We start from the raw sequence: 57671 nt of genomic DNA on the forward strand, positions 1-57671 counted from the left end.
TCGCAGCCGCAGTCTCGGCCGTTTCTACGAGCTCGGGCCGGTCGACGTTGCGCTGCGGTGAGGGGTGCTCGGTCGAGCGTGGCTCAGCGTCGATGAGCGTCTGCACTTTCGCGATGAACTCGGCTGAACCGAGGTAGATCTGGCCTTTGAGATGACTCCAGATCGACTCTTCGGACCCGACCTTGCGGTGCACGAACTCTCGATACGCATTCCTGGCCTCGGGGAGATCTCGATGGAAGTGGCGAATGATCGAGTCGGATAGCCACCACGGCGCCCGCTCGAGCCCCGCGCTCGCGCGATAGCTCGACCAGCGGTAGTCCTCGGGGCTTTCGACCATCCCCGCCCGGACGGGATTGAGGACGACATAGCGCGCCGCCTCGAGCATCCAGGTTTGCTCGTCGACCAGATGCGCCTTGAACCGTCCCTGGAAGAGATGCCCGCATCGATCGTACTTCCGGTTCGAGTCCTGCGCGTAGCGCTGGTTGAGCCGCTGCATCCCGCGCGAGAGTGTCGGTTCGGGAGTCGAGAGAAGGATGTGGTAGTGGTTGCCCATCAGGACCCAGGCGTGGATGCGCCAGTTGAAGAGCGCGACGACTCCGGCGAGGATGCCGAGGAACGATTCGCGATCGTCATCGTCGTGGAAGATCATCTCGCGGTTGTTGCCGCGGGAGGTCACGTGCCAGAGAGCACCGCGATGTTCGAGTCTGAGCGGTCGAGCCATGGAGGAACCATCCCTCGGTGAAGCCGAAAAGTCCAACCGTTACCCGAAGTGATTGCTTTTCTCCCTCGGAATGGAAACTTTCGTGACATCTCTCCACGAGGAGTAGAATGCGTTTTGAGCCCGAAAATGTGCGATGAATCGAAAGACGAAGGTGTGACCCTCATTACCCTCATTACCCGAAAATGTGCGATGAATCGAAAGACGAAGGTGTGACCCTCATTACCCGTTTGAGCCCGAAAATGTGCGATGAATCGAAAGACGAAGGTGTGACCCTCATTACCTTACGAAGGTGTGACCCTCATTACCTTACGCTCATTACCCGAAAATGTGCGATGAATCGAAAGACGAAGGTGTGACCCTCATTACTCGAAGGTGTGACCCTCATTACTGAGCGCGGTCAGCGCACGGTGCGGCGGACGGGATCGGACCATCCGCCGCAGAGTTTGGGATCAGAGGGTGAGCGAGAGTCGTACGTAACCGATGCGACCCGGAAGATCGTGGACGACCGGGCTCATCCCGATGACGCCACACGAGTCGCAGGTCGCCGGATCCTCGTCGAGCACGTTGTTCACGCCGACCGTCAGATGCAGATCGTTTCCGTCCACCGGCATCGAGTACCGGAGCCGGATGTCGGTGAAGAGGGTCGAGCTCAGCTCATTGCCCGAGGCCTGGATCATCGAGTCGACCCAGCGGAACGTGAGGCCGGCATTCCACGGATCGAGGGTCCACTCGACCGCAGAAGTCATTCGGAGATCGGGCCACGCACGCTGGAAGGTCTCATCCGTGATCGTGCCTGCACGTTCGTTGCGCGCGAACGTGCCGTCGGGCCGGGCAGTGAACTCAACGTAGTCGGCGAGGTAGGTCGCCATCAGCATTGCATTGAATACGCCGAAGCTAGTTCGCTGGCTGCTGTAATTGAGACCCAGATCGACCCCTGACGCTTCGATCGCGCCGATGTTCTGGAGCTGGTTGTCGACCAGATTGATCACACCGGAGCTGGTGCGCTCGACCGCGTTGCAGAAGAACGGATCGAGCGTGTTCACGCAGGCGATGATCACGTCGCCAGGATCCCGGCCCTGAACGGCATCATCGATGGTCAGATCGTAATAATCCAACGACGCCGTCAGCGCGCCCCGGCGCTGCCAGGTCGGACTGTAGACGAGCCCGAATGAATAGTTGTCGGAGGTCTCGGCGATCAGGTTCTCGTTTCCGGCCGAGATTGCCGAGAGCTGCGGATTGCGCTGAACGAGGTCCGGTGGCAGACCGAGCGCCGCGCAGTTGTCGATGATCTGCTGGGGTTGCGCCTCGTCGCGACCCCCGTTCGCTGCGCCGATGGCTCCGAAGACGTCCACGCATGGGTCGAGGAACGTGAAGTCCTCACGAGCGGCGCCTCCGAAGAGCTCGCCGATGCCGGGGGCTCGGATTCCGGTGGACACCGAGCCGCGGAAGGATAGCTCGCGCACCGGTCGCCAGAGACCGCTGACCTTATAGGTGCTTTCTCCGCCGAAGGTGCTGTAGTCCGAGTAGCGAGCCGCGAGATTGAACTCGAGATGATCGACCGCCGCTGCCTCGGTCTCGATCGGCACACTGATTTCGCCGTAGAACTCCGCCACGTCGAAGCCGCCTGCAGTGGGAGCGGACGGAATGCCTGCGGTCTCGCCACGGGCCGCGATCGGATCGGGCTGGAAGGAGCCCTCGTGATCGCGGTACTCCACACCAGCCGCGAACCCAACCATACCGGTTGGGAGCGTGACCAGCTCGCCTGCGAGATTTGCCGTGACGTCGAACAGGGTCTGCTCGCTGAAGTCGCGTTGGGTGTAACCGACGAAGTCGAGCATCTCCTGAGTGATCGAGCCTCGGCCGTCAGGGCCCTGGCCACCGAAAAGATTGAACGGGACGCAGTTCGGAGTCGCCGCACACACGGCTGGGTCACCGAGAGCCACCGCGAGCTTCGCCGCATTGTGCGAATTGAACTTCTGCTGGAATCCACGATTGTCGCCGTAGGACGCGGTCACGTCCCAGAGGAAATCGCGAGCGGCGGCGGAAAAGATCCCGTCGAACGTGAGGCTGCTGAACCAGGTGTTGACGTCCTGCTCGAAGATACGAGGTCCAGACTCCAGTGGCCGTCGGCCAAAGAACTCGAGCGTTCCATCCGCGACGGAGAGGTCCACACCGAACGGGTTGTAGATCTGGTCCGCGTCGATGACGATGTTCTCGAGAATGCGATTACCGCAGCCATTGCCGAAGCAGAGCGGCTCCGGTGCCGCCTTCGTGCGCGACTTGCGGTTGGTGTAAGTCGTCTTCATCATTGCGCGCACGGTGTCGCTGATCTCGTGGCGAGCGCTTGCGTAGATGTTGAAGCGTTCGTTGGGGGTCTGGAGGAAGTTGAATCCAGGGCCGTTGAAATTGAACCGATCTGCAGTCGAGAACTGGTGAAAGTCGCCTCCGTTGGGATCATTCGGATCGAATACAGGCACGCTCGTGCTTCCATCGTTCAGGACGCCGGTGTTGAGAGTCATATCCAGGAATCCAAAGGCTGGACCGAGGATGAAACGACCTTGCGGCGTGAACGACGAACAGCCGCCGGCGAGACAACTGGTCGCGAAGGGGGTTGGGAAGGCCGACTGTGCGCGATCCCACGTCTCGACGCCGAGCTCCTGGACATAGCTCCCGCTGACGAGGAAACGGGTTCGGTCGGCTCCACCGCCCCAAAGCAGGGAGACCTCGGAGGCCTCGCCATCGCCTTCAGAGATGAACCCGCCGGTCTGCAGGTCGACACGGAATCCGTCGAAACTCTCGGCGGTGATGATGTTGACGACGCCGCCGATGGCGTCCGAACCATAGATGGCGGAAGCGCCATCCTGGAGGATCTCGATCTTCTGAATGACGTTAGCGGGAATCGTGTTGAGATCGACCGCATTCGGAACACCGGAAGCAGATGCGCCCGCGATCCAGCGCTTACCGTCGACCAGAACGAGCGTTCGTTTCGCTCCGACGTTTCTCAGCGACAGCTCGATGGCACCCGCACCGATTCCGGTCCCGTCCTGAGGGAACCCGGAGTTGCCGGGAACGTTGAAACGCGTGTTGATCGCCGAGCCGGTTACCGGGAGCTGCTGAAGCGTTGCTCCCAGGTTCGTCAGACCGGATCGCTGGATGTCATCGACGGAAATTTCCGTGATCGGCGCCGGCTCATCGAGCGGATCGCGCGCAATTCTCGATCCGGTGACGACGATGACTTCCGTGACAATCTGGTCGTCTTCCTCAGGCGGTTCCTCCTCGTTTCGTTCCTCTTCCTGCTCTTGCGGTTGCGCGGCGCTGGTTTGCTGAGCCTCGAGCCCCTGTGGCATGAAAGCGAGACTGAGGACGCAGAGGACGAGCAGCACATCACGCAACCATTCGGTGGTAGATCGCATCATTGCTCCTTTCGATTTGGACCCTTGTTTCCAGCCCGTTTTCACTGAACGGCCTGAATTTTATACAAACAGATGTGGGGCGACCGGGGCCGTTTGACGACCGATCGTTTTGCGCACGTTCCTCGTTCGAGGTTCATCCTCAACTGACATTTTGAGGAGCAGATCGTAGCACACCTGAGGAGGGCGCGAGAGCGTTACATCGATCGTTCGGAAGTGGAGCTCGGAATCGATCGAAGGCCCCCGAAAATGAGCGGCGTGAGCAAGGAGCGATTCCCGGAGAGACGATGATCAGGTTTTCGCGTGCTGGTACTCGACCCCGCAGAACCGCATGATCGTCAGCGCCAGCACTCTCGTGGCGGTCTCGAGCTCGGCGATCGGAACCCACTCGTCCGGAGCGTGCGCCAATGGATGACCCAACTTCCTTTAACCTAACTTTTCCGAGCCTAACTCTACTCGTGCCTGGAATTACCGGTCTGACTACAATGTCCGCGTGCAAATCGGGCGGGGGACGCGGCTCGGACCTTACGAAATCGTCTCGCGGATCGGCGCTGGAGGAATGGGTGAGGTCTGGAAGGCGCTCGACAGTCAATCATCCAGACATGATGCCTCAGAGCGCGAGAGTCATCTTCGCTCCGATTCGGCTTGATTTAGTCGGGTTCAAACTGCCAATCAATACTTTTCAGACCGTCTAAAAAGCGCGTCCTCATCGCCGGTCCGGCTGGACTTCTTTACGCCAACTTTACTCGTGGCGGCGAAACCTCACGAATGGACCGTTAGCAGTTTCGACCGAGCCCGCCGTCACGGTAGATGTCTCCGTCGATGGAGCCAAAGAAAAGCCCCGCTTCGTCGACCGGTGCGTGGTCACGAAGCGGGGCGGGCTTTGAACGTTCGAAGCGGAACCGGGCTAGTGTCCGGTGTTCTCCTGAAGCGCCCGGTCGATGAAGGCTCCCGCCGGCTGTCCGGGCTCGTAGATGGCGAAACCACGGTCGACGCCGCTCAGCTCGTCACCCAACTTGTCGTCGAGCCGCGTTTCGAAACCATGGACGCCGTTGCGGTCGGCGCCTGTGAGCAGCGCCACGAACTCACCATCCCGATTGTGGCAGAGAATGTCCTCCTGACGACAGAGCTCTGCAAGAGAGCGGCTGAGCGAACCGTCCGCCTCTTCGGCACGAATCCAGTAGAGCGCGAAGGTCATCCCGAACTTCGATACGATGTCGACGTTTCTCTCGAGCCGCTCGCGAAAGCCGTCGCTCCAGGAGAGCTTGCCATTGCCGTTCTCGAATACGTTCGCGTTGTCCGCCGAGGGCTCTGCGGTGGTGTGCAAGGTATCGAGGTCCACCAGATCGTCGGCGGGACCGAGCAGCCGGCGTCCGCTGCGTCGCACGAGCGCTTCGACTCGGGCTTTCAGCTCAGAGCCGGAGAAGGGTTCGGTAATGAAATCATCGGCGCCGGCCCGGAGATAGAGGACCGAGTCGACTGCACGATTGCGCGCCGGCGAGAGAAAGGCGATGGCCGACTGGGACGTGCGCGCGAGCTCCGCGATCGCCTGAAGAGCCGAGGTAGCGCGAGAGGGAGTGATCAGCGCCAGCCCGGGCTTCTCGTTCCTGACCCGTTCGATTCCCTCCTCGAGGTCGGTCTCAGAGTCGACTGTGTACGTCTCGCCGAGTGCTTCGCGCACCTTCGCGATCGTGTCGGGCGAGGCACCCAGCAGTATGACACTGCGGTTGACGTCTCTGTCGCTCCAGAGCTCGTTGACGTCGTCGACCTTCTCGCCTTCGCCACGATAGTTGATCAGCCCGCGTCCGTCGGCTATGCGGTAGTGAGCAGCGAGATGATCGACCGATGCAAAACGCATCTTCGAGAGTCGCATGATCCGCCCGCCCGTCTCCTGGTCGGCCGAGAGTGTCACGACGCCGAAGGCATTCTGCTCGATCATTCTGATCAGCGGTTTCGTTTCAGGATTCATCTCGTCGCCTGCGATCAGGATCGTGGTGACGGGAAGCTCTTCGAGTGCGTTGATCAGGGATTGAGTCACGGACAGAGCAAAGTGTGTCGAATACATCATGCTGACGAGGCCGAACACGGGGTCGATCACGAGTCTCCTGGCCCCGACTTCCCGGATGTAATCGGTCAGTTCCTCGGTGATCGCCATGACATCTGCGGGGCTCTCGACCAGCTCGAAGTACCGGCCGCTGGGATTGAGAATCATCAACTGCCCGCGCTTGACCGCGTCGCGCATCCGAAATCCGATCGAGTCTGCCTGATCGAGAACCGATTCCGGATTCTGGTCGGTAATCAGAACACCGGGCTCGTCGAGCTGCAATCCGCGAGCGAGGAACTGGAGACCAGCGATGGTCTTTCCTATCCCGAGACCGCCTTTGATGAGGTAAATCTTGTTTGGGAAAAGTCCTCCCGCACCTGAATCGATCAGGTCGATTCCGCTGATGATTCTCTGAGGCGGATTGGCGGGGGGGGTGGATTCGGTCGGATTCGCGGTAACTGTCATGGTGAGGGTCCTCCTTCAACAAACAAGATTTGTATTCGTCATGACCCGTTGGACATTCGACGGGCCGTCAACTCGACGTTTGGAGATGATTGGTCGAAGACGTTCCGGGCGACGGCGCGGATCTCGCGGAAGTCGCCACTCTTCGGTCTGACTGCCTCCCCGGCACCGGCGATCGACCTGACTTCGAAAACCTCCGTGACCGGCTCGAGACTGACGCTTTTGATCGATTCCGGGGACACGAATCCGAAAGTCCGGTAAAGGTTCACCAGCTGCTTGATCGACAGGTTGGTGTCGGTGTGAGTGCTGAGAGTACGAGCGAGCTTCATCATCTGTACGGGATCGTTCGAGACCTGTTCCCGAACCTTCTCTTTCACGGCCTGGATGACTTTCTGCTGCCGCTGCTCGCGGGAGAAGTTCGTCCCGAGCTCGCTGCGGATGTAGCGGTACCGGGCGAACCTGAGCGCGCGTTCCCCGTCCATTGTCTGGAGCCCCGGTTCGAAGCGGTCATCGAACAGGTAGTCGTAGAAGCCCTGTTCGACGTCGATCTCGACGCCCCCGAGTGAATCGATGATCTTTTCGAAGCCTCCGAAGTCGACTCGGACATACGCGTGAAGAGGGAGACCCGTCACCTCCTCGACCGTAGCCATGGCGAGTGCGGGTCCCCCGCCTGGATACCCGGACTGCTGTCCAATCTGATGAGCCCTGTTGATGCGGTGCGTACCGTACCGGTCTATCCTCACGTACAGATCGCGTGGGATCGAGATGATCGCTGCTTCCTTTGTGGAGGGCCTCAGACTAGCAACGAGAATCGTGTCGGCCAGATCCTTCCCCCCGCCGGGATGTTCCTCACCACCGACTCCCAGGAGGAGTATGTTCACGCGATCGTTTTCGAGACCCTCGGCGAGGCTGTCAGGGATGGCGTTCCACCCCGGAGCGACGCTCGTATAGAGAGCGAATCCGCCGAGAAGAAACATGAAGCCGAAGACCGCGAAGAGGAGCCATTCGAGCGCGCGGAGACGTCGCGGCTCCTCCGCCTCGGGAGGCGGAGGATCGAGGCGCTGGGCCGCGTCCGGATCGAGTCTGCTGAAGTGGTCCTTGTCCAAGGTCTTTCGCCTTTTTGTTGCTGCCTTTGGTATCTGAATCGTGATCTTCCAAAAGCACGTGTTGGCACTGCAATTTTGGTGACAGGGGTCACAAGTATGTCGAGAAAGTCAGTGACCTGGATCACAAAATGTGGCTCGAATTTTGGAAGACACCCACCAATAGCGCAAAGGCGCCCCACCAATAGCGACATGAAGACGAGCTCTTCCACCCTAAAAAGATCGAAAAAAAGATCGAAGTCCAGGAGGCGGATATGAAGTTCAGGCGCTTCTCCGGTTATCTCGTCGTCGTCCTGCTCGTGCTCGGCGGCGACCTCCATGCCCAGGGATGGGAGGAAATCAAACCTGGGATCTCGTATCGCGAATACACGCAACCAGGTCGCGCGATCTACGTAACGCGCATCGATCTGACCACTCCCACCATCGATCTGATCGCTTCCGCGGAGATTGATCGCGGCCTGACGGTCGACGAGTTCGCTGAGAGATACGACACGGTCGTCGCGATCAATGGCGACTACTTCAACCAGCAGCTTCAGCCGATCGGACCGGCTCTCAGCTCATGTGGAGCGTGGGGGAACGCGAAGGCTGGCCGGACCGAGATCGTGGTCGCGATCGGATCGGAGAGGGCAGAAATCTACCGACCCTCCTCGCGCGAGGCGCCTCTTCCATCATGGGTCGAAGATGCTGTGGCCGGCTGGCCGATGCTCGTCGATGGATGCAAGTCACTTTCGACCAGCCTTCCCGGCAGCGCTTCGTTCACCATGGCGCCTCATCCGCGGACGGCGGTAGGCCTCAGCGGTGATCAGAAGCTGATTTACTTCGTAGTGGCGGACGGACGGCGTGAAGACGCGCCGGGAATGACCCTTCCGCAACTCGCCGACTTCATGCATGAGGAGCTGGGAGTGTGCACCGCCGTGAACCTCGATGGTGGAGGCTCGTCACAGATGGTCGTGGGCGACGACACGGTCAACGTACCCAGCGACGGCGTTCCGCGGCGAGTCGCCAATCACCTCGCCGTCGTCCCGGCCAATCTGGATCTCGAGTGCGAGGTGAGGCAAGAGCTCGTGGCCGCCGCCTCGGCTGCACTCCGGGGGACGTGGGAACGCGTCGCGGCGCTCGAAAAGAAGCTGAAAGCGGGGAACGCTACAGTCGACGAGCGGATCGAGCTCGCACGCATGTACCTCGATCGTTCTCGATTCTGGGAAGCGAAACAGGTCGCCGACGAGATCCTGTCAAACAGGGATCATGACCTTGCTGCAAGGATCAGCGCCGAAGCTCAGGTGGAGCTGTCGCGGCTCAGCAGCGACAAAGGGGAAAGCCCGAGCGACAGCAAGGAGGCCGAGGCCGCAACCGCTGTCGAGCCGATCGAGCTCGCACGCAGCTACATCGAACGAGAGCGGTTCTGGGAAGCTCGGGAGATTGCCGACGAGATTCTTTCAGCGGGTCCGAATCCGGAAGCCGAAGAGGTACGAGCCGCGGCCGAGGCTGGGCTGAAGCGGCTCAGCGAAGGGAAGATTGCTGAAGCGAGGCGCGCTGCGTCGGCTCCCGGTGCCACGCTCGAGGATCGGATCGCTCTGGCAGACCTTCTGTTCAGCGACGGTCAGTACGGCGAGGCAATCGCTATTTACAGCGATGTACCGCGGCAACGGCGGGATCGAGAGCTGAGGCTGCGTCATGCTCGTGCGCTGGCGTGGTCGGGACGTCTCGATCCGGCGGAAGTCATCTATCACGAGCTCCTCGCCGAACAGCCGACGCCGGAGCTGACTCTCGAGTACGCCCGGCTGCTGTCGTGGATGGGTGCGACTCGGGCAGCCATCGGTCATCTGCGTCCTCTTTACGAGGAAGCTCCGCGGGACGAGGTCGCTGTGGCACTGGCGAACGCGCTCGCCTGGCAGGGAAAACGCTCGGAAGCGGTCGCACTGCTCGAGCGTCACACGACCCAAAGTCCGTCGGTGGAGACACAGGCGTTGCTGGCGGAGCTTCGAGCAAGCCCCGAGCTGCGTCTGGAGCGGATCGAAGAGGCGATCGCCGATGAACCATTCAACCTGAGCCTCAGGATTGCCCGAGCGCGTCTTCTGATCGAAGCGGAGCGCTACTCCGCCGCTCTGGAGGATCTCGAGTTCGTGGATCGGCACAGCAGGGAACGACACGACGAGGTCGAGGAGCTGATGACTCTCGCAAGTGAATCGAGACGTCGCGAGCTCGAATCGCTCGAGACCGAGGTCGTTGCCGTCGACCCCAGAACGGTCGAGGATCCCGACCGGTTGCGGGAGCTCGCAAGAAAGGCGGCCGGACTTTCCCGGTACGACGAGGCGATCGAGCTTTACGAGGCGTATCTGGAGCGCCGTCCTGACGACACCGAGGTGAGAATCGATTACGCGAAAGTACTCGGCTGGGATCGACGCTACGATCAGGCGATCCGGGAGTACGAAGCGATTCTCGCGAAAAACCCCGAGAGGCTCGATCTGCGTCTCGAGTATGCGCGGCTTCTCTCGTGGGACGAGCGGTACTACCGGGCCGTCCGGGAACTGGATCAGCTCACCGACATTTCGGATCACCCGCGGCCGTACCTTTACACGGAGGTGCCGGCGGAGGCCCGTTTTTCACTCGGGCAGATCTACCGGTGGTTCGGATGGCATGAGCATGCGATGGAACAGCAGCAGTTCGCTCTCGGCCTGGACGGGGGATTCGAGCCGGCAGCGACCGAGCTCGAAATGGTGCAGCGCCTGCGTCCCGCGAGCGTTTACGATGGCCGCTACACCCGTGCGGAGACGGCAAGCGACTTCGTTCTCGACCGCCTGGACTTCATCACCCAGCAGTGGCTGTCGCGAAAGACTGCGGTAGAGGGTCTGGTTGGATGGCATCAGTTCCGGCAGGCGGGCCTGGAAGCCGAGGCTCTCAGCATCGGGGTGGGTGTCCGCCACCGTCTGCAGGACCAGCTCTCGGCGCGAGCCCGTATCGGGATCAACCGCTACGACGACGACACGCGATGGTTCGGATCAGTCGCGGGAGAATGGCTTCCGTCACTGACGAGCCGGTTCGTCGCCGAGCTTTCTCATTACGATCTGATCTACGACGTGTTCACCCTGCGCTCGCTGGGGGATGACCCGCTCTCGATCACGGATCTCTCGCTGCACTACGACCACGATACGGGGGGACGTCTGGCTTACATCGCGGACGCCTCGTTCGGCAACATCTCGGATGACAATAAGCGACTGGCGCTCCATGGGCTGGTGAGCTTCGAGCTCCGCAACGATCCCTTCGTAGCGGTCAAGGCCGACTACCGGCACCTTCAGTACGACTTCCGAACCAACCGCTACTGGTCTCCATCCGACTACCACTCGCTCGCCGGTGTCGTGCATGTCGGCGATAACGTCAGAGAGAAGTTTTTCTGGGACGCGGAGCTGAAATACGGCCGCTCCTGGCAGGAGGGTGATTCCCACGATCTTCAGTCGATAAGTCTTCGAGGCACCGTCCCGATCACCGAAGGGATCGACCTGGTGGCAGCCTACACATACGGACGAAGCGGCCGGATCGACGAGCCATTCGCCAGCCCCGACCTGGTGACGTACTGGCAGCGACGCTGGTACATCGGCTTCCGGCTACGGAACCTGTTCCGTGGTGACGACCGCGACGCGGGTCGCAGATATTACTTCGACGAGGGGACGCTCGAACAGGATCCGGCGCTGCCCCAGTTCGGAGAGGAGGGCTGATCGATGCGCAGACGACGACACATGAGGACGAAGCTTCAGGTCACGCTGGTCGTGGTCCTGGCACTTCTCGCGATCGTACTGACGGTCCTCCTGTTTCTTTATCCGGCCCGGCTCGGACCGATCTTCATCACCACTTTGGTCGTGACTCTGGTCGCGTTTCTTCTGGTGCTGATGCTCCGTCACTTCCTGCTCATATGGTTCAGTTTCCGGGAGCAGCGCGAGCTTGCAGAAACCGAGAACGCCGAGCGTTATCCATTCGTGTCGATTATCGTGCCCGCCTACAACGAGGCTGAAGTGATCCAGAGATCGATCGGATCGCTGCTGGAGCTTCGTTACCCGCACTACGAGATCATCGCTGTCGATGACGGCTCTTCGGACGACACCTACGCTCGAATGAGAGAGTTCGAGGGCAATCACTACGGGGTCCGAGTCTCGGTCTTCCGCAAGGAGAACAGCGGGAAGGCGGATACGCTGAACTACGGGATCCGCCGGTCGCGCGCACCGGTCGTGGTTTGCATGGATGCCGATTCTCGACTCGGTCGAAACTCGTTGCGCTATGCCGTGGAACACTTTGCCGACGAGAACATCGGGGCGGTTGCAGGAAACGTGAAAGTAGCGAATCGGAACAACATCTGGACGCGCCTGCAGGCGCTCGAATACATCGAGGGTCTCAATATCGTTCGCAAGGCGCAGGCGTTCGTTCGAACGGTCAACGTCGTGCCGGGCCCGATCGGAATCTTCCGCCGGCGAGCGGTCGAGGCAGTGGGAGGTTACGACAACGATACGTTCGCGGAGGACTTCGACCTGACGGTCAAACTGCTGGCCGCCGGGTGGAAGGTGGATTACGAGCCCGCCGCGGTTGCGTACACCGAAGCCCCCGAGACGCTGATCGACATCATCCAGCAGCGCTACCGGTGGACTCGCGGAATCCTTCAGGCGCTGGCAAAACAGAAAAGACCCATGTTTCGAGGGAGCGGCAACTTTCTCACGACATTCTCTCTCTGGTATATGGCATTCGAGGGTCTCATCTGGCCCGTCATGAACATCTTCGTGAACCTTTTTTTCATCTGGATCGCGTTGATCTACGGAATGACGAAGCTGATCGTTCTCTGGTGGCTTCTTCTCACAGTGCTGGACGTGGTGATCGCAGTCCACGCGGTGCTGATGGAGGACGAGGAGAAGAGTCTCATTCCGTACTCGATCTTCTACCGGTTCTTCTACATTCTGATCATTGACGTCTGTAAGGTCTTCGCGACTCTCGAGGAGCTGCTGGGATTCGATATGGCGTGGGGAAAACTCGCCCGGAAGGGGCGGATCTGAGGAGCGTGACGAAATGAAAATCGACTGGGTATATCTGCTGGCAACACTGATCTTCGTATCGATCGTGATCACGATCGTTCTCGCGGTCGCATCGTACTTCGCGTACAAGCTCCGCGAAGCTCGCCGGCCCAAGACGGCAGCCGAGCTGCGGCAGGAAGGGGAGACGAAGGTGTTTTTCGAGCCGTACCGGCCACCTTCATCTTAAATGGAGTGGGCAGCATCGACTCCCGAGCCCGCTGAACCTTCGCCGCGACGCGCGATTCTCGTCTATGGACTGCTTCTGATCCTCGTGATCGGATGCGGTGTCGTCGCCCTGTGGGCGTTGATCGAGCGTCGTCGCCTCGACGGCGCGATCACCCCGCGGCCGCTTCCGGAGATCACGTTCGTGACGACGGAACCGGACGATGAAACGACGGCGGCGTGGGTGAGTCTCCTTTCCGAGGCATCCCTTTCGCCGCGCGTGGTGACCCCCGATGATCTCGCACCGGCCGAGGGTGTCATCGTGCTGGGGAGCCTGGAGGGTGCCTCGGAATCGGAGGTCCAGACAATCATCGACACGATCTCGGCGAAAGATCAGGGAACGTTTCTGACGGGGGCCATTCCTCCACAACTCGAAGCCGATCTCGATGTCGCGACCGATACGGTTCAGGGCTCCGCGGCGTTTGCGGCTACTCCGGCCGCGAGTCCGATTCTCGCGAGGGTCGCGGTCGCGTACCGGTTCCCGCATGCCGAAGGATTAGTGCCGGTCATCGAGGAACGATCGAAGATGGGAATCGATGCGAGGTGGGAAGAGAGCTCTCGTGCCGCCATCGCTCACTGGTCTGATCGTGGCGGACGATTCGTCTGGCTCGGATTTCACCCCGGTTCGCTGGCCGACGCGAAGGATGCTCAACTCAGGATTCTGTTGCGGGCAGCCGCGCGCTGGGCCGATCGCCAGCCACTCTCGGATGGCGCGCTGCTTCCTCCGTCCGGGGCCCCGGTTTTCGAGCCGGATTTGCGCCGGGCTGCGCAGAACGGCGGGCTCGCATTCTCAGTCGAGGCTACTGAATGGCCCACCATCTACGGCGTCAGGGTCTGGAACCGCGGAGATGGCATACTCGAAAACCCGGCCGTTGCGATGTGGCTCCCCGACTCCGAGGGCAAAGAGGCGACGCTCTGGGGAAGCCCGATCATGAACCGTTTTGCAGAGATGGTCTCGCAAAAGGATTACTACGTACTGCGGCTCGACTCTCTCAACAGTGGCGAGGAGCGTCTGTTCGCCGTCGAGCTGGAGTAGGCGAAGGAGGGGACCGTCGAGCAGAGGAGGAAGGTCGGGAACGCGACTATCAGCAGAAGATTCATCCACCTGTTCGGCAGGGCAATCCTGATCTCTGCCGCGATACCCGCCATGGCGCCTGGTGCAGCCGCTGGCGCTCCATTGGCGGGCCGGCACCTCGCCAGTCTCGGCGGGTCCGATGTGTACGTGCATCGGCCGGGGTCGAAAGTCGGCGATTGCCCGTGCTGGCGGGCAACGCGCCCGCATCGTAACGAGATATTGACACGGTAGTAACTCAAATGTTAAATCTATCAGCCTCACCCAGGGCCCGCAGGAAAAACTGACTTTCAACCAAAACAGGAGGACGTATGAAGTGGAAGAGAGCCTTACCGGTATTCGTCGGACTCTGTCTCCTCGTCAGTGCATCGATCGCGATCGGGGAAAACCCGCAGCGGACGATCCCACTCGAAGAGCAGTTCGCATTCATGACGCCGACCAAGTTGCCGATGATCGTCGTGTTCCGGAACGAAGTGACTACGATGGCCGCGGGGAAATCTCTCTATCAGGCCGATCCACGATTCGAGAGCGATCCGGCGCTCGCATACCTCGATCGAAACATCATCGGAGCGGTTCAGCTCTACGAGCGTAATCTGAACTTCCGGGCAGACCGTGTCTACAGTGCGGCTCTTCGCGGATTTGCGGCGGACCTGACGCTCGATCAGATCAGCAAATTGAAGAGCGATCCGAGGATCGCAGCGCTCGTGCCCGATGGCATCGCGACCATCAATCAGGGGAACCGTCCCGGTGGCGGCGGTGGCGGTCAGACCCTCCCGTGGGGGATCGACCGCATTGATGCCGACACGAGCTCCACCAAGGCGGGTGATGGAACCGGTACCATCTCCAACGTCAACGTTTACATCATCGACACCGGAGCCGATGCGGATCACGCTGATCTCAACGTCGTCAATCACGTCAACTTCGCGGGCGGCCCGAACAAGGACTGCAACGGCCACGGCACACACGTTGCCGGCACGGTCGCCGCGCGCGACAATGACATCGACGTCGTCGGAGTCGCTCCGGGAGCGCCGATCACCGGCGTGAAGGTGCTCGGATGCGGCGGAAGCGGGACATGGTCGGGAGTGATCTCGGGAGTCGACTGGGTCACGGCCAATGCCGTGAAGCCGGCGATCGCCAACATGAGCCTCGGCGGCGGCGCCAATGATGCCGTCGACACCGCGGTCATCAACTCGGCCGACAGTGGCGTCTTCTATGCGCTGGCTGCCGGAAACGACGGTGCGGATGCCTGCGAATCCTCCCCTGCACGGGCGGGAACACACGACGGCGTCATGACGACCGCCGCGACCGACAGCAGCGACAGCGAGACGTCGTGGAGCAACTACGGACCCTGTGTCGACATCTGGGCGCCTGGCGCCAGCATTCTCTCCACGAAGAGTGGCGGCGGAACGACCACGATGTCGGGAACCTCGATGGCCTCGCCGCATGCCGGCGGCACCGGCGCGCTCTATCTGTCGAGCAGCACCAGCTCCAGCGCATCCCAGACCGAAAACGCGCTGAAGAGTAACGCGGTGTCCACCGGAACCACCAGCAAGGACGGGACCGCGATCAGCCTCGTCTACGCTGGAAAGTTCTAGTTTCCTCCATTATCGGAGAACGAAAAGGGCCGGCCTCTGCCGGCCCTTTTTACATCCGACGAGCAACCGTGCCCATACACGATTTCTTCGAAGCCGCGCCGTTCTGGGATCGGAGGCGGAATCCGCATTTGGCGGGCCACTTCTTCACCTTTCAGGCTCGACCTCCGGTTGGTCAGCGGGGAGCCGCGCGGAGGGTCGTGATGCACGAATCGATCAAGTGCGCGAGGCCCGAAGGCTGACTGGGTCACATCCCCGGCGGAAGCGGGCGACTACGCAGTCGGTCGCGTCTGCGGTCCGGCAGCTCTTCCTTACAGCACGAGCGTCAGAACGAACGCGAGTACGAGGACGGATCCCTGCATGACCGTGGGGAGCCAACCCGCGAACGCGGTTTCCCCAACCGAAAATACCTGCCACGTCAGATTCATCAGCGAATGAATCACGAAGGGAGCGAAGACGTTGTCCCCCCACCGCATGAAAAGCCATGCGAAGAATCCCCCGCCGACGAACGTGATGGCCGCGATGCCGATCAACTGGCCCGCCGAGGAGCCCGTCTCGAGATGAACGAGACTGAAAACGATGGAGGTCACGAAGACGGAGGGCCAGAACCCGAAGGCGGCATGACGATAGAGCTGCCGGAATGCGAAGCCGCGGAACACGACCTCCTCCGCAAACGGGGAGATCACCGCGAGGTAGAGTGCGGCGGCGACCGAAATGTTCGTGGCGACAGGCGTGGTCAAAGCAAACACCCCCCACATCGGCAGAACGGCCAGCACTGTGACGGCGATCATCGGTCGGGACGGCCGGCGAATCCCTGCTTCTCTGAGGACACCGCGGGTCGAAAGACGATGGAGGACCGCGAGACATACCAGTACGAGAAGGATCTGGAGGCAGCTTTTGATCGTCTCGGGAACGTAGAAGGGAAACTGTTCGTAAAGACGACGATACCGGGGATCGTAACGAGAATGAGCTGAAGGCGTGTGGCCAGCACGAACCCCAGAAGCGTCACGATCACGACGACAGCGCGACGAGGTGGCCGGTCCGCTTCCCTCGAACCCACTCTGAACTTCCTTTCAGTCCGGCGGTCTCTGGATACCAGGTTCTCCGCACGAGGCATCGCAAGCGCCGTCAGTCCGTTGTCATGGCTCCCTGACCTTGACCTCTTTCCTGCCCATCCGACTGCCAGGCGGTCACTCCTCAGCAATTTTAACAGTTGCCGTAGCACCGGCTCGGAGCGCGAGCCCGATTCCGAGAACGTCGACATCCGGCGTCGAGCGAGAGGATCCTCCCGGTTCGAAAACCGGTGCTACTCGACCTCTTCCACCGTTCGACCCGAGATCACGCTTTCCGGCTCTGTCCTGACCGGTTTGCGGCGGGCATCCGCTCCCTCGTCGTCCATTTTCACGAGAAGCCAGTTCTTCCTGTTGCCGCCGAGCTTGCTGTGGATCAGCGCGAACCCGCCCCGCAGTTTCTTCCCTTCGAGCCAGATCTTCGCATGCCCCCGGTCGAGCGCTTCTTCGATGGGCACTTCCCGGTCATCGTCGCCGGTCGTGATGTTCTTCCAGGTCCCGGTATCCCAGACGATCACGGCGCCCGCACCGTAGCTTCCCTCCGGGATCACCCCTTCGAAATCGGCGTAGTCGAGCGGATGGTCGGGGGTGGCAATCGCAAGTTGTTTGTCGTCCGGATCGGTCGACGGCCCTTTCGGAACGGCCCACGATTTCAGCACGCCGTCGACCTCGATTCTGAAGTCCCAGTGCATCGAGCTCGCATCGTGCTGCTGAATCACGAAGATCGGCTGCCGGCCTCGCCGTCCCATGATGAAACCAGCTGCAAGAGAACCGCCCATTGACGCGGCCCCGGCCCGCTCCTGCTCGTCAGGGGGAGGTGACGAGCAGGCCGAGGTTTGCGCCCTCGAGTTTCTGTCGGAACGGCTCCACGTTGGACGCATAGAAAGCGTCGAGCTCGCGGAGTCGCTCGTTCAAGACGGTGCGTGCCGGTTCGACGTACTCGAGTACGGTCGGCGAGGGAGCGTCGAATGTCGATCGGAGCATGAACTGCGCGAGACCGAGGATCGAGCTCGCTCGATCATCGTCGTAAACAATGCCTTTCGTTCCGGGCGGGACCCTGAGCTTCTCCTCCCAGCCTTTGAGCTGCTTTTCGAGCGCGGTCGCCTCCTCGAGAAGGGCCTTTGCCGAGTCGTCGTCCTTCCGTTCGCCGAGTCGAGTTTTGATCATCGCGAGATCCTCGTTCGATCTGTTGATCCGCTTGACGGCCGCGACCAGTCTCCGTTCCAGCTCGAGCATCTCGGTCTGAATTCGGAAGCGCTCGCGGCGCTCGTCGACACCGTAGCGCGAATCGGGATCGTGGACGACTTCGATCGTTCCACTGTCCGAGCTTTCGCCGTATTCGATCTGTACGGAGTACGTACCGGGTGGCACTGCAGGGCCCGCCGGGAGTCCGTCCTCGAGCGGCTTCTGCTCAGGGGAGGGCATCGGCTCGGCACCGTCGATGGCCGTGTCCCAGTAGATGCGGTTCAGACCCCGTACGATCGGAGCCCTGAATGTTCGGATGACGCCACTCTCGTCGGAAACCTTCACCGTGACTTTCGGCTTCTCGTCCTCTTTCTTTTCTTCTTTCTCCTCGTCGGTTTCTGCGCCGGCCTCTTCGTCTTCCGGCTCTTCCTCTGGGATCGTCACATAGGCCGACGGATGAAAGAGCTGTTCCTCGAACCGCTGTTCTTCGGTCCGCAGTTTGATCCGTCGCTCCCGGTCTGCTTCTTCATCGGGAATCGGAAGCTCGGGTCCGCTCGCCATGAACGTGATCGCGCCGCCGTAGGGCTCGTTCGGAGCGCGCCACTCCGTCGCTCCGGCAAAACGTGACGACGGAGTCTGCCGCGGCATGTACTGCAGCGCAGTCGTCGTATCGAGGAGGTCGAGCTTTGCGCCGAAGCTCGCTTCGCTCAGATCCCGCAGTACCGAATAGTCGTCGATCACGAAGACACCGCGGCCGTGCGTTCCGAGAACCAGATCATCCTCCCGCTTCTGGATGACCATGTCCATCACGGAGACTGTCGGAACGCCTGCCGTCCATTTCGTCCAGGATCTTCCACCATCGAGCGTGAAGAAGAGGCCGAGCTCGGTGCCGGCGAAGATCAGATTGGGATCGACGTGATCCTGGCGCACGCTGAGCGCGTAGCCATCCATTGGAGCTTTGGCCAGATCGGCCCAGATGCTGCCATACCCGGTCACCCTGAAGAGGTGCGGGGACATCTGCGATCGACGGTGGTCGTCCACGGCGATGAAGGCGGTGCCGGCGTCGTGAGGCGACGGCTCGATCATCGGAATCCACGCTCCCGCCAATCTTCCGGGCAGCTTGTCGATGCGCGTCCAGCTCTCGCCGCCATCACGCGTGAGGTGGACGCGGCCGTCGTCGGTTCCGACCCAGATGACGTCCCGCTCGATTGGGCTCGGCGCGATCGAGACGATCGTCGTGTAGTTCTCGGCGGCCGTCACATCGGGTGTGAGACCGCCGCTCTTCCTGAATGTCTGTAGCGCGGGATCGTTGCTCGTCAGGTCATCGCTGATCACTTCCCAGGTCAGACCGAGATCGGTCGATCTGTGAACGAACTGGCTTCCGTAGTAGATCGTGCCGGGATCGAACGGATCACGCGCGATTCCTGCGTTCCAGTTGAACCGGAGCTCGGTGCCGTCGTCCGGCGGATCGGGCCGCATGGCGCGCAGCTCACCCTCGTCGAGGTCGTAACGGTAGAGGTTGCCACCCTGCGACATCGAGAAACCGGTTCTCGAGTTGCGGGGATCGGGCGAGACGTCGAATCCGTCTCCGAACCCGACTTCCTGCCAGTGCAGATTGCGGATGCCGCCATTCTCCCGCACCTCCGCGGGCCCCCGCCATGATCCGTTGTCCTGAAGCCCCCCATAGATGTTGTACGGGTCCTCGTTGTCCACGCTGACGTGGTAGAACTGGGCGAGGGGGAGGTTCTCGACGAAGCGCCAGTTCATGCCGGCGTCGTACGAGATCGCGATTCCTCCGTCGTTGCCATCGATCAGATGATTCGAATCGTCCGGATTGATCCAGAAGGCGTGATTGTCGATGTGGATGAAGTTCCCGGGTGCGCAGCAGGTGATCTGAGGGAGCTGCACGAATGTCTTTCCGCCGTCGTTGGAGACCCGCGCCAGGGTCGAGAGGTTGTAGACGCGCCCCGGGATGTTCGGATCCGCGAAGAGCTCGGTGTAGTAGAAGGGGCGATCCACGATCCACCGCTCGGTGTTCATCGTCTCCCAATGGCGGCCTCCGTCAGTCGAGCGGACGAGGGCATTCTCCTCAGCTTCGACCAGTGCGTAGACGAGTCCCCGCTGAGCGGGTGAGGGTGCGATGACCATCCGGCCGTGCGGCCCGTCCGGCAGGCCGTCTTCGGAGAGCCGCTGCTCCCAGCTCTCGCCACCGTCGGTTGAGACATACATCCCCGACCCGGGTCCACCCGAGATGAAGTGGTAGGGCCAGCGGCGGAACTGCCACATCGCGGCATACACCTTCTCCGGATTGAAGGGGTCGAGCTTCACGTCGGTTCCACCGGTCTTCTCGTCGACGTACAGAATCTTCGTCCACGTCTCGCCACCGTCGGTCGTCTTGTAGATGCCTCGGTTCTGGTTCTCGCCCCAGAGCGTCCCCATCGCCGCGACGTAGACGATGTCGCGATCCGTCGGATGGACCGTCACCTGGTTGATCCGCTCGGTGTTCTCGAGCCCCATCGATGTCCAGGTCTCGCCGCCGTCGGTGGATTTGAAGATGCCACGTCCGATCGAGGTGGAGTTGCGCACGGCTCCTTCACCCGTGCCGACCCAGATGACGTCCGGATTCGGCTGGAAGATTGCGATCGATCCGATCGAGGCGACCGGTTGGTCGTCGAAGATCGGCTCCCAGGTGAGACCGGCGTCGTTCGAGCGCCAGACTCCTCCCGTCGCTGCGCCGACGTAAATTCTGTTCGTGTCGGACTGAACGACATCGATCGCCGAAATGCGTCCGCTCATCGTACCGGGCCCGAGGTTCCGGGCGGTCAATCCCGAGAGGAGGTTTGGGTCGATCTGTGCCGATGACGGCGAGGCGAGAAGCAACGCGACGACGAGGGTCAGCCGAGGGTTCATGAATTTCCTCCAAATCTTCGGTTCGGGCGGGTGTGATTGTAGGACAGAGGAGTGGGACAGAAGAGTGTGGACGGAAAGAGTGGACGGAAGAGTGGACAGTTGGGGGTCCACTGTCTTGTCCACTGCTTTGTCCACTCTTTCGTCCACTCGTTGAAGACCTTAGTCCGGATGTTCCCGAGTGAGCGGCGCGCGGGGGCGTAGCCGGACCGATCGCGAATCGGAGATCGGTCGCGAAGGATCGGGAACGAGGAGGACCGCCGCGAGAGCGACCGTCAGCTTTGCGGGATCGATCGGGGAGCTCAGAAGAGGGGCCGGCCAGATCGTGAGGAGGTGTACGCCCATGACGAGCCAGAGGTTCCGCGTGCGGAGATAGAGGAGCGCGAAGAAGACGCCGCTGACGGCGAGCAGCGGGAAGTCGAGGCTCTGCAGCCCGAGGCGTCCCCGCGCCGCGGTCGCATCGATGATCTCGGCAATCGCATAAGCCGACTGCGAGATCAGCAACGCGGATCCGGTCCGGATGAACGGGTCCCGGATCGGACGCCGACGCTCGAAGTAGTCCAGACACCACGTGAGCACCAGTCCCCGCCAGATCAACTCCTCGGCGATCACCGAGCCGATCATCCTCTCGATCAGGGGTGTGAGCATCCCCCTCGGGTTGCCCCATCCCGGGTAGATGGCCAGGCTCTCGTATCGCGTCAGCGCGACCGTCGCCTCGGCGAGCTGGACGAGACCCCAGATCGCGCAGACCGCGGCGATCGCCAGCGGGATGCGACGAGCGTCGATTCCGAGCGTTCGCGGACTTACCTTCGCCAGGACCCAGCATGTGCCGATCACCGTCAGGATTTGCACCAGAGAGATGAGGACGTCGGGGTTGATCAGATTCCAGCTCGTGCTCGCCACCCTGGCGAACGCCTTCGACCGGTGGAGAAACCACGACAAACCCTCGAGCGCGATGACGATCGATACGATCATCACCAGCAATTCGGGCGAGATCCGTCCGATTGCGTCTCTCCAGGATGACGCCCGCTCCTGATCCGGGTTTTCGGTCACGCGCGCATTCTAGCGAAGAGCGGGGAGCGAGGGGGGGTGAGGAGGGTAGCCGCGTCATGAAGGCTCACCGGGCAGAAACGAGCGGCGCGGACCAACGGATCTCCTCGTGCGGCGTGGTCATATGAAAATGGAATGTTTATCGCAAGAGGGCTCAGTTTTTGCGGGGAACGAAGGGCCCCACCGGGAGGAGAGGAGATTCAACGGGCTTGAAGATATTGATCGCACTGGTCGCCGCGCTGTCGATGGCGATCCCGGTCGTTGCGGAAGTCCGCGGCATGGCCGTCGGACAGCAGTACGCAACCAGCGGCTTTCTCACCTCACTCTCTTTCGACCGCGAAGGGGTGATGTATTACACGACCCGCAGCGGTGACATCCGGCGGCTCGTCGATCAGACCGATGAGCTCGTTGCGCATGTTCCTTCGGCCGACATGGGCAACGCGGCCCTGCTCGGAATGGCGTTCGATCCCGATGGGCAGATGGTCGTTCACTACGTATCGCCCGATCTGATGACGGATGTGATCTCCCGCGTCGATCCGGTCACGGGTGAGGAGAGGATCATCGCGGAGATCCGATGTACCGAGATTCCGGTGAACTGCTCGAGTGAACATCGTGGCGGCAATCCGTTCGTGACTCGGGAGGGTGAGATCTTCGTCGGGGTCGGTGACTACAATCTCCAGATGGTCGCTCAGGATCCGACATCCTCGGGGGGGAAGCTCTATCGGATTTCGGCCGATGGAGTCGTGACGAAGTTTGCGAAGGGCGTCCGGAACCCGTTCGATATGGTCTGGGACGAAGAGCGCGAAGTTCTGATCCTGGGGGACAATGGTGCGGTCGGGCAGGATGAGCTCAACGTGGCGGCCGAGGGAGCGAATCTCGGCTGGCCTCTCACGATGGGAAGTCAGCCGCCGGTCGAAGGAACGGTGCCGCCAGTCTACGTCTTCGAGGGCACCGTGGCTCCGACGGGCATCACGCTGGGCGGCGGAGCACCGAGCTATTTTCGCGGCGGGGTGCTCATGACGGGTTTCGTCTCCGAACGACTCTACTTCTTTCCGTCAATCGATCCGATCACTCCCCCCATCGTCCTGGTCGACAAGCGGGCGCCGATGCTGATCGACGTTTCGATCGACCCGGAAGGCGGCGTCTGGTTCGCTTCCCCGTTCACGATCTATCGGCTCGATGTTCCGCTTCGGGGGGATGTCGACGGAGATGGTGAGGTCGACTTTCACGATTACCAGGGGCTCATTCTGGAGCTCGACGACGGCGATGGCAACTCGGTGTTCGATGTCGAAGGCGGAACATTTCCCGGCACCTGGGGCGCGGATGTCGACCTGGATGGCATCGTCAGCGAAAGGGATCTCCAGCAGCTCTCCTGGACGCTCTGGGGGCGACGCCGGGGCGTGGGCCGGCGTTGAACGGAAGCGGGCCCGACCGAATCGGCCGATGATGTATTGCCCGAAGTGCTACACGGACGATCTCTCCCAGGTGAACAGCGGCTCGTTACCCGACGCCACGTTCGTTTGCGCGAGCTGCGAGGGTATCTGGATGATGAACGTCGAGGCCGTGACCGATCTGCGAAAGGAACCGGACGAGCTCCCCGAGCACGATCGGGAGCGCGATCTCAGAGCGGGTCTCTGCCCTTTCGGGCACGGCATCCTTCGGCGTGCACAGACCCACCTCGACCCTCCCTTCTATCTCGAGCGCTGCGGCATCTGCTCCGGCATCTGGTTCGATCGCGGAGAATGGGAACGTGTTGTCGTCCAGGGACTCTCTGCTGATCTCGGGGAGATCTGGACACAGTCGTGGCAGCAGAGGAAGCTCGACGAGGAGCGACGCCGGCGGACTCTCAATGAGGCACAGCAGGCGCTCGGCGCCGAGATCGTCGAAGAGCTCTTCTCACTCGGAGGCAAGTTGCGGGATCACCACGAGCGAAATCGAGCGATCGCGTTTCTGCTCGAAGTCGTCCGAGGGGGGCTCGATCGCGAGGGAAGCTAGCGTGGACCGGGCGGGAGCTCGTGAAAGAAGTTGACGAGTGAGCGCCAATAGTGAGTCACGATCCCCCGCCCAGATTCTTCGCCCGCGCTCCGCCGGGCTCAGAATGACGAATGTCGCGTTTGCGCGAAGCGACGATCACAGACGAATGTTCGCCCTCGCGAAAACCCACTCCTTCGTCATCCTAGAAGCAATTGACCGGCGCGTTGCGCCGGTGAAGCGGGAATGAAAACCGGAGCCCGCAAAACTCCGCACCCCATACTCAAATCGACGTCGTCCCGAGCGGGCGGTCGGGTGGGCAAGCGAGGGACCTTGCAGGGTGGGACATCAGACCAAGCGAAGCGCTGCAAAAGGTCGAAGTCCACGCAATTTCGTCGTCGTTTCATTAGGAGCGCCGAAGGACGGCGAAGGATCCGGGCGTGGGCGAGTAGACCGAAGCGAAGCGCGGAGTCTAGGGAGACTGCATCAGCGCTACATCGATCGATACATCATTTCCATGACACCACGATCGTGGTAGCGGGGAAACCTTCCCAGGTCCCTTCCAGGATCTCGGCCTTGGCTTCCCGGGCACCCGAGACTTCCAGCAGACGCTCCAGAAACCCGAGCGACTGATGAACGGCGGCTTCCTCTGCTTCTCCCGACATGCCGTACTGGATCTCGAGGATTGCCTTCCCATCGCGGATCGTCGTCACCTTGACCGCCGGAAAGTCGAATAGCGCCTGGCGGAGGATCTGAAAGCGCATGAACGTCTCGCGTGGATCGTTGTCGACCATGAGGTCCGGATGGACGGCTTTGAGCTCGTCGATCGTCTGGCGTCCCCATCGATGGATGAGATTGAGATCGTGATTCGCCACCTTCTCGAGAATCGCGAGACCGAGCTTCTCGAAGACATCCATCGGATACCATTTCTCCGGTGCGATCTGCTGCCTGGTCCAGCTCAGAGCCTCTGCATCGAGTACTTCGGTCCAGTCGATCTCCTTGTTCGCGCGGATCATCCGCACATATTCGGCAAAGAGGTGGCCTTTGACTTGTCTCGCCATAATTGCGGTGGAGTCTACCCGACGAAGCCGGAGGGAAGGAGCCAACTAAAGTGGACCGCGAAAAAGGGAATGATCCCAAGATGGTGGCCGCCCTTGCGCGGATGCGCGTCAATGCTCAGCTCTGATTCGAAGCGGTGCTGCCCACTGACCCCGTATCGGCGACCGGCTCGCGAAGATAGAAGCCGGTGACGCTTGCGTCGTTGGCTGCGACCCGTTCGGGGGGGCCCTCCGCGACGAGAAGTCCTCCTTCATCGCCGCCGCCGGGACCGAGATCGATGACCCAGTCGGAAGCCTGGATGAGCTCGAGATTGTGCTCAATGACGACCACCGAGTGTCCTCTGTCGATGAGCTCGCGGAAGGTCGAAAGAAGCTGCCGGACATCGGTCGAATGAAGACCGGTGGTCGGTTCGTCGAAAAGAAACAGACGTCGACTCGAATCCTGCCGTGGAACGAGAAACGACGCGAGCTTGAGTCGCTGTGCCTCACCACCCGACAGCGAGGCAGTCGATTGTCCGAGGGTCAGATATCCGAGGCCAACGCTGCGCAAAGCGTTGAGTTTTCGGATGAGGCCTCGGTGCTCGATGAAGAATCGGATCGCTTCGTCGACGGTCAGCGCGAGAATGTCCTCGACGTTCTTCCCGTGATGCCGGACCCGAAGAATGCGATCCTGAAAACGTCTCCCCTGACATTGATCGCAGGTGACTTCGACATCGGCCAGAAAGTGCATGTCGATCGACACCGTTCCACTTCCGAGGCACGATTCGCAACGTCCCCCATCGACGTTGAACGAGAAGTCTCTTGCAGTGATCCGTTTGTCGTCCGCTGGGGCGAGAAGCTTCCGGATGTCGTCCCACGCCTTGACGTAGGTCGCCGGGTTCGATCTCGCGGAGCGGCCGATCGGGCTCTGGTCGACGAACTGGATGTCGTCGATCAGATCGATGTTCTCGATCGCCTCGATCTCGCCGGCGTCGAGCTCGGTCTCGCCGCGGTGATGACGGCGGTAGGCGTTGTAGAGGCAATCGCGGATCAGCGACGATTTCCCGGAACCGGACACACCCGTGATCGCAACGAGACCGCCCAGCGGAATCGCGACGTCGATGTCACGGAGGTTGTGAGACCGGGCACCGCGGATGATGATCCGATCCGTATTCTCGAGATCCTTTCTCGTCGCATCGGCGAGCTCGTCGACGTCTGTGGATGTACCGATTGCAGCCTTCGTGATGGCGGGACTGTTCGGCCCGGCAGCGACCAGCCGCCCGCCGAATCGACCGGCGCCGGGGCCTAGCTGGATGATGTGGTCGGCGCCGGAGATGATCGTCGGATCGTGCTCGACGACGACCACCGTATTGCCGGCGTCGCGGAGGCGGCCGAGGACGGTCAGGAGCCGGTCGCTGTCGCGCGGATGAAGGCCGACGGTCGGCTCGTCGATCACATAGAGCGTGTTGGTGAGACCGTTCCCGAGCGCAGCGGCGAGGTTGATCCGTTGCGCTTCGCCGCCGGAGAGTGTGCGCGCCTGCCTGTCGAGGGTCAGGTAGGAGAGGCCGACTTCGTCGAGATAGATGAGGCGATTCAGGATCTCCCGCCGGAGGTGGCCGGTTCGAGCCTCCTCTTCACTCGACAGCGGGAGGTACTCCCAGAACCTGCGGGCTTCCCCCACATTCATCGCGAAGAGCTCGGCGATCGAACGATCGCGGAAGCGAACGGCGCGCGCTTCGGGGCGGAGACGAGTACCGTCGCACGTGGGACACGAGTCGTATTTGCGATAGCGGGCGATGAGAACTCGGACATGGACCTTGTACTTTTTCGTCTCGAGCCAGTCGAAAAAGCCCTGAATCCCATACCACTTGCCGCGTCCGTGAATGAGTGCGTCGTAGGCGTCGGGCTCGAGCTGGTCGATCGGGACGTCGAGCGGAAGACCGATCCTCGACGCCTCCGCTTCGAGGTCGTCGTAGCAGCTTTCGTAGGCGGGGGAGTTGAAGGGCTCGATCGGGATCTCATCGAGACGAAGCGAGCGGTTCGGGATGACCTTTCCCCAGTCGACGCCCATGACGCGGCCGTAGCCCTGGCACTCCGGGCAGGCCCCGAGCGGCGAGTTGAAGGAGAAGAGCTGAGGAACCGGATCCTGCGCTTCCTGCCCGCAGCGATTGCAGATGAACGCCGTTGCCCAGGTGTGAGACGTCCAGCCGGCGTCCTCCTGCACGAATACGACGAGCTTCCCCGAGCCGACGCCAAGCGCGGACTCGACCGCTTCGTTCAGGCGATCGCGCTTCGCATGATCGAGCGTGAGCCGGTCGATCAGCACGGGCAGGGTTTCGAGCTTCGAGTGATTGGTGGAGATCTCCTCGATCGCGCCGTCGATCCAGAGCCGGTAGAAGCCGGCCTTTCGCAGGTCCTCGAGGATCCCGTCGTCGGTGGTCACCGGCGCGATGAGGACCGCCCGTCTTCCTGCGAACAGGCCGAGGAGCTTGTCGGAGATCGAACCGGATGTTTCGCGGGTGACGACCGCGTCGCACCGCACGCAGTGGGTCGTCCCCGCCCAGGTCATGAAGAGGCGGGCGTAGTCCGCCAGCTCGGTGACGGTCGCGACGGTCGAGCGCGCGTTCTTGACGGAGTTCTTCTGTTCGATTGCGATGGCGGGGAGGATTCCCTCGATCGACTCGACGTCGGGACGATCCATCCGCTCGAGGAACTGCCGGACATAGGTCGACATCGACTCGACGAACCGACGCTGTCCTTCGGCATAGAGCGTATTGAAGGCGAGGGAGGATTTGCCGGAGCCGGATGGCCCGGTGATGACCGTGAGAGCGCCGTGAGGGATGTCGACCGAGAGATCGACGAGGTTGTGAGTTCTCGCTCTCGAGATCGAGATTGCCGAGCTCGACATTCGGCGGCCAGAACGTGGAGCGGAAAACGAAACTTCCGACTCAGACGCGGATCTGATGTTTCTCGTAAAAGTTGTACTTACCGATCCGTTCCGAAAGCCGGCTGACGACTTCCTCCGGGAGCGGGTTGCCGGAGGCCTTTGCGTTGACCTCGACCTGATGCGGGTTGCGGGCTCCCGGCACGGTGGTCGAGACGGCATCGTTCGCGAGAACGAACCGGAGAGCCGCCTGTCCGAGCGTGTCGCTCGACGACCCGACGATCGCCTTCGCCTCATCGACCCAGGCGAGCGCCTCTTCGAGCCGCCGGGGCGTCAGAAAATTCTGGCGTACGTCGTCAGGAGGGAACGTGGTTCCCGGATGATAGCGACCGGAGAGAAGACCGGAAGCGAGCGGCACTCGCGCGATGACTCCGTAGCGCTTTTCCTTTGCGAGGGGGAACAGCTCGCTGGCGGCCGACTGATTGAGTATGTTGTAGAGGACCTGAATCGTGTAGCCCCATCCCCGCTCGACGATCTCGAGTCCTTCTTCAGGCGAAGTGATCGAGATTCCCCAGAATCGAATGCGGCCGTCGTTCTGAAGCCGCTCCATCGTCTCCTGAACTTCCTCCTTTCGAAGGACCTCGATGGGAGGATTGTGGAGCTGGTAGAGATCGAGATAGTCGGTTCGGAGCCGGTGAAGTGACCGGTCGATGGCGTGAAAGATGTGCTTGCGCGAAAAGTCCCGCTCGATCGTGTCGCGACTCGATCGCACGAAACCGACCTTGGTCGAGATGATGACGTCGCTGCGGTACTTCGCCAGGGCGAGACCGAGAAGTGATTCGCTGCGGCCGTGACCGTAGATGTCGGAAGTATCGAAGAAGTTGATCCCGAGCTCGCGCGCGCGCCGGATCGCGGCGAGTGTCTCGTCGTCACTCGTTCCGGCCCAGCCGATCGGTATCCCACCGACGCTGAAGCGTCCTCCAGCCTGCCATCCTCCGAAGCCGATCTCGCTGACCCCGAGACCGGTCCTGCCGAGCACCCGAGTCTTCACTCTTCTCTCTTCACCCTTCCTTTTTCACTTTACTCTTCACTCTCTCATCTCAGGGCATCGGAATCGAGCCGAGAAGGTATTTCAGATCTTCGTCGGTCCAGCGGATCCCGCCACCGACCGTGAAGGCGGTGTCGTTGAAGACGTTGTCCACGCCGGTCGAGACGTAGATCTGCGGAAGCGTTTCCTTTTCGCTGCTGATGACGTACTGGCTGAACAGCCGGAGATGAGGACTGTCGTCCCGGTACTTGCCGAAGTCGAAGATCTCTCCTGTGAGGCGGAGCCGATCGTTGAGGTGGTAGTCGGCGCCGATACCTCCGGTGTTCTCGAACAGTCCCAGCCGGACGACGAGCTCGTCGAGTTTCCAGCCGGCCTGCGCTGAGATCAGAAAATCGCGGTCGAATTTTTCTTCGCGGATCGTGCTCGTTTCGGTGGTTCCGTCCGGATGGATGACGATCTTCTCGACGACCTTGACGTCCTTGTCTCCGCGCGGGACGTTGGCGAGCTCGACGTGGTAGAAGCGGTTCTTCTCGGGATCGGGCTGAAGATCGACGACGACGGCCGTACGGGAGTTGCTGCCGAGGGCGGGATCGACGTCTTCGAGTCCGGCGTAGTAGTCGCCCTGAATTCCGAGCTTGAGATCGATCTTCCCGATCCTGCCGAGGGTTTTCTGAAGCTCCCCGACGCCGGATTCGACAGAGGAGAGCGCCGACGTCAGTCGCTCGTGTGCTTCGTCGCTGTAGAGGAGCTTTCCGACGGTACCCTCGCCGGAACGTACCTGAGCGGTGACGTGGCCGAGGTTGTCGGCGGTCGTCTGAATGTCGGTGGAAAGGCGTCGCAGGTTCTCGACGATGATCCGGATGTCTTCGCGGTTGTCGCCGACGGTACCGGAGATGGAGAGCGCGGCCTGATCGAACGCGCGCGCGATCCGCGGGAGCTCCACACGGAGATCGGTTGTGATCGCGCGGAGGTTCTCGGCGGTGATCGCGACGTTCTCCTGATTGGAATCGATGAGGAGGCGCATACTCGCGGTGACCTGTCGGACGTTCTCGACGATCTCGTCGAGACGCTGCTCGCCGGACGGGCCTCCGACGGTGTTGCGGATCGATGCGGTGATCGCCTTGAGATCGTCGGCGATGGCAGCCACCTGATCGGTCACCTGCTCGATCGAGGCAGAGCTGGTCCCTTCGAGAAGGATCGGGCGATCGGTGTCCGCGAGAACCGGATTACCGACCGGCCCGGGGATCAGATCGACGTACTTCTCTCCGAGGAGCCCGAGGTTTGCGATCTTCGCGGTGGCGCCCTGCCGGAGATCGACCTCGCCGTTTACTTCGAGAGTCACCACGGCGCGACCGTCCTCGGTGAGGCGGATGCCGGAGACTTTGCCCACGCGCACGCCGGCCACTCGCACCGCCGACTTGTCGTCGAGCCCGGCGACCGAATCGAAAATGACCTGGATTTCCTGCACGGCGTCGGCGCCGCCGAGATTCAGGTCTTCGATTCTCAGGATGAAGAAAGCGAGAATCCCGAGAATGATCAGCATGAAGATTCCGACTTTTGCGGCCGCGCTCATTTACTCTCCTCCGGCGGGAAAATCCCGACGCTTTTCATCATACGGTACAACCTCGCAAGAGGAAGGCCGACTACATTCGAGTAGCTTCCGGTCAGCTCTTCAATGAAGAGGGCCCCGACACCCTGGGCGGCGTACGCACCCGCCTTGTCCATCGACTCGCCCGTCGAGAGATACCAGGCGATCTCGTCGCGCAGCATCTCGGCGATCTTCACGTCGGTCGCCGTGACCGTCGTCTCGGTGTGCACCTGCTGCCTGTGGAGCGTGACGGCTGTGAGCACGGTATGAGTACGCCCCGAGAGCCGCGAGAGCATCGCCGCCGCATCGGTCTCCGAGACGGGCTTTTCGAGGATCTCGCCTTCGAGAACGACGATGGTGTCGGCGGCGACGATCCAGTCGTCCGGCTGCTTCCTGCCGACCGAGACGGCCTTCTCCTCGGAGAGCCTGGTGACGTATTCGCCGGGCGATTCTCCGGGCTCGAGCCGCTCTTCGATCCGGCTCGGAATGACGATCGGGTCGATACCGATCGAGCGCAGCAGCTCGAGCCGTCGGGGAGAACCGGACGCGAGGATGAGGCGTGTCACCTCGAGATGGTCCGTCTCAGAAACTCGGTGAACGCTTCACCAATGACGGGATGACGGAGGCCAGCCGCGACGTTTGCCTCGAGCCAGCCGAGGCTTTCGCCCGCGTCGTACCGGGTACCTTCGAAAACGAGGCCGTAGATCTCCCCCTGCTGCATCAGCCGCTGAAGAGCATCGGTCAGCTGAATCTCGCCTCCCGCGCCCGCTCCGGTCTGTTCGAGATGTTCGAAGACCCCCGGGGTCAGGAGATACCGGCCGATGATCGCGAGGTTCGACGGAGGGACGCCGGCAGGTTTCTCGACCATGTTTTCGATCAGGTAGAGATTCGCGGCCACCTTCTTCCCCTCGATGATCCCGTAGCGCGAAGCCTGGTCCTCCGGCACCTCCATCAGAGCGACCACTGGACGTTTCTTCTCCTCCCAGACTCTGCCGAGCTGCGCGAGCACGGGGACGTCGGAGATGATGACGTCGTCCGGAAGAAGGACCGCGAACGGCTCGTCTCCGACGAGCGGGCGGGCCGAGCGAACGGCGTCGCCGAGCCCGAGGACCGCTTTCTGCCGGATCGACGAGACCTCGGCGAGAGAGCTGACCTGTTCGATCAGCTCCAGAAGCTCCGGCTTGTTCTTATGACGGAGATTCTCTTCCAGCCCGCGGTTCCGATCGAAGTGATCGAGAATCGAGTTCTTGCCGCGAGAGGTGACGATGACGACCCGTTCCATGCCGGAGGAGACAGCTTCCTCGACGCCGTACTGGATGATCGGCTTGTCCACGAGCGGAAGCATCTCTTTCGGGATCTCTTTGGTGGCGGGAAGGCATCTCGTTCCGTAGCCGGCGCACGGGATCACACACGAACGGATGCGGTTGGAAGCCATGTTCGGGTCGCTCCCGTGCTCAGCTCTCAGCGGTCTTGAGCTTTCCGACGAGCTCGCGAACGGCATCGGCCGAGTGATCGAGAGCTTTCCGCTCGTCATCGTTCAGCTCGATCTCGATGATCTCCTCGACACCACCGGCTCCGAGCTTGACGGGAACCCCGACGAAGAGATTCTGGTAGCCATACTCTCCTTCGAGCCTCGCGGCGCACGGAAGGATCTTGTTCTTGTCCCTGAGGATCGCATCGACCATCTCCCAGGCAGCCGACGACGGGGCGTACCAGGCGGAGGTGCCGAGAAGTTTGACGATCTCGGCTCCGCCGTTCCTCGTTCTGTCGACGATCGCGTCGATCCGCTCCTTCGAGATCAGCTCGGTGATCGGAATCCCGGCAACGGTGGAGTAGCGAGGCAGCGGGACCATCGTGTCGCCATGCCCGCCGAGGACGAAGGCGTGAGTATTCTCGATCGAGACGTCGAGCTCCATCGCGATGAATGCGCGCATCCGGGCCGAATCGAGAACTCCCGCCATGCCCATCACGCGCTCTCTCGGAAATCCCGAAACGCGGCGCGCGACCTCGCACATCGCATCGAGTGGATTCGAGACGATGATCAGGATCGTGTCTGGAGAATGTTCGACGATCTCGCGGGTGACATTCGCGACGATCTCTTCGTTCTTCCAGAGAAGGTCGTCGCGGCTCATTCCCGGTTTTCTGGGGAGACCCGCGGTGATGACGACGACGTCGGACCCGGCGGTCTCTTCGTATCCGTTGGTACCGATGACATGCGCATCGAATCTCTCTACGGGAGCGGATTCGATCAGGTCGAGGCCTTTGCCCTGGGGAACGCCCTCGACGATGTCGACGAGGACGACGTGGGCCAGCTCCTTTTCCGCGATCCGCTGGCCGAGGGTGGCGCCGACATTGCCGGCACCGACGACTGTGACTTTATTCATTGGTCAGAGCTCCGTGGGAAGTTGTTGTCCCGCAGATTGTATACGGCGTGAGGCGAGGGGCCGTCCGGGAGGGAAAGACAGGCGGGAGGGAGTTTCAGTCCTGATCTGCTTCCCGAACAGCTTCGTTGGCGCCTTTGAAACCGATCTTCGAGTGGGTGCCGTCGCAGTAGGGCTTGGTGGTCGATCCGCCGCAACGGCAGAGAGCCTTCTTGAGGGGCTCGGTCTCGTTGCCGTTCTCGTCGACGAGTGTGAAGTCACCCTCGACGATCAGGGGGCCGTCGGGTCTTACCTTGATTTTGGTCAAAAGCTCTCCTAGAAGACGGGATTGTCGACGTTATGCTCGAAATGCCAGTTGTAGGTGTAGCCGGGGAACTCGACCGGTATGGTGTACTCGACGTCGATTCTGACGCGGCTGTTTCCTCGGGTGACTCGGAGGTTCTTTTCCTCGAGGGGTACCTCGAGCTCGCGCGCACGGTGAAGAATTCGCTCACGGATGTCTTTCGGGCCCTTCCGGAGGCCGGCTGATTTCCCCTCGTCGACGACGAACTGCTTCATCTCGGCGGCCTTGACCTTTACGGGAATCATCTTGTACGCGACGAAGACACAGCCGAGGAGAATGATGAGGCCGATGATGCACCCGACCTGTCCTTCGCCACGTTCGCCTTTCCTGCTGAGCATGTGCGGACCTCCATGCCGAGATTAAAGAACCCCGACCCGGCAGTCAATGGGCGGCTCGGGAGTCGCTGGTCAGGTCGAGACCGTGCGCCGATGATCGACCTCGGCGCCCTGGGAATCGATTTCGGCCACGACCTTGTAGACGGGCATCTTCTTCGAGATTCCCTTCAGGGGCACCTCGCCGAGGCTCTCCACCCTGAAGTGATCGGATACGACGGACCAGGTGTTCTCGGAGATGACGACGTCACCCGGTTTCGCGACGCTGCTTTCGAGTCGTGAAGCGATGTTGACGCTGCTGCCGAGAACCGTGTAGTCCACACGCTTTTCAGTGCCGACGTTGCCGACGACCGCGGGCCCGGAGTTGATGCCTACGCGAATTCGAACTTCCGAGAGGCCGTCGGCTTTTCGCTCCTCGTTCCAGCGATCGATCAGTCGCTGCATCATCATTCCGGCGCGGACGGCACGGAGGGCATGGTCGTCCTGGGCAAGAGGAGCGCCGAAAAACGCCAGAACGGCGTCGCCGATGAATTTGTCGAGCGTTCCACCGTGAGCAAAGATCGCATCGACCGCCGCCGAGAAGAAGTGCGACAGAAACTCGGAAACCTCCGCGGGAGCTTTCGTCTCGGAAACGCTGGTGAAGCCGGTGAGGTCAGCGAAGAGAATCGTGACGTCGGCGTTCCGGATCTCCTCGGGATCGGCTGATCCGGCATTGCGAACGATCTCGTCGATGACACCGGGGGAGTGGTAGCGCTCGAGCTTGCCGCGAATCTTTTTCTCTTCCTCGATCTTCTGGGAGAGCTGCGCACGCTCGATCGCAACGGCGGCGAAGTTCGCGAGCGCGGTCATCATGTCGAGGTCTTCCTGTGTGAACCGCCCGATGTGGATGGCGGAGTCGACCTGGATCGCGCCGATCACGCGGTTGCGATTCCACAGGGGGACACACATCGCGGACCTGATTCCATGGATCGCGATCGACTTTCCTCCCATGAGCCGGGCGTCTTCCAGAGCGTTGGAGGTCAGCAGCGAGACCTGATCATCGCGAACCATCTTGAGAATGGTCCGGGAGATCGGGATGTCCTCCCGTTCGGCGCCCTCGCGGAACTTCGTCAGCCGGGGGATCGGTTCGCCCTCGGCGTCGAAGAGGATCAGAAGGCCTCGCTCGACCGCAAGATGTTTGAAGATGATCTCCATCACGGTTTCGAGGATCTCGTTCAGATCCTCGGACTGCATCAGGGCCCGGGCGACCTGGACGAGGACCCCGAGAATCTTTTCGCGGGTGAAGCCCTGAGGAGTCGAGGGGTCGACGGCAGCGGGGGCTTCTCCGGTCACCGGGACGTCCAGCCCGAACTCCGAATTGAAGTCGGAAATCCGGCGGATCACCGTTCCACTCATATCCTCGAAAGGGGTGTCGTCGGAGAAATCGACGGCGGGACGCGCTCGAACCTCGAGATCGAGGGATCCGAAGTTGATCTTGTCGTCGGCCTTGATCCCGGCTTCGCTGATGGCCGTTCCGTTGACCTTGATTCCGTTGGTCGAGTTCAGATCGACGACCCACCACGAACCGGCGCGCAGCTCGAACTGGCCGTGGCGTCTCGACACCGACGGATGGTTGAAGATCAGATCGTTTCCCTCGGTTCTCCCCGCGGTCAGCGGACCGGGCGGCTGCAGCTCGAGAATGCGAGGCTCCCCTTCCTCGAGGAAATGAAGCTGGAGATTCTCCATTGCGACCCGACCGATTATACAAGCGCTTTCATTTTCACGGAGATGGACGCGTTATAATCGGTTCCTCGAACGGAGGAGGTGCGATGGACGGCGAAGCCGAACAGGAGCCCACCGGCAAGGCGAAGCGGTACAGAGTCGAGATCGCTCAGTTGAGCGACGTAGGTCGTGTGCGAACCGAGAACCAGGATTTCGCCACGTCGACCGAGCCCGCGGACCGCTCGCAGCGCGGACAGGTCATGGTTGTCGCTGATGGGATGGGTGGTCACAAGGGCGGGGCCACCGCCTCGAAACTTTCCGCAACGATGGTGCGGGACGAATACATGGCTTCAGCGGAGGAAGACGTGGCTGAGGCTCTCCGCGCCGCTCTGCTCTCCGCGAACCAGGCGATCCACCAGAAGGCCCAGGAGGACCGGTCCCTCGAAGGAATGGGAACGACGACGTCGGCCATGGTGGTCAGAGAATCGAAGGTCTGGATCGCGCACGTCGGCGACTCGAGGGTCTACCGCATCCGCGACGGCGCGATCGAGCAGATGACCGAGGATCATTCGCTCGTGGCGACCATGGTGAAAGAGGGGCTCATCTCTGCTGAGGAAGCGGAGACGCATCCCCGCAAGAACGTCCTGCAACGCTCGATGGGAGTCGCGAGTGAGGTCGAGGTCGACGTCTACGGACCGTTTGATCTCCAGGAGGGCGACTATTATCTCGGCTGCAGCGACGGTCTTCACGGACAGGTCAAGCCGGAAGAAATTCTCGACATCATCTCCCGGGGAGAGAAGCCCGATGCGATCGCCCGGCGGCTGGTCGATCTCGCGCTGGAGCGAGGCGCGCCGGACAACGTCACGGTGGTGATTGGTCGTGCGGTCGAAGATGACGGCACACTTCCCGAGGGAGCCGAGCTGATCCCACGAGGTGACGACGACACGCTTCGCGGCGAGCTTCCACCGGTCGAGAAAGCGGACACGAGCACACCCCCGGCTCGGACGGGAACCGGTGGCTCCGGGTGCGTGCTGCAGCTGATCCTGGCCGTCCTCCTGCTCGCCGCGCTCGCCGGATCGATCGCGATGCTGATCGACGAGCAGGCGGTCATCTCGCTTTTCCAGAGATCTCCCTGACGGAGTCGAAGTTACCGGCCAATGAAAACGCGGGCAGATGGCAGGTTGGCTTGGCCGGTCGGCCTCGCTGCCACTTTGATCATTTCATCCTGCAGCGATGGTCGTGCGCTCGAGCCTCGACAGCGAATGGCTTACGCGGTCAAGCCGGCGGTGGTCAGAGTCAATGCATACGCGACCGGTGAACTGGTCGTGAGCGCCGAGCTCGTGGAAGCCGCAACACGCGTGAAGGGAGTGCCGAATCTGGAGCCGGAATCCGACCTGATCGTATCGACCGGTGCGGGCAGCTCGGGAAGCGGTTTCATCGTTCATCCAGACGGATTGATCGTGACGAGCGCGCATGTCGTCGCACAACCCCCCTCCGAACAACAGGTCGCTCAGCAACTGAGATTCAACGGAGCGCTCGCCGTGCTGACGAGCCTCATCCCGGAGGACGAGATCGGCGCGCTTCAGCGCTCCGGCGAGCTCGAGAGACTCGCCCGGAGAATCGGCGACGGCGCCGAGCTCCGCGCTGTGGAAATCCGACGCACGGTCGATCTGTCGAATGGCGAGAGATTCCCATTCGAGATCAGCGCGATCTCGCCCCCCTTCGACGATGGAGGAAACGATCTCGCACTTCTGACGATCTCTCGCCGCAACCTTCCGACACTCCGTCTCGCTCCTCCGAGAGACGCGAATCTGCAGGAGAGCGTCTGGATCGCGGGTTATCCGGCAGTCGCGAGCACGAGCGACTCATCGATCGGAGCGTGGCTGTCACGCGACACCGACCTCGAGGCGACGTTCACTTCGGGCTCGATTACGGCTCAACGAAACTCGCGAAATGGCACACCGCTGCTCCAGACCGACGCCGAGGTCTACCCGGGCAACTCCGGCGGACCCGCAGTGGACGAGTCGGGCGAGGTCATCGGGATTCCGACATGGGGACACGCGGAAGCCGGGAGTATCCGATTTCTGGTGGCGGTGGGTCCGATCCGGGATCTCGTCGAGGGAGCCGGAATCGAGATCAATCAGGAGAGTGAGTTCGATGCGGTCTGGGACGAGGCGCTGGCCAGTGCTTCTCGCGGCGATTGGCGGGCAGCCCGGCGGAGCCTGAAGGCCGCGGATGCCCTCTTTTCCGGGTCTCCGGATCTGGCGCGCCTTCGGGCGGATGCAACTCTCGCTCTGGAAGAGGCGTCCGTAGAGGTCCCCCGGATTGCGATCGTCTCCCTGGTACTGGTGGGGGTGGGGATTTTCGCAGCGCGGCGTTTTTACCGGTACGTTAGGCATCGCAGGCCGTCGCCGGTTTCGTATGTCGAGGAAATCCGGCTTCTTCCCGCCGGGGGAGCGACCCTGCACGAAACCGAAAGTGGCGCAAATGGCCTTGGAAGTTTTACGATTCTCAATGGAGAGCGCGCGGGTGTCCGGTTCTCCCTCGGGGGTCCGGGTATTCGAATCGGTCGGGACGCGAGAATTTGTGAGCTCGTGCTCGAGAACCCGAAGGTGTCGCGTCTTCATGCGGAAGTGGTGAAACTCGACGGACGAACGATGCTGATCGACAGGAACTCGTCGAACGGAACCTGGGTCAACGACGAAAGGGTCGAGAAGGTGCTGCTCGCCGACGGGGACATCATTTACTTCGGTGGCCGGCACGCGGTCGCGGCGGCTTTCCGACGAGAGGAGAGAAGTGCCTGACAAACGCTGCAGAAACGGTCACTTCATCGACGAGAGCTGGGATATCTGTCCCTATTGCCCCGCGGACGCGATGCACCAGAGCGAGGCGCCAACCCGTCCTCCGCGAGAGGCCGCCCCTCCGACCAATCTGATCGAGCGTCCCGCCGACGGAGCGGCACCGGGAGCGAAGCAGGAGGCCCCCGCACCTCAGAAGACCGTCACCTTCGCCAAGTTCGAAGGAGGCCTCAGCGAAAGGCAGTACGTCGTCGGCTGGCTGATCGGGCTCAACGGCTCGCTGCAGGGAGAATCGTTCGTCGTGAAGATGGGGCGCAACCGGCTCGGGAGGTCGCGGGACTCGGAGATCGTGATTCGCGACGACCAGGCCTCGTCGCATCACGCGGATCTGATCTACCGGCCGGAGGAACGGCGATTCATCCTGATGGACCACAACTCGACCAACGGTACCTACGTGAACGGCAAAGAGATCGAGCCGAGGCGGGATCTGATCAGCCGGGACGTGGTGACGATCGGATCGCATCGGCTTCTGTTCATCTCGCTTTCGGAGCTGGGCCTGAACTGGGATGACATTGGTGAGCTGAGATGATCGGAAAAGTCATCGGCAATTATCAGATCGTGCGCGAGCTGTCCGAGGGAGGGATGAGCCAGGTCTACGTCGCGAAGACGGTCGCGCGGTCGAACATTCTTCCCGAGGGCTACGAGGTGGTGGTCAAGCGGATGCTCGACGAGCTGGCGGGGGAGGTGGTGGCGAGGAAGCGTTTCGTCAAGGAAGCCCAGATTCTGTCCAAGCTCCGGCATCGCTACATCACGAGATTCTACGAATTTCTCACGGTCGACGGATCGGCGGTTCTGATCATGGAGTTCGTGGACGGCGCGCCCGTCGATCACATCATCGCGCAGCGCGGGGCGCTCCCTTCGACCGAGGCTGTGTCGATCACGCAGGCTCTGCTCGAGGCGCTGGTCTACGCGCACGGCAAGGGCATCGTTCATCGCGACATCAAACCCGCGAACCTGATCCGGCAGACCAACGGGATGCTGAAGGTGACGGACTTCGGAATCGCGAAAATCAAGGACAGTAGCGCTCAGGGCTCCGGTCAGACGGTGCTCACCAAGAGCGGATTCCTCCTGGGCACCCCGCACTACATGTCCGCAGAGCAGATTCGAGAGCCCCGGGAAGCGGGACCTCAGTGCGACGTCTACTCGGCCGCCGTCGTGCTCTACGAGATGCTTACGGGAGATCTTCCTTTCAACAGCCGATCTCTTCCGAAGCTGATCGACCAGATCTACCGGGGCGACAAGAAGAGACCCTCGGAGATCAATCCGCGAATCGACGGCGAGCTCGACGACATCGTTCTGAAGGGGATGCATCCCGATCCCGGGCAGCGCTACCAGACCGCACGCGACTTCTACGAGGCGCTCGAAGAATACGGAGCGCGCCCCATGCTGGTGACACCCCTGCCGGCCCCCGAGGTCAGTTCCGGACCTCCCCACGCGTTCGACAACCCGGCGGAGACGGCACAGGACGTCGAGTGGAGTCTGGTGCGAGTCAAGGGCGGCAACGAGTCGCACGATCTGCAGGCCGGGAGCGTGGTCATCGGTCGCGACCGCACATGCGAGATCGTTCTTTCACATCCCGCGGTGTCACGAAAGCACGCGAAGATTACGCGAGAAGGTGCAATGTTCACCGTGGAGGACCTTCAGTCTGCCAATGGAACCTATGTCAACCAGTCGAGAGTCCAGCGCCAGTCGCTCAAGCCGGGTGACGTGGTACGGTTCGGAGCGGATCCCGCCTGCAGTTACGTGATTCGAGGTCGGGCGGAGGGAAATGCCTGAAGTGACACACGCCGTTGTTGAGCCCGAGGATGCGGTCCGGAAAGTCTTTCAATGGATGAGATGACCTGTCTGCGCTGTCGAGGCGAATTCGACGAGCAGCTCGCCGAATGTCCGCACTGCGGAGAAAAGGTCACCGACTTTCAGCGGACGTACAACGGCCGCCTTCTGGACGGAAAGTACGAGATCCTCTTCCGGCTCGGTCTCGGAGGCATGGGCGAGATCTTCAAGGTCCGCCACGTCCATCTCGGCGAAGAGCGCGTGGTCAAGATCATGCGTCCCAACATCGCGACCGACGACGATTCGCTGAAGCGTTTTCTCCACGAAGCACGCCTCGCCACGATGGTCAAGCATCGCAATCTGGCGATGCTCTACGATTTCGCCACTCTCGAAGACGGCTCCTATTACATGGTGTGGGAGTTCATCGACGGCTCGAACGTTCAGAAGTGGATCACCCAGAACGGCCCGATGCCGCCACGGATCGTCGTCGAGATCTCGGTGCAGGCCCTGGCGGGACTTCAGGCGCTTCACCAGATGGGCGTGATCCATCGCGACATCTCGCCCGAGAACATCATGATCACCCAGGACTTCCACGAGAAGCTCCTGAGCAAGGTCATCGACTTCGGTATCGCCAAACAGCTCTCCGAAGGTGAGGGAGGGCAGGGTCTGACCCAGACCGGCATGTTTCTCGGCAAGCTGAAGTACGCCTCTCCCGAGCAGGCAGGCTTCCTCAAGGAGGGGGAGCAGCTCGACGCGCGAAGCGACATCTACTCGTACGGAATTCTGATGTACGAGATGCTCGCCGGCCGGGCGCCCTTCGTTTCCACCAACCCGCAGAGCTACATCCTCAAGCACGCTACCGAAAAACCGCTGCCGATCTCCGAGCTCAATCCGAACGTCAAGGTGCCCCCGAAGCTCGAAGCCATCATTTTCAAGACGCTCGAAAAAGACCGGAACAAACGCCACGCATCGGCCGCCGATCTGATCGCCGACCTCGAGGCGATCCGCGAAGAGATTCCACCCGATGAAGTTCACGGCGTCGGCGAAAAGCTCGTCACGATTTCGCAGGCGAGAACCATGGCCGACCTTTCCGCACCGATGGTGACCGGAAAGACCCTGAAAAAGAAAACCGTCCAGGCGCGAAGGACTCCGGGACCGGGCGAGTCTACGGTCATCGAAAAGACCGGGTCGGCCGGCACGATGTCGGGCGATCCAACGGTGGTCGAGCGCGCAGGCGGACCCTCCACCATGTCGGGAGATGCCACGGTGGTCGAGCGGCAGGGCTCCCCTCCGAGCGCGGCGACCGGACCCGCTCCGACGGTCGTCGAGCGCCAGTATGGCGGCGAAGCTTCGACCGTCATCGAGCCGATCGGAGTCCGGCCGCAAAAGAGCAGGCTCGGACTCACCATCGGAATCGCGGCGGTTCTGATCCTGGCGCTCGGCGCAGGCTGGTGGTTCACGCGTGACACCGCCGGGCCGGGCGAGCAAGCCGGAGATGTCGTCGATGTGGTGCCCGATCCCTCGGCTCCCGGCCGGCTGGCTCCCGGTGAGGGAGCGCTGTTGCTCAGCGCCAACCGCGGGGAGCTGCAGCGCGTCATCAATGCACGCACCAACGAGGAGGTCTCCATCGACCTCGCTGACAGAAGCCTTCCGTTGCGCCTCCATCTCGACGCCGGCATGTACGAGCTCACCATGGTCGACGGCAACGGCGAGTCGAGCACCCAGACCGCGACCGTGGTCGAGGGGCAGGAGGTTCCGGTCCGACCACAGTTCCAGCGTCCCGATCTCGACAACATCATCGAGGACATACTCGAGCCATGAGATCCTTTCTCCTCACACTCGTAGCGGTCTCGATTGCGATCGCCGCTCCCATCGCCCACGCCGAGTGGTACGACGACTACAATGATGGTCTAGACGCCGTGAAGGCGAAAAACTGGGATCTCGTCATCCAGAAGATGAACGGCGCGCTCGCGCAGAAGTCGGGTGAAGAAGGGCGCGCCCGTACCTACGGAACGACGTTCATCAATTATCGACCCTACTATTACCGCGGCGTCGCGTATCTCAACAAGGGAGAGTGGGCCAAGGCAATCGAGGATCTCAAGCGGACCGGGGGCGCCGGAGAGGTCAACCTCGGCGATCACAACAGCCTCCTGATCACGGCCAACCAGCAGCTCACTGCCGAGCAGATACGGAGCGCCACGCCTGCACAACCTCCTGCACAACAGCAGCAGACACCCGCCGAACCGCCTCGCCCCGATCCTCAGATCCAGCAGGCCCGTACACGCGCCGAGAACGCCATTCAGGAGGCGAGAACCAAGTTCGGACGAGCCCAGGCTGAGGACGCCTCAGTGCACGCAGCTTCGGATTTCGACAATGGAAGCAACCTTCTCCGACAGGCGACCTCTGCCAGCGTCGACGCCACCACCGCAGCAGATTTCCAGCGGGTCGCCGACATGGCGGAGCGCGCCGGCCGAGCCTTCGATGCCTCGATCTCCAACGCTCAGATGAGAGTGGCAGAGCTCGAACGGCAGCGTCAGCGGGAAGCCGAAGCAAGACAGAGCCGGTCCACGCCACCCACTCCCACACCCGCCTTCACCTCCACACCACCACCGGCTCAATCCCGTGCAACCGAGGACGTCCTCGCTCAGACGAAAGAACGTCTCCGCGTCGCTCTCGAAGCCTACTTCGACGGCGACTTCCGAAGCTCTGCCAACCGCCTCGAACAGATCACCCTCGACCAACCCAACAACGCGATGATCTTCGCCTTCCTCGGCGCTTCCCACTACTACGAGTACTACCTCGGAGGACAGCGCAATGCCGAGGTACTCTCACGGGCCAAGGAAGCCTTCCGCCAGGCGAAATCACTCAACCCCTCTCTCGACCTCGATCCGACCTACTTCTCCTCCCGGCTCCGGTCCTTCTACGAAGAGATCAACTGACCGTCAGATCCGGACCCGCTGCCTTTCGTTGCGGCTCCATGTGGAGGAGATTCTCCGCGCATTGACCAGCGGAACCACACGCGTCATTGCCCAGCTCACCACATAACCGGCGTTCGCGATCAACAGCAGCAGCATCGAAAGATCACGGCTCATGAAGGGGACGTGGCTCGCCTCCCAGCGGATGAACAGGATATTGACTGCGATGAGAAGCCCGAGATCCATCAGATCTCCCAGATCGGCACGGAGCCTCGCCCGCCGGATCGTCTCGGCAGCGTTGGTCCTGATCAAGGGAGGGGCTGTTTCACGCCCTCCCGCGCCTGGAAGTATGTCGATGTTCGCCGGTTCGAGTCTCGAATGAGTCAACTACGTCCTCCGATCGGTCCTGTGCCGCCCGCGCGCCGCCTGATTAAAAGTGTTTTCCGATTCACTCACAATAACACTGGGAAAGGGGCGCCAATTTCCAAAATGTGCAGGTTTCTACCCGGTGGAAACAGCCCCTACGAACCGTCGTTAAGGCAAACGATCAGTGTAGTTTAGAGGACGAATTGGCGAGGCTCAGATCTCGGTGTATTCGGCGCGCAGCTTCCTCGTCATGAGCCGCCGGATCGCTTCCTCCGGCTCCAGGCGCTCGAAGAGAACAGCGTTCATTTCGAACGTGATCGGCATCTCGACGCCGCTCCGGGTTGCGAGCTGGGTGGCTGAACGCGTGGTTCGCACCCCCTCGGCGACGTAGCTGGCACCCTCGAGGATCTCGGCGAGGGGTCTCCCGCGCCCTAGCTCGATCCCGACGCTGCGATTCCGGGAGAGGCTTCCGGTACATGTGAGCATCAGGTCGCCCACGCCGGCCAGCCCGGAGAAGGTCTCTCCACGGGCCCCGAGCTCCACTCCGAGCCGCTTCATTTCGGCCAGCCCGCGCGTCACGAGCGCGGCCGTCGTGTTGGCGCCGAGTCCGAGGCCCTCGACGACTCCTGACGCGATGGCGATGACGTTCTTCATGGAGCCGCCGACCTCCACGCCGACGACGTCCTTCAACCTGTAGATGCGAAACGTCTGGTCCGAAAGCTCCCGCTGGATCTCTCTGCTGAATTCCTCGTTTCGCGATGCGACGACCGAAGCTGTGGGAGCCCCGGCGGCGACCTCTCTCGCGAAGTTCGGTCCCGAGAGCACCGCGAATGACTCCAGCCCTTCACCGAGCGTTTCCTTCGTGACTTCGGAGATCCGCTGGAGCGTCTCGTTCTCGATCCCTTTGGTTCCCGAGACGACGCGAAGCGGCTCTCGCGCGGCCGCGGCGATCTCTCCGAGGACCGTTCTGTAGTGATGGGACGGGGCGACCATGAGAATCGTCCTCGAATGTTCGACGAGGTCCTCGAGCGCATTCGTGGCGGTGATGTTGTCGCCGAACGGAGAGCCGGGGAGATGCTTGAAGTTGCGCCTCTCGGAATTGATCGAGTCGGCAACGGCCGGATCGTGAGCCCATAGAAGGACCTCGTGACCGGATCGCGCGGCAAGAAGCGCCATGGCGGAGCCCCAGGACCCGGCCCCGGCAATAGAAATCTTCATTGTGACTTCTCCCGCTTCATGTCGATCATGGTTCATCCCTGTCGAAGGGGTACTTTTTCTCGGTGCCGGCCGCGATCCGGGCGATGTTCGTCCGATGCCGGATGACGACGAGGAGCGCAATGGCGACGCTGAAAACGATTTCCCAGAATGTACCGCCGGTCAGAAATCTCAGAAACAGAGGAAAAACAACCGAAGCGAGCATCGACCCGATTGCGACGAACCGGGTCGCTGCGACCGCGATCAGGAAGACGACGAGCGAAAGCCCGAGAGCGGCGGGGTTGATCCCGAGATAGGCGCCCGCGCCCGTCGCGACCCCTTTTCCACCGCGAAACGACAGCCAGGGTGGAAACATGTGACCGACCACCGCCGCGAACGCGGCGAGACCGATCCAGAACGTCGGAGCCGACAGCGTCCGGGGATCGTCGAGGGAAAGAGTCCACAGGTCGCTCGCGGTCACGAGGCGCGCGAGAAAGACAGCGCCCCACCCCTTGAGTGCATCCAGGACGAGAGCGGCCGCGCCGGCCCGTCTTCCGGCGTAGCGGAGAACGTTAGTGGCGCCGACGTTGCCGCTTCCCACCTTGCGGATGTCGATCCTCTTCGCTCTGCGCGCGATCAGATAGCTGAACGGAATCGATCCGATCAGCCAGCAGACGAAAATGAGAAGGGCAGCGACCACGCCGAATCACACGCCGTCGAATGCATTTTCGAGGTCGGAGATGATGTCCTCGAGGTCCTCGATCCCGACCGAGATCCTGACGAGACCGGAAGTGATTCCGAGCTTGTTCCGATCCTCTGGCGGAACCGACGCGTGAGTCATCGTCTCGGGATGCGAGATCAGCGACTCGACCCCGCCGAGCGATTCCGCGAGGGAGCAGAGTCGCACGCGGTCGAGAAACTTCTTTGCGTTCTCGAGCGAACCGAGCTCGAACGAGATCATCGATCCGAATCCGCGCATCTGCTTCTTTGCGAGCTGGTGCTGAGGATGACTAGGAAGACCGGGATAGTTCACCTTCTCGACCTTCGAGTGATTTTCGAGATAACGCGCAATGGCTTCTCCGTTTGCGCAGTGTTTCTCCATACGTACCGCAAGCGTTTTGATTCCCCGCATCACGAGAAACGAATCGAACGGCGAGAGAATGCCGCCCGCCGCATTCTGCAGGAAGCCGATCCGCTCACCGATCTCCGAATCGGCGCAGATGACCGCGCCGCCGACCGAGTCGGAGTGACCATTGAGAAACTTCGTGGTGGAGTGAACGACGATGTCGGCGCCGAGCATCAGCGGCTGCTGGAGGAATGGGGAGGCGAATGTGTTGTCCACGACCACGAGGATGTCGCGCTCGTGTGCAATACCGGCGCAGGCCTCGAGATCGGTTATGCTCATCATCGGATTGGTCGGTGTCTCGAGAAAGAGCATTTTCGTCTCTTCCCGAATGGCTTTGCGAACCTCGTCGAGGTTCGAGGTGTCGATGTAGCTGAACTCGAGCCCGAAGCGCTCGAGCACGTGATGGAAGAGCCGGAACGTCCCTCCGTACATGTTCGCGGCGGCGACGACGTGATCACCGCGGGCGAGGAGCTTCATCACGGTATCGATCGCAGCCATACCGGAGGCAAAGCAATGTCCGGTCTTTCCTTTTTCGAGAACTGCGAGATTCTTCTCCAGAGCCAGCCGTGTGGGGTTGCCCGTACGCGCGTACTCGAATCCCTTGTGCCGGCCGAGCTCCGGCTGGACGTAGGTCGAGGTCTGATAGATCGGGATCGCGACGGCGCCGGTGGTTTCCTCCGGCTCCTGACCCGCGTGAATGCATTCGGTGGCGAAACCCATCAATCCTCCTCGGGTTCTTTCCAGTCGTAGATGTCCTTCGAGAGATAGCGCTCGGAGCTGTCGGGGATGATCGTGACGACGTTCTTCCCTTCGCCGAGATCGCGGCAGACATCGAGCGCTGCGTGGACATTCGCTCCTGCAGAAGATGCACCGAGAACGCTCTCTTCGAGGGCGAGTCTCCTGACCATTCTGAAGGCGGGAGCGTCACGGACCATGACGATCGAGTCGGCCAGCGAAAGGTCGACCGATTCCGGGATGAAGCTGGCTCCGATCCCTTCGACGTCGTGGGGCCCTGCTTCTCCTCCTCCGAGCACCGAGCCCTGTGGCTCGACCAGAACCGCGAGGACCTTCGGGTTCTGCTCTCTCAGATACCGCGCAACGCCGGTGAATGTCCCTCCCGTCCCGGAGCCGGCCACGAAGGCATCGACGCGGCCTTCCATCTGCTCCCAGATCTCGACGGCGGTGGTCTGGTAGTGAATCTCTGCATTGGCCGGGCTTGCGAACTGTTGCGGAACCCAGGCGCCTTCGATCCCGGCAGCGATCTCGTGAGCCTTTTCGATGGCGGCCTTCATCCCGTCGTCCGCCGGCGTGTTGACGACCGTGCCGCCGAGCGCTTTCATCAGCTTCTGCTTCTCGACCGAGTAGCCTTCGGGAACCACGAGGATGATCCTGTAACCCAGCCGTGCGCCGACGAGCGCGAGACCAATCCCGGTGTTGCCGGCCGTCGGCTCGACGATCGTCGAGCCTTTGCGGATGAGCCCTTCGCGCTCCCCGTGTCTGATCAGACCGATCCCGAGCCGGTCCTTCACCGAGAACCCGGGGCTCATGAACTCGAGCTTCGCGTAAAGACTGGCCCAGCCGGGCTCGGTAAGGTTTCCGAGGCGTACGATCGGGGTACCGCCGATGAGATCGAGGACCGAGTCGACTGGTTTCGAGGGTTTCGTATTCAAGGCGAGCGCATTCTAAAGCAGGAGGCAGGAGACAGGAGACAGGAGACAGGATTCAGGATTCAGGATTCAGGAGCCAGAATTCAGAACTGGAGGCAGCGTTGACAGCGTCCCCAAAAAGATTGGCAGGGCCTTGGACGTGATACCTTGGTAATCTCATCAGGTGATGAAGAACGAGTCAGAAGCGACCTCCTGCAAGGGACGTCGACGATGATGGTTCTGCAGACGATATCCACGCAGGATTAGAGGGCAAAGTGCATGCGTATGCTTATCCACATTCTCCTTTCGTCTTTGGTGCTCATTTCCGCTGAAGCCCCGGCAGACGAATCCACGCCGCAGTACGTTACCTTCCTGATACCGGTGTTCTACAACGGCCCTGGGTCGGGAGGGTCAGTATGGGAGACAGAGCTATGGATCGAGAACAGAGGTCAGGAACCAGCAGTATCACGAATCGGATGGTATGACGCCCCTGACTGTCGATTCGCTGCGCCCTGCCCGGTAGCAATCCCGGCACGAACGCTGTACCAACCTCCTGTTGAATACTTCTTCGGAAGGAGATCATTGACCGGACTCCTCTTTTATCCTACCGAAGACGCCGCCAGTCATCTATGGTTTTCTCTTCGAGTCCGCGACAGGGTGCATGACGCTTCTTCCGCGGGCGTGGACGTTCCCGTCGTTCACGAGAAGGAGTTTCGCGACCGGAAACTGATCCTTCTCAACGTACCCACAGATCCTCGCTTTCGTTCAACCCTTCGTATCTATGCTTTGAGCACCAAGACGGAACCGGTCCAACTCCGGTATCGCTCGATGGAAAGCGATGACGTCATTGCAGAGGAGACGGTTCTCACATCATTCGACCCGGAGCAAAACAGCGCCGATTACCCTCTCTCACCGTCATACGCCGAACTATCGGGCAGGGCCTCAACTCATCCTCACTGCAGATGGTCGAAAGCTATCGTATCGAGATCGATGCCGACGCGAGAATGTGGGCTTTCGTCTCGCTTACGAACAGCCAAACTGGACAGGTCACCCTGGTTACCCCCCAGTAGAGGCAGTCTCCTGTCTCCTGATTCCTGACTCTGGTTCCTGATCCCTGTATCCTGGATCCTGGATCCTGGATCCTGGATCCTGATTCCTGAATCCTGTCTCCTGAATCCTGCTTCTATGAGCCGAACCACCGCGTGGGCGTTGTATGACTTTGCGAACTCCGCTTTCGCCACGTTGATCGTCACCTTCATCTTCGGTCCCTGGTTCACCCAGCACGTCGCCTCGGATCCCGATACCGGGAGCATTCTCTGGACTCGAGCGCTCAATCTTTCGGCCATCATCGTGGCGCTCTCGACTCCGCTTCTGGGCGCGATGGCGGACGAGTCGGGCCGGCGGAAGCGGTTTCTGATGATCGCCACGTTCGTTTGTGCAGCAGGGACGGCCGGGCTCTGGTTCGTCGGGCCGGGGGACGTTCTCTTTGCGCTCGCCCTGTTCGTCGTCGCGAACACCGCCTTCGAGGCGGGGATCGTCTTCTACAACGCGTTTCTTCCCGACGTCTCGACTCCGGAAACGATCGGACGCGTCTCGGGTGCCGGGATGGGACTCGGGTACGTCGGGGGTCTGATCTGCCTCGGGATCGCGCTCTGGATGATCATGGGAGTCGGCTCCCATCTGGTGACCGCGACCTATCTGCTGGTCGCCGTCTGGGTGATCGTCTTCGCCCTTCCGATGTTCGTGACGGTCCCGGAGTCGCAGAAGAAGAGTGAGATGTCGGTTCCGGAGGCCACCAGGGCGGGTTTTCGAAGTCTCGTCGAGACGTTCCGCCATCTCCGCGAGCTTCGCCATGCGTTCCGGCTGATCATTGCGCGGCTCATCTACAACGACGGACTCGTGACAGTCTTTGGTCTCGCCTCGATCTTCGCGGGCATCACCTTCGGACTCGAGACCCAGGACATCATCATCCTCGGGATCGTGCTCAACGTCGCGGCGGGATTCGGATCGTGGGCGATGGGGTGGGTGCACGACCGAATCGGAGGCAAGCGGACGATCGCGATTACGCTCGTGCTCCTCTTTCTCGCGACGGCGATCGGGGTTTCCGGCGGAATCCGCCTTTTCTGGGTTTGCGCGATCGTCATCGGCGCGATGGTCGGACCGAACCAGGCGGCGAGCAGGGGACTCCTTTCCGAGCTCGTTCCGGATCACAAGCAGGGAGAGTTCTTCGGGCTTTTCGCCTTCTCCGGGAAGATCACGTCGTTCCTGGGGCCGCTGACGTATGGTCTGATCGTCGTGGCGACCGGAAGCCAGCGGTGGGCCATGGGATCGATCTCGCTCTTCTTCCTCCTCGGGCTCGCGATGTTGGCGACGGTGGACGAGAAGGAGGGGATGGAGATGAAGAGGCAGGGGTCAGGGATCAGGGATCAGGGATCAGGGTGAAAAGGCAGGGAGAAAAGCAGGGATCAGGGATCAGGAAAGGCAGGGCGCGAGTGGTCCGCGGGACGCGAGAGTTCGACATGTCCGACTCGTCTGACAGGTCCGACACGTCCGAGCTTCCCTGACCCCTTGATCTATCACGCGAGAAACTCGTCGCCGAAATAGACGCGACCGACGGCCGTAAAGGCCGCTACCAGGGGGACTGCCATCAGCAGGCCCGCGAATCCTGCGAAGATCACCATCAGGGAGCCCGCGAGAATCGTGATCACCGGAGGGATGTGCACCGCCTTTTTCATGATCAGTGGGGTGACGACATTGCTCTCGATCTGCTGGATCACGAGGTATGCGACCAGAACGCCCAACGCTTTCCCGGGACTGTCGACGAAAGCGATGGCGAGCGCGGGAATGGCGCTGAGAAGAGGGCCGAATACCGGGATGAACTCCGATATGCCTGCGAGGAGCCCGAGCGCAAGAGGCGCACGAACATCCAGAAGCCAGAGTGCCAGCGTGGTGAGGGCGCCGATTACAAGCATGCTGATGAACTGCGCGAACAGCCACTGACGCCAGGTGTCCGCAACCGCGTCCAGACCGGCTGAGACCCGTGGGCGCCGGTCCTCTCCGATCAGCATGAGGAAAGATCTGGAGTAGAGACGAGGATTGGCCGCCGTGTAGCAGGCCACTGCAATCACGAGGAGGAATCCCGCAACCGCGCCGGCCAGCCCGCGAAAAATGCCGATGAGATGTTCGCCGACCCCTCCGAGATCCTCGGCGGCCTGGTCCCGCATCGCTTCCTTCAGTTCTTCCCGTGACGGAAGCTCTTCACCAGGAAGCGCAGCCCGGACGCTGGTCCATGTCCGGTGAAGCGCTTCGGGGAGATCCTCCCGAATCTCGGTCACCTGCCTGCCGATCGACGGCCCGATGATCAGATAGAGGCCCCAGATCAAGCCGGCGACTGCGAAGAGCGCCAGCACGACTCCGAATCCGCGGCGAATGCGATGCCGTTCAAGCCTGTCGATGATCGGGGTCAGTCCGACGCCAAGCAGGACGCCGAGAGAGGCGACGAGAAGAATCTCGCGGGCTTTCCAGATCGCGAGAAAAGCGGCGATCATCAGCAGGACGATGAACACCCGGCCGCTGAATGAGGACACCATCAATCCTCCCCCCGGGTCTTGCCGGTATCCCGGATGCTTAGCCTTCGATGAGGACGATCGTCGGGTCGCCGGATGATCATGAGGCCTGCCTCTGCAGGAATCTGTCCGACTTGTCTGACAGGTCCGAGCTTCTCATCTAATCCCTAGTCCCTAATCCCTAATCCCTAATCCCTGTCCTTTCGGAATACCCCCCCGGGGTCGAAGGTTAGGCTCGGTTGCCCTGCCGGGACGGAAGTTCGTGGTATGCCCGCGGGGTTGGTTCATTGAGAGGTTTGAGCTGGCATAGCTCAGTTGGTAGAGCAGCTGATTTGTAATCAGCAGGTCGCGGGTTCGAGTCCCACTGCCAGCTCCACCATGAGCCGCGCATCGAGTGCATGGAGAGATGGCTGAGCGGTCAAAAGCAGCAGACTGTAAATCTGCCGCCCTTCGGGCTACGCAGGTTCGAATCCTGCTCTCTCCACCATCGATCGTTGTGCGTTTCCCCCGGCTCGCCTGGGCGGTGAGGCGAGGGAAACGGATACCGAGTCGAGAATGCGGCGTGTTTCGAGCGGGAGTAACTCAGTTGGTAGAGTCACAGCCTTCCAAGCTGTTGGTCGCGGGTTCGAGTCCCGTCTCCCGCTCCAGATTCGCTTCGCAGGAACCTCTTCGGATCAGGAATCAGTTTCGCCCTCGTAGCTCAGGGGTAGAGCACGTCCTTGGTAAGGACGGGGTCACGAGTTCAAATCTCGTCGAGGGCTCCATCATCGATCCCGACAGGGGAAGGACCACAACGTCATGGCTGCAATCCGCGAAATCATTCACCTCCAGTGCACCGAGTGCAAGCGAAAGAACTACTCGACCACCAGAAACAAGAAGAAGACCACCGAGAAGCTCGAGATGAGCAAGTTCTGCCGGTTCGACCGGAAGCACACCGTCCACAAGGAAGTTAAGTAGGAATAAAGGCCCGGGTGAGCGGTATTTGGCTTCATTTGCGGCCCTCTCGTCCCGTCGATGTCGAAGAGACCGTGCAGGCCAGTAGCTCAATTGGTAGAGCAGCGGTCTCCAAAACCGCAGGTTGGGGGTTCGAGTCCCTTCTGGCCTGCCAGCTCGTAAAAACCAATGCGTCGAGGGACGATGGTCGTCACCTCGGCTGATTTTTGTTCCGGAGCCGATCAAGTCAATGGCAGTCTCTCCAACACAGTGGATCCCGAAAACGCGCGACTACATCCGCGAAACTCGCTCGGAGATGAAGAAGGTCACCTGGCCTTCCAGAAACGAAGTTGTCGCCACGACCGGCGTCGTCCTGATCGCGGTCATCTTTTTCGGCATCTACCTCTGGCTCTGCGATTACGCAATCCTCGCGGGCGTCAAGACCTTCTTCCGGCAGTTCGGAGTCGACATCCCGTGAAGACCTCCGAAGAGAAGAAATGGTTCATCGTCCACACCTACTCCGGATTCGAGGAGCGGGTGCGGCAGAACCTCACCCAGCGGATCGACGCTCTCGGCCTTACCGAAAAGTTCGGCGAGATCCGGATCCCCACCGAGACTCTGGTCGAGATGCGCAGCGGGAAGAAGCGTGAGGTCCAGCGGAAGATCCTTCCCGGCTACATCCTGGTCCAGATGGCGATGGACGACGAGGGATGGCATCTGGTGAAGTCGACCCCGAAGGTCACTGGATTCGTCGGCGCCGGCAAGGAGCCGACACCGCTGACCCAGGAGGAAGTCGATCAGATCTTCGAGCAGGTCGAAGAGGCCCGCGAGAAGCCGAAACCGAAACATCAGTACGAGCACGGAGAGCAGGTCCGGATCATCGACGGGCCCTTCACCAACTTCATCGGAGTCGTCGAGGACGTCAATCTCGACCGGAACACTCTCCGGGTGATGGTGACGATTTTCGGAAGGTCGACCCCGGTCGAGCTCAATTTCCTTCAGGTTACGAGATATGACGCGAGCGAGGATTCGAGCGCCGCGCCGAAGAGATAACGAGGACGCAGGAAGATGGCGAAGAAAGTCACAGGACAGATCAAGCTGCAGATTCCGGCCGGTCAGGCCACGCCGGCACCACCGGTCGGCCCGGCGCTCGGCCAGCACGGTGTCAACATCATGGAGTTCTGCAAGGCGTTCAACGCGCGGACGCAGAAGGAGCAGGGTCTGATCATCCCCGTGGTGATCACGGTGTTTGCCGACCGCTCGTTCACGTTCATCACGAAGACGCCTCCGGCCGCGATTCTTCTGCTCCGGGCGGCGGGACTGCAGAAGGGCTCGGGAGAGCCGAACAAGAACAAGGTCGGGAAGGTCACCAAGGCTCAGGTCGAGGAGATCGCAAAGCTGAAGATGCCCGATCTGAATGCTGCTTCGGTCGAAGCCGCGATGCGCACCGTCGAGGGGACCGCCCGCTCGATGGGGCTCGAAGTCCAGGGTTGAAGCCGGAGCCGGCAATAAAGCCGGCTCCTATCATTAACACTCGTGTAGGAGATGATCCTCGCGGATCATCGTCAGGACTACGGAGGTGCAATTGGCGAAACACGGAAAGAAGTACCGTGCGGCTGCCGAGAAGGTCGAGGCCCGGTCCTACGATCTGAGCGAAGCGCTTGGTCTGCTGAAAGAGATCGCGTACGCAAAGTTCGATGAGACTGTTGAGCTGTCGATGCTTCTCGGAGTCAATCCGAAGCACGCGGACCAGATGGTTCGCGGTACCACCGTCCTGCCTCACGGCACCGGACAGACAAAGCGAGTGATCGTGATTGCCTCGGGTGAGAAGGTCAGGGAAGCCGAAGAAGCGGGCGCAGACTTCGCGGGTGGGGACGACCTCGTCGAAAAGATCCAGGGTGGCTGGACCGATTTCGACGCCGTCATCGCGACACCCGACATGATGCGCTCGGTCGGCAAGCTCGGAAAGGTTCTCGGTCCTCGCGGACTGATGCCGAACCCGAAGACGGGCACCGTGACTTTCGATGTCGGTAAGGCGATCGAGGAGATCAAGGCCGGAAAGGTGGAGTTCCGCGTCGACAAGACGTCGATCATCCACGTCCCGGTCGGAAAGATCTCGTTCTCGGCCGAGCAACTCACCGAGAACACCGCAGCGCTGATCGGAGCCGTAAGGAAGGCTAAACCAGCATCTGCCAAGGGCCGGTACCTTCGGTCGATCTACGTTTCGGCGAGCATGAGCCCGTCGATTCAGATCGACTCGAACGTCGGCGAAGTGGCGGAGTGAGGGGGCGCGGATGAATCGAACCGAAAAGAAAGACTCGATCGCTGCGATGACCGAATCCATTGGAACCGTCACGGACGCATTCGTGATCGACTTCCAGGGGATCTCGGTCCCTCAGGTCACCGAGCTCCGAAAGCAGCTGCGCGAATCCAATTCGCAGTACGTCGTGGTCAAGAACACCCTGGCGCTCATTGCAATCAAGGGGAAGCCCCTCGAGGCTCTGAACGAGCAGTTCAGTGGTCCGACCGCGATTGCCTGGAGCGAGGACCCCGTCGGACTGGCGAAACTTCTCACGAAGTTCGCCAAGGATACGCCGGCGCTCAAATTCAAGGGCGCTCTCCTCGATGGAGAAGCGATTCCGGTCGAGAAGATCGACCAGATCGCTTCGCTGCCGTCGCGCGAAGAGCTCATCGCAAAGCTCGCGTATCTGCTCAACAGCCCGATCCAGGGACTCGTCAACGTTCTCAACGCGAACATCAGAAACCTGGCCGTGGTGCTCGATCAGATTTCGAAACAGAAATCCGACGCCACAGCCGAATGAATCACAGAGAAACTCAATTTCGACCGATTGGTAGATGGAGGCAGTAAAAATGGCTATGACCACCGAACAGTTCGTAACCGAGGTCGAGAACATGTCCGTTCTCGATCTTTCCACCCTCGTCAAGGCCCTCGAGGATCGTTTCGGCGTTTCCGCCGCGGCAGCCGCTGCACCAGTGATGATGCAGGGAGGGGCCGCCGCGCCCGCCGAGGCCGCCGAGGAGCAGACGGAATTCACCGTTGTTCTCGAAGAAGCAGGCGCCAAGAAGATCAACGTGATCAAGGCCGTCCGCGAGGTCACCAGCCTCGGCCTGAAGGAGGCCAAGGACCTGGTCGACGGCGCTCCCGGCACGATCAAGGAAGGCGTCACCAAGGACGAGGCCGCCGACATCAAGAAGAAGTTCGAAGAGGCCGGCGCCAAAGTCAGCGTCAAGTAAACGGATCTCGAGTGCATTCGCGCACGGGCGGCATTTCTGCCGCTCGTGTGCGGTTGTGCTTTTGTGACAGTGTATTGAAACGAGCCGGAAAGGGGGGGAGTGGACCCTTTCAGATCGAGCTCACCATCCCGCGAATCCATTCGTCGTGCCTGCCTGCGACGAATCTCGCCTGAACGCTCTCCAGCCCGAGGGAGAGCACGAACACGGGAGTGACGACCATATGAATGGAGCCCTGCCCAAGCAGGAACCGGTTCGCCACGACTTCTCGAAGATCCGGAGCTACATGACGCTTCCGAATCTGATCGATGTCCAGCGAACGTCTTACGAACGGTTCCTTCAGATGAACCTGCTGCCGGAAGAGCGTGACGACAACGGATTGCAGGCCGTCTTCACCAGCATCTTCCCCTTCGCCGATTTCCGGGAGACCTGCTCTCTCGACTTCGTCCGCTATTCCATCGGCAACTGGGAATGCAAATGCGGAACTCTGAAGGGCCTCGACCATCTCCGCATCCAGTGCCGCTCCTGCGGCGAAAAGATCATCGCAGGCCATCCGCATGACGAAACCGTCATCTGCGGCAAATGCGGTGTGATCAACGAGAACCGGATCGAGATCTGCGACATCTGCGGCAACCCCGTCGATCTGCAGATGAAGTACTCGGTCGAGGAGTGCCAGGAGCGCGGTATGACCTACAGCGTTCCGCTGAAGGTCACCTTCCGCCTGTTCGTCTACGACAAGGATCCCGACACCGGCGCGCGCCACATGCGCGACGCGAAGGAAGAGGAAGTCTACTTTGGCGACATTCCCCTGATGACCGACAACGGGACCTTCGTCATCAACGGAACCGAGCGGGTCATCGTGTCGCAGCTCCACCGCTCTCCCGGCGTGTTCTTCACCAAGGAAGGGCCGCACTCCTACCTCGCCAAGATCATTCCGTATCGCGGTTCGTGGGTCGAGTTCGAGTACGACCAGAAGGGTCTTCTCTACATCCGGATCGACCGGAAGAGGAAGTTCCTCGGAAGCGTCTTTCTCCGCGCGCTCGGACTCACCACCGACGCGGACATCCTCCAGCAGTTCTACACGCCCGTCACCGTGACGCTGCCGGCGAGCGGCAAGAAGGCGAAACTGAGCTTCGACCGCCGCGTCCTCGATCAGGAAGAGGCCAAGGACCGCTACTCGATCCGCGGCCGACGCGAGGTCCGTCCGATCTTTGCCGGAATCAAGCTCGACAAGAAGATGGCGGACATCCTCGAGAAAAAGGGAGAGACCTCGGTCGACATCGATGCCTCCGCGCTCGAAAAGGCGGTCTTCGTCGCCGACGTCGTCGACATGAACACCGGCGAGATTCTCTTCGAGGCGGGCGATTCGGTTCCCCCGGACTGGTCCGCCGTCCTGCGCGAGCACGACATCGACCAGGCCGAGGTGATTTTCCCGGAATGGGATCTGGTCGGCGACATTCTCCTCAACACGGTCCGGAAGGACACGACCAAGACGTTCGAAACCGCAATCATCGAGATCTACCGCCGGATGCGGCCGGGAGATCCTCCCACTCTCGACTCGGCAAAGAATCTCTTCGAGGGGATGTTCTTCGACGCGCGCAAGTATGACTTCTCGCGCGTAGGCCGGTTCAAGTTCAACATCAAGCTCGATCTCGACACCTCGGTCACGCAGAAGACGATGACCCCGGAAGACTTCTTCGTCGTCATCAACTATCTGCTCCGGCTCCGGAAGGACGTCGGGCGCGCGGACGACATCGACAATCTCGGCAACCGCCGCGTACGCGCGGTCGGAGAGCTGCTCGAAAACCAGTTCCGTATCGGACTCGTCCGGATGGAGCGAGCCATCAAGGAGAAGATGTCGGTTCACCAGGACATCGACTCTGCGATGCCGCACGATCTGATCAACTCCAAACCGGTCATCGCGGCGATCAAGGAGTTTTTCGGATCCTCGCAGCTGTCGCAGTTCATGGACCAGACGAACCCGCTGTCGGAGGTCACGCACAAGCGGCGTCTTTCGGCGCTCGGGCCAGGCGGGCTGTCGCGTGAGCGCGCAGGCTTCGAGGTTCGCGACGTTCACCCGACACACTACGGCCGGATCTGTCCGATCGAGACCCCTGAAGGTCCGAACATCGGCCTGATCTCGTCGCTGGCCTGCTACGCACGCATCAACGACTTCGGTTTCATCGAGTCGCCGTACAAGAAGGTCGAGAAGGGTCGCGTTCTCGATCACTATCGCGTCGTGAAGGTCGGCGATACGAGCTTCAAGCTCGGCCAGATCGTCGAGAAGGGCGAGCTCGAGAAGGAGAACGACCGGATCGCACGCGAGGCTGCCAAAACCGCGAAGAAGAGCAAAGCACCGCGACCGGCAGAGGTCGATCCGTGGGCTTTCTACCTCTCCGCCTGGGACGAGGAGAAGTACACGATCGCCCAGGCCAACGCCGTCGTCGACGAGAACGGAAATCTCGTGCACGATCGCGTGATTGCCCGTCAGGCCGGTGAGTTCGTCTCGATCGAGAAGGACAAGATCGACTACATCGACGTCTCGCCCAAGCAGCTCGTCTCGGTCGCGGCATCGCTCGTTCCCTTCCTCGAGAACGACGATGCGAACCGCGCTCTCATGGGTGCCAACATGCAGCGCCAGGGTGTTCCGCTTCTCCGCTCCGAGTCTCCTTTCGTCGGAACGGGGATGGAGGGAACGGTTGCCCGGGATTCCGGCGCCACCGTCGTCTGCAAGAGGGCCGGGATCGTCGATCTCGTCGATTCCAACCGCATCATCGTTCGGGTCGAGGCGGAAGATGTCGATACCGGAGAAATGAAGGAGTTCGGCGCCGACATCTACACGCTGACCAAATTCAAACGTTCGAACCA

The 57671-nt window shown here is 61.2% G+C and carries 46 protein-coding genes and 5 tRNA genes (1 of these 51 running past the window's edge); 27 read left to right on the forward strand and 24 right to left on the reverse strand.

Going from position 1 to position 57671, the window contains the following annotated elements:
• The 4 genes from KY459_00005 to KY459_00020 form a co-directional block, all read right to left on the reverse strand.
• A partial coding sequence (locus KY459_00005; GenBank protein MBW3563094.1) for a transposase occupies positions 1–721 on the reverse strand: 721 nt, incomplete at its 3' end.
• Between the two features lie 449 nt (positions 722–1170).
• Complete coding sequence (locus KY459_00010; GenBank protein MBW3563095.1) at positions 1171–4134, reverse strand: TonB-dependent receptor; 2964 nt, start codon at positions 4132–4134, stop codon at positions 1171–1173.
• Positions 4135–5038: 904 nt separating this feature from the next.
• Positions 5039–6640, reverse strand: a complete 1602-nt coding sequence (locus KY459_00015) for a hypothetical protein (GenBank protein ID MBW3563096.1) — start codon at positions 6638–6640, stop codon at positions 5039–5041.
• A 38-nt stretch (positions 6641–6678) separates the two neighbouring features.
• On the reverse strand, positions 6679–7743 hold the full coding sequence (locus KY459_00020) for an LCP family protein (protein ID MBW3563097.1): 1065 nt from the start codon (positions 7741–7743) through the stop codon (positions 6679–6681).
• A 251-nt stretch (positions 7744–7994) separates the two neighbouring features.
• Here KY459_00020 and KY459_00025 point away from each other — a divergent pair, with 251 nt between their 5' ends.
• From KY459_00025 to KY459_00045, 5 genes are all read left to right on the forward strand, one after another.
• On the forward strand, positions 7995–11453 hold the full coding sequence (locus tag KY459_00025; GenBank protein MBW3563098.1) for a phosphodiester glycosidase family protein: 3459 nt from the start codon (positions 7995–7997) through the stop codon (positions 11451–11453).
• A 21-nt stretch (positions 11454–11474) separates the two neighbouring features.
• A complete protein-coding gene (locus tag KY459_00030; protein MBW3563099.1) occupies positions 11475–12773 on the forward strand; it encodes a glycosyltransferase in 1299 nt (432 codons plus the stop codon).
• Positions 12774–12786: 13 nt separating this feature from the next.
• Positions 12787–12978 (forward strand): hypothetical protein, encoded by a 192-nt coding sequence (locus KY459_00035; GenBank protein ID MBW3563100.1) that lies wholly within the window; start codon positions 12787–12789, stop codon positions 12976–12978.
• Complete coding sequence (locus KY459_00040; GenBank protein MBW3563101.1) at positions 12979–14049, forward strand: hypothetical protein; 1071 nt, start codon at positions 12979–12981, stop codon at positions 14047–14049. It abuts the gene before it with no gap.
• A gap of 347 nt (positions 14050–14396) precedes the next feature.
• Complete coding sequence (locus KY459_00045; GenBank protein ID MBW3563102.1) at positions 14397–15680, forward strand: S8 family peptidase; 1284 nt, start codon at positions 14397–14399, stop codon at positions 15678–15680.
• 308 nt (positions 15681–15988) lie between these two features.
• Here KY459_00045 and KY459_00050 read toward each other — a convergent pair whose 3' ends face one another.
• From KY459_00050 to KY459_00065, 4 genes are all read right to left on the reverse strand, one after another.
• Positions 15989–16468 (reverse strand): CPBP family intramembrane metalloprotease, encoded by a 480-nt coding sequence (locus KY459_00050; protein MBW3563103.1) that lies wholly within the window; start codon positions 16466–16468, stop codon positions 15989–15991.
• Between the two features lie 515 nt (positions 16469–16983).
• Entirely contained in the window at positions 16984–17526 is a 543-nt protein-coding gene (locus KY459_00055; protein ID MBW3563104.1) for a DNA ligase, read from the reverse strand.
• Positions 17527–17554: 28 nt separating this feature from the next.
• Positions 17555–20842 (reverse strand): hypothetical protein, encoded by a 3288-nt coding sequence (locus tag KY459_00060; GenBank protein ID MBW3563105.1) that lies wholly within the window; start codon positions 20840–20842, stop codon positions 17555–17557.
• A gap of 159 nt (positions 20843–21001) precedes the next feature.
• Positions 21002–21892 carry a CPBP family intramembrane metalloprotease gene (locus tag KY459_00065; GenBank protein ID MBW3563106.1) on the reverse strand — a complete coding sequence of 297 codons (891 nt, stop codon included), beginning with the start codon at positions 21890–21892 and terminating at the stop codon, positions 21002–21004.
• A 206-nt stretch (positions 21893–22098) separates the two neighbouring features.
• On the opposite strand from KY459_00065, the gene KY459_00070 reads away from it, so the two are divergent.
• Together KY459_00070 and KY459_00075 are read left to right on the forward strand one after the other, a co-directional pair.
• The gene (locus tag KY459_00070) at positions 22099–23304 is read left to right on the forward strand and encodes a PQQ-dependent sugar dehydrogenase (protein MBW3563107.1); all 1206 of its coding nucleotides are present in this window, start codon (positions 22099–22101) and stop codon (positions 23302–23304) included.
• 31 nt (positions 23305–23335) lie between these two features.
• Complete coding sequence (locus tag KY459_00075; GenBank protein MBW3563108.1) at positions 23336–23884, forward strand: hypothetical protein; 549 nt, start codon at positions 23336–23338, stop codon at positions 23882–23884.
• Positions 23885–24369: 485 nt separating this feature from the next.
• Here KY459_00075 and KY459_00080 read toward each other — a convergent pair whose 3' ends face one another.
• From KY459_00080 to KY459_00125, 10 genes are all read right to left on the reverse strand, one after another.
• On the reverse strand, positions 24370–24921 hold the full coding sequence (locus KY459_00080; protein MBW3563109.1) for a hypothetical protein: 552 nt from the start codon (positions 24919–24921) through the stop codon (positions 24370–24372).
• A 115-nt stretch (positions 24922–25036) separates the two neighbouring features.
• Positions 25037–27805 carry an excinuclease ABC subunit UvrA gene (uvrA, locus tag KY459_00085; protein ID MBW3563110.1) on the reverse strand — a complete coding sequence of 923 codons (2769 nt, stop codon included), beginning with the start codon at positions 27803–27805 and terminating at the stop codon, positions 25037–25039.
• A gap of 40 nt (positions 27806–27845) precedes the next feature.
• Positions 27846–28832: an aldo/keto reductase gene (locus KY459_00090; GenBank protein MBW3563111.1), complete on the reverse strand. Its 987-nt coding sequence runs from the start codon at positions 28830–28832 to the stop codon at positions 27846–27848.
• Between the two features lie 49 nt (positions 28833–28881).
• Positions 28882–30402: an MCE family protein gene (locus KY459_00095; GenBank protein MBW3563112.1), complete on the reverse strand. Its 1521-nt coding sequence runs from the start codon at positions 30400–30402 to the stop codon at positions 28882–28884.
• Entirely contained in the window at positions 30399–30983 is a 585-nt protein-coding gene (locus KY459_00100; GenBank protein ID MBW3563113.1) for a Maf family protein, read from the reverse strand. The genes KY459_00095 and KY459_00100 overlap by 4 nt, the downstream gene beginning before the upstream one ends.
• Entirely contained in the window at positions 30980–31852 is an 873-nt protein-coding gene (gene galU / locus KY459_00105) for a UTP--glucose-1-phosphate uridylyltransferase GalU (GenBank protein MBW3563114.1), read from the reverse strand. The genes KY459_00100 and galU overlap by 4 nt, the downstream gene beginning before the upstream one ends.
• Before the next feature lie 19 nt (positions 31853–31871).
• Positions 31872–32801 carry a malate dehydrogenase gene (gene mdh, locus KY459_00110; protein MBW3563115.1) on the reverse strand — a complete coding sequence of 310 codons (930 nt, stop codon included), beginning with the start codon at positions 32799–32801 and terminating at the stop codon, positions 31872–31874.
• A 94-nt stretch (positions 32802–32895) separates the two neighbouring features.
• Positions 32896–33105 carry a CDGSH iron-sulfur domain-containing protein gene (locus tag KY459_00115; protein ID MBW3563116.1) on the reverse strand — a complete coding sequence of 70 codons (210 nt, stop codon included), beginning with the start codon at positions 33103–33105 and terminating at the stop codon, positions 32896–32898.
• 8 nt (positions 33106–33113) lie between these two features.
• Entirely contained in the window at positions 33114–33479 is a 366-nt protein-coding gene (locus KY459_00120) for a hypothetical protein (GenBank protein MBW3563117.1), read from the reverse strand.
• A 69-nt stretch (positions 33480–33548) separates the two neighbouring features.
• Positions 33549–35198 (reverse strand): GAF domain-containing protein, encoded by a 1650-nt coding sequence (locus KY459_00125; protein MBW3563118.1) that lies wholly within the window; start codon positions 35196–35198, stop codon positions 33549–33551.
• Between the two features lie 83 nt (positions 35199–35281).
• Here KY459_00125 and KY459_00130 point away from each other — a divergent pair, with 83 nt between their 5' ends.
• From KY459_00130 to KY459_00155, 6 genes are read left to right on the forward strand one after another with little or no spacing between them, the layout of a single operon-like run.
• Positions 35282–36310, forward strand: a complete 1029-nt coding sequence (locus tag KY459_00130; GenBank protein MBW3563119.1) for a Stp1/IreP family PP2C-type Ser/Thr phosphatase — start codon at positions 35282–35284, stop codon at positions 36308–36310.
• Positions 36311–36331: 21 nt separating this feature from the next.
• The gene (locus KY459_00135; protein MBW3563120.1) at positions 36332–37978 is read left to right on the forward strand and encodes a trypsin-like peptidase domain-containing protein; all 1647 of its coding nucleotides are present in this window, start codon (positions 36332–36334) and stop codon (positions 37976–37978) included.
• Complete coding sequence (locus tag KY459_00140) at positions 37971–38561, forward strand: FHA domain-containing protein (protein MBW3563121.1); 591 nt, start codon at positions 37971–37973, stop codon at positions 38559–38561. Before KY459_00135 ends, KY459_00140 begins: the two co-directional genes overlap by 8 nt.
• Entirely contained in the window at positions 38558–39808 is a 1251-nt protein-coding gene (locus tag KY459_00145; GenBank protein ID MBW3563122.1) for a protein kinase, read from the forward strand. The genes KY459_00140 and KY459_00145 overlap by 4 nt, the downstream gene beginning before the upstream one ends.
• 60 nt (positions 39809–39868) lie before the next feature.
• The gene (locus tag KY459_00150; GenBank protein MBW3563123.1) at positions 39869–41626 is read left to right on the forward strand and encodes a protein kinase; all 1758 of its coding nucleotides are present in this window, start codon (positions 39869–39871) and stop codon (positions 41624–41626) included.
• The gene (locus KY459_00155) at positions 41623–42744 is read left to right on the forward strand and encodes a hypothetical protein (protein ID MBW3563124.1); all 1122 of its coding nucleotides are present in this window, start codon (positions 41623–41625) and stop codon (positions 42742–42744) included. The genes KY459_00150 and KY459_00155 overlap by 4 nt, the downstream gene beginning before the upstream one ends.
• Before the next feature lie 3 nt (positions 42745–42747).
• On the opposite strand, the gene KY459_00160 is transcribed toward KY459_00155, so the two are convergent.
• The 5 genes from KY459_00160 to cysK all read right to left on the reverse strand — a co-directional run bounded on the left by KY459_00160 (position 42748) and on the right by cysK (position 47076).
• A complete protein-coding gene (locus KY459_00160; protein MBW3563125.1) occupies positions 42748–43107 on the reverse strand; it encodes a hypothetical protein in 360 nt (119 codons plus the stop codon).
• 192 nt (positions 43108–43299) lie between these two features.
• Positions 43300–44340, reverse strand: coding sequence for an NAD(P)-dependent glycerol-3-phosphate dehydrogenase (locus KY459_00165; GenBank protein ID MBW3563126.1), 1041 nt, complete (start codon positions 44338–44340; stop codon positions 43300–43302).
• A complete protein-coding gene (plsY, locus tag KY459_00170; protein ID MBW3563127.1) occupies positions 44330–44980 on the reverse strand; it encodes a glycerol-3-phosphate 1-O-acyltransferase PlsY in 651 nt (216 codons plus the stop codon). Before plsY ends, KY459_00165 begins: the two co-directional genes overlap by 11 nt.
• Positions 44981–44986: 6 nt before the next feature.
• The gene (locus tag KY459_00175) at positions 44987–46126 is read right to left on the reverse strand and encodes a cystathionine gamma-synthase (GenBank protein ID MBW3563128.1); all 1140 of its coding nucleotides are present in this window, start codon (positions 46124–46126) and stop codon (positions 44987–44989) included.
• Entirely contained in the window at positions 46126–47076 is a 951-nt protein-coding gene (cysK, locus tag KY459_00180) for a cysteine synthase A (protein ID MBW3563129.1), read from the reverse strand. The genes KY459_00175 and cysK overlap by 1 nt, the downstream gene beginning before the upstream one ends.
• A 1161-nt stretch (positions 47077–48237) precedes the next feature.
• On the opposite strand from cysK, the gene KY459_00185 reads away from it, so the two are divergent.
• On the forward strand, positions 48238–49494 hold the full coding sequence (locus KY459_00185) for an MFS transporter (protein MBW3563130.1): 1257 nt from the start codon (positions 48238–48240) through the stop codon (positions 49492–49494).
• A gap of 134 nt (positions 49495–49628) precedes the next feature.
• On the opposite strand, the gene KY459_00190 is transcribed toward KY459_00185, so the two are convergent.
• Positions 49629–50639: an AI-2E family transporter gene (locus KY459_00190; protein MBW3563131.1), complete on the reverse strand. Its 1011-nt coding sequence runs from the start codon at positions 50637–50639 to the stop codon at positions 49629–49631.
• 279 nt (positions 50640–50918) lie between these two features.
• On the opposite strand from KY459_00190, the gene KY459_00195 reads away from it, so the two are divergent.
• The 13 genes from KY459_00195 to rpoB form a co-directional block, all read left to right on the forward strand.
• A tRNA-Thr gene (locus KY459_00195) sits at positions 50919–50994 on the forward strand.
• 24 nt (positions 50995–51018) lie between these two features.
• Positions 51019–51105: transfer RNA gene (locus KY459_00200), tRNA-Tyr, on the forward strand.
• Positions 51106–51189: 84 nt separating this feature from the next.
• Positions 51190–51265: transfer RNA gene (locus tag KY459_00205), tRNA-Gly, on the forward strand.
• A gap of 42 nt (positions 51266–51307) precedes the next feature.
• Positions 51308–51382 (forward strand) — tRNA-Thr (locus KY459_00210).
• A gap of 34 nt (positions 51383–51416) precedes the next feature.
• Positions 51417–51575 carry a 50S ribosomal protein L33 gene (gene rpmG, locus KY459_00215; GenBank protein ID MBW3563132.1) on the forward strand — a complete coding sequence of 53 codons (159 nt, stop codon included), beginning with the start codon at positions 51417–51419 and terminating at the stop codon, positions 51573–51575.
• Between the two features lie 75 nt (positions 51576–51650).
• A tRNA-Trp gene (locus tag KY459_00220) sits at positions 51651–51726 on the forward strand.
• Positions 51727–51801: 75 nt separating this feature from the next.
• Positions 51802–52029 carry a preprotein translocase subunit SecE gene (gene secE / locus KY459_00225; GenBank protein MBW3563133.1) on the forward strand — a complete coding sequence of 76 codons (228 nt, stop codon included), beginning with the start codon at positions 51802–51804 and terminating at the stop codon, positions 52027–52029.
• Positions 52026–52604, forward strand: a complete 579-nt coding sequence (gene nusG, locus KY459_00230) for a transcription termination/antitermination protein NusG (protein MBW3563134.1) — start codon at positions 52026–52028, stop codon at positions 52602–52604. Before secE ends, nusG begins: the two co-directional genes overlap by 4 nt.
• Before the next feature lie 15 nt (positions 52605–52619).
• Positions 52620–53045 (forward strand): 50S ribosomal protein L11, encoded by a 426-nt coding sequence (gene rplK, locus KY459_00235; protein ID MBW3563135.1) that lies wholly within the window; start codon positions 52620–52622, stop codon positions 53043–53045.
• Positions 53046–53136: 91 nt separating this feature from the next.
• Positions 53137–53835 carry a 50S ribosomal protein L1 gene (gene rplA / locus KY459_00240; protein ID MBW3563136.1) on the forward strand — a complete coding sequence of 233 codons (699 nt, stop codon included), beginning with the start codon at positions 53137–53139 and terminating at the stop codon, positions 53833–53835.
• A gap of 10 nt (positions 53836–53845) precedes the next feature.
• Positions 53846–54373, forward strand: coding sequence for a 50S ribosomal protein L10 (rplJ, locus tag KY459_00245; GenBank protein MBW3563137.1), 528 nt, complete (start codon positions 53846–53848; stop codon positions 54371–54373).
• A 49-nt stretch (positions 54374–54422) separates the two neighbouring features.
• Positions 54423–54806, forward strand: a complete 384-nt coding sequence (rplL, locus tag KY459_00250; GenBank protein MBW3563138.1) for a 50S ribosomal protein L7/L12 — start codon at positions 54423–54425, stop codon at positions 54804–54806.
• A 220-nt stretch (positions 54807–55026) separates the two neighbouring features.
• On the forward strand, positions 55027–57671 hold the 5' portion of the coding sequence (rpoB, locus tag KY459_00255) for a DNA-directed RNA polymerase subunit beta (protein ID MBW3563139.1). It continues 1642 nt past the right edge of the window; only the first 2645 of its 4287 coding nucleotides appear in the window; its start codon is at positions 55027–55029; its stop codon lies beyond the right edge, outside the window.

This window comes from Acidobacteriota bacterium, assembly GCA_019347945.1.
Lineage (GTDB): Bacteria > Acidobacteriota > Thermoanaerobaculia > Gp7-AA8 > JAHWKK01 > JAHWKK01.

What these genes read in the sequence shown, in the direction of transcription:
- KY459_00050 (MBW3563103.1), bottom strand. Translation starts at nt 16,468, where the DNA reads ATGATCGCCGTCACAGTGCTGGCCGTTCTGCCGATGTGGGGGGTGTTT.
- rpmG (MBW3563132.1), top strand. Translation starts at nt 51,417, where the DNA reads ATGGCTGCAATCCGCGAAATCATTCACCTCCAGTGCACCGAGTGCAAG.
- rplJ (MBW3563137.1), top strand. Translation starts at nt 53,846, where the DNA reads ATGAATCGAACCGAAAAGAAAGACTCGATCGCTGCGATGACCGAATCC.
- uvrA (MBW3563110.1), bottom strand. Translation starts at nt 27,805, where the DNA reads ATGTCGAGCTCGGCAATCTCGATCTCGAGAGCGAGAACTCACAACCTC.
- KY459_00035 (MBW3563100.1), top strand. Translation starts at nt 12,787, where the DNA reads ATGAAAATCGACTGGGTATATCTGCTGGCAACACTGATCTTCGTATCG.
- KY459_00145 (MBW3563122.1), top strand. Translation starts at nt 38,558, where the DNA reads ATGATCGGAAAAGTCATCGGCAATTATCAGATCGTGCGCGAGCTGTCC.
- KY459_00030 (MBW3563099.1), top strand. Translation starts at nt 11,475, where the DNA reads ATGAGGACGAAGCTTCAGGTCACGCTGGTCGTGGTCCTGGCACTTCTC.
- KY459_00045 (MBW3563102.1), top strand. Translation starts at nt 14,397, where the DNA reads ATGAAGTGGAAGAGAGCCTTACCGGTATTCGTCGGACTCTGTCTCCTC.
- mdh (MBW3563115.1), bottom strand. Translation starts at nt 32,801, where the DNA reads ATGAATAAAGTCACAGTCGTCGGTGCCGGCAATGTCGGCGCCACCCTC.
- KY459_00095 (MBW3563112.1), bottom strand. Translation starts at nt 30,402, where the DNA reads ATGAGCGCGGCCGCAAAAGTCGGAATCTTCATGCTGATCATTCTCGGG.
- KY459_00125 (MBW3563118.1), bottom strand. Translation starts at nt 35,198, where the DNA reads ATGGAGAATCTCCAGCTTCATTTCCTCGAGGAAGGGGAGCCTCGCATT.
- KY459_00135 (MBW3563120.1), top strand. Translation starts at nt 36,332, where the DNA reads ATGAAAACGCGGGCAGATGGCAGGTTGGCTTGGCCGGTCGGCCTCGCT.
- KY459_00165 (MBW3563126.1), bottom strand. Translation starts at nt 44,340, where the DNA reads ATGAACCATGATCGACATGAAGCGGGAGAAGTCACAATGAAGATTTCT.
- KY459_00015 (MBW3563096.1), bottom strand. Translation starts at nt 6,640, where the DNA reads ATGACAGTTACCGCGAATCCGACCGAATCCACCCCCCCCGCCAATCCG.
- galU (MBW3563114.1), bottom strand. Translation starts at nt 31,852, where the DNA reads ATGGCTTCCAACCGCATCCGTTCGTGTGTGATCCCGTGCGCCGGCTAC.
- KY459_00060 (MBW3563105.1), bottom strand. Translation starts at nt 20,842, where the DNA reads ATGAACCCTCGGCTGACCCTCGTCGTCGCGTTGCTTCTCGCCTCGCCG.
- secE (MBW3563133.1), top strand. Translation starts at nt 51,802, where the DNA reads ATGGCAGTCTCTCCAACACAGTGGATCCCGAAAACGCGCGACTACATC.
- KY459_00150 (MBW3563123.1), top strand. Translation starts at nt 39,869, where the DNA reads ATGACCTGTCTGCGCTGTCGAGGCGAATTCGACGAGCAGCTCGCCGAA.
- KY459_00040 (MBW3563101.1), top strand. Translation starts at nt 12,979, where the DNA reads ATGGAGTGGGCAGCATCGACTCCCGAGCCCGCTGAACCTTCGCCGCGA.
- KY459_00055 (MBW3563104.1), bottom strand. Translation starts at nt 17,526, where the DNA reads ATGGGCGGTTCTCTTGCAGCTGGTTTCATCATGGGACGGCGAGGCCGG.
- KY459_00075 (MBW3563108.1), top strand. Translation starts at nt 23,336, where the DNA reads ATGTATTGCCCGAAGTGCTACACGGACGATCTCTCCCAGGTGAACAGC.
- KY459_00175 (MBW3563128.1), bottom strand. Translation starts at nt 46,126, where the DNA reads ATGGGTTTCGCCACCGAATGCATTCACGCGGGTCAGGAGCCGGAGGAA.
- KY459_00080 (MBW3563109.1), bottom strand. Translation starts at nt 24,921, where the DNA reads ATGGCGAGACAAGTCAAAGGCCACCTCTTTGCCGAATATGTGCGGATG.
- rplL (MBW3563138.1), top strand. Translation starts at nt 54,423, where the DNA reads ATGGCTATGACCACCGAACAGTTCGTAACCGAGGTCGAGAACATGTCC.
- KY459_00120 (MBW3563117.1), bottom strand. Translation starts at nt 33,479, where the DNA reads ATGCTCAGCAGGAAAGGCGAACGTGGCGAAGGACAGGTCGGGTGCATC.
- rplK (MBW3563135.1), top strand. Translation starts at nt 52,620, where the DNA reads ATGGCGAAGAAAGTCACAGGACAGATCAAGCTGCAGATTCCGGCCGGT.
- KY459_00010 (MBW3563095.1), bottom strand. Translation starts at nt 4,134, where the DNA reads ATGCGATCTACCACCGAATGGTTGCGTGATGTGCTGCTCGTCCTCTGC.
- KY459_00185 (MBW3563130.1), top strand. Translation starts at nt 48,238, where the DNA reads ATGAGCCGAACCACCGCGTGGGCGTTGTATGACTTTGCGAACTCCGCT.
- KY459_00130 (MBW3563119.1), top strand. Translation starts at nt 35,282, where the DNA reads ATGGACGGCGAAGCCGAACAGGAGCCCACCGGCAAGGCGAAGCGGTAC.
- KY459_00155 (MBW3563124.1), top strand. Translation starts at nt 41,623, where the DNA reads ATGAGATCCTTTCTCCTCACACTCGTAGCGGTCTCGATTGCGATCGCC.
- KY459_00025 (MBW3563098.1), top strand. Translation starts at nt 7,995, where the DNA reads ATGAAGTTCAGGCGCTTCTCCGGTTATCTCGTCGTCGTCCTGCTCGTG.